Here is a 55965-nt window from a genome sequence, read left to right on the forward strand (position 1 = left end):
AAGACCTCGTGGCCTTCGGCGCGGGCGCGGGCAGCGGTCTTCTCGAGATCGGCGCCATAGGGCGCGAAGGCGAGGGAGACGGAGCCGGGCAGGCGCGCGATCGCCTCGCTGGTCGAGCTCTGGCTGATGCCGAGGCCGCCGACCATGATCGCGATGCGGCCGGCGGGCTTGGTTGCGGGGGCGGGGCCGAGCGGGCGGGCATAGACCTGTGCCGGCGTCGCGCCATCGGGGCCGACCTTGGGCAGGTAGCCATGGCGGGTTCGCTCGATCAGCCGCTTGTCGGGCGCGGCGGCGAGCCTGACCGCACCATCGTCGGGCACGGTGATGACGATGGCACCCGGTGCGTCCGAGCCCGGCCTGACCACGGTGACGCCGGATTCGGTCTCGAGCTGGCGGGCGCTGGCAGGACCGTGGGACTCCTCCATGCGGCCGCTCTGGGGGATGGCTGCGGCGATTTCGGGTGCCGGCGCCCTTTCGCGGATGGCGGCGGTCGCCACGGGCTCGCCGCCATCGGGATCGCGGCGCAGGCCAGCGTAGAGCGTCAGGGCCGCGAAGATCAGGAGCAGCGTGCCCGCGAGCCCGAGCGACAGCCAGCGTCCGACCGGCAGACGCGGGCGCGCACGCCGTTTCCGGCCGAGAGGCTGGTCGAGTTCGCTGAGCGGTATTCCGGCCAAGAAGCCGTCCTCGCTGATTGGGCGCGGACGCGAATCAGTCCGCAGCCCAGAGTCGGATGATTCGGAGCGAAATCAACCGGCAATCAGCCGGATCGGCGATAAAGCCTCGCCGCGCCGGTTGCGGCGCGGCGGCGTTCAATGACGGTCCGGCCAGGCTCAGTTGGGCTTCGGCGCGTCCGCCGGCGCGGGCTCTGCCTTGGGGGCCGGTGCGGGCGCAGCTGCGGTGGCGTCCTTCTTGACCCCGCGCAGCAGGTTCAGCGCCGCGATCAGCTGCGTGTCCTTGGTCGCGTCGGCTGGGACGTAGGACGCCGAGCCGGACTGCTCTTCCTTGCCGTCACCCGACTTCAGATGGCCCTTCAGCGAGGCCTCGCCCTTGTTCTCGACCTTGTCCTTCAACTCGGCCGGGACGTCCTGGATGATCTCGATGTCGGGCGTGATGCCCTTGGCCTGGATCGAGTTGCCGGACGGGGTGTAATAGCGCGCCGTGGTCAGGCGCAGGCCACCCTGGTCGCCGAGCCGGATCACGGTCTGCACCGAGCCCTTGCCGAAGGAGCGCGAGCCCATCACGGTGGCGCGCTTGTGGTCCTGCAAGGCGCCGGCGACGATCTCCGCCGCCGAGGCAGAGGAACCGTTGATCAGCACCACGACCGGCTTGCCCTTGGTCAGGTCGCCGGCCTTGGCGTTGAAGACCTGGGTCTCTTCGGCGTTCCGACCGCGGGTCGAGACGATCTTGCCACGCTCGAGGAAGGCGTCCGAGACCAGCACCGACTGGTCGAGACGGCCGCCGCGATTATTGCGGAGATCGATGATGTAGCCTTTGAGCTTGTCGGCGCCGATCTCGGCGTTGAGCTTCTCGATGCTCTTGCGCAGGCCCTCATAGGTCTGCTCGCTGAAGGTGCCGATGCGGATATAGCCGACATCGCCCTCGACGCGCTCCTCGACCGCCGGCACCACGATATTGGACCGGGTGAGGGTGAACTCCAGCGGCTCGGACTTGGCGCGCTCGATCTTGAGCTTGACCTGGGTGTTGATGATGCCGCGCATCTTCTCGACGGCCTGGTTCAGGCTGAGGCCCTTGACCTCCTCGCCGTCGATCTGGCGGATGATGTCGCCGGCCAGGATGCCGGCCTTGGAGGCGGGCGTGTCGCGGATCGGCTTGGCGACCTTGAGGACGCCGTCCTCCATGGTGACCTCGATGCCGAGGCCGCCGAACTGGCCGCGCATGTCGATGTCCATGTCGCGGAAGCTCTTGGCGTCCAGGAAGGCCGAATGCGGGTCGAGCGAGGAGACCATGCCGTTGATGGCGGCCTCGATCAGCTTCTGCTCATCCGGCTTCTCGACATAGTCGGTGCGAATCTTCTCGAAGATGTCGCCGAACAGGTTGAGGCTGCGATAGACCTCCGCGGAGGCCGCGACCGCGCTGGTCGAGGAGAGCAGGCCCGTTTGCGTCGCGAGGCCGGTGAGGCCGGCGCCGGCGATCGCGCCTGCGAGAACGAGAGAGACCTTGCGCATCATCCGCGAACCTTTTCGCTTTGCGGTTTTTTCCACCAGGGCGTCGGGTCGATCGAGACGCCGTCTTTCCTGAATTCGACATAGAGAACCGGCTCGCCGGCTCCCGCTCCAACATTCGCCGCCGCCGCTTCGGCAGTCTCGCCCATCACCGCTACCGGTTCGCCGGCGAGCACGAACTGATTGAGCGATACATCGATACGCTGCATGCCCGCCAGAAGGATATAGTAACCATTGCCGGCATTCAGTATCAAGAGTTGGCCAAAGGACCGGAACGATCCGGCATAGACCACCCAGGCATCGGAAGGTGACGAAACAACGGCATTCGGGCGGGTGGAAAGCGATATTCCCCGCGTCGCGACTCCGAGCTCGTCATTAACGCCGAATCCACGCAATTGTGATCCTGCCACGGGCAGCGGGAGCATGCCCCGAGCCTCCGCGAAGGCGATTTTCGGGGCGAGCCGCGCCGGGTCGCGGAAGGCGAGTGCGGCCATGCGTTGACGCTGTTCGCGGGTCTCGTTCTCCAGCGCCTGACGGGCCGCCTCCGCGGCGCGGTTGGCGACCGAGATCTCCTTCTCCATGCGCTCGACGAAGTCGCGCAGCGTCTTGGCCTGCGCCGCCAGCGCGCCGGCGGCACCGCGCTGGGTCTCGATGTCCCGGGCGGCGCTGGTCTCGCGCTCGCGCCTGGCTTCGACCAGGGAGGCGAGGCGCTGGCGTTCGCCGGCCAGTTGCTCCATCTCGCTACCGATCGCCTTGCGCTCGCCGGCGATGCCCTCGCGCAGGCGGACCAGCTCGCCGAGATCGGTGGCGAGAATGGTGATCTCCTGGCGCAGATCAGGCACGACCGCACCGAGCAGCATCGAGGCGCGGACGGCTTCGAGGATATCCTCGGGCCGGACGAGCACGGCCGGTGGTGGACGGTGGCCGATGCGCTGCAGGGCGGCGAGCACCTCGCCGATCAGCCCGCGCCGGCTCTCGAGCGAGCGCCGGATCGCGGCCTCGCTGTTCTGGAGCAGGGCGAGCCGCTGCTCGAGCGCGGCGATGCGGGCCTCGGCGCCTTGCGTCTTGGCGGTGGTCTCGAGCAGCGCGGCATTGAGGCGGGCGCGGTCGGCCCGGATGCCGGCGATCTCGGCCTCGAGCTTGGCGCGGGCCTCGGCATTGCCGGCGAGCCGCTCCTCGATCGCCTTGAGCTCGCTTTCGCGGGTGCGCTTCTCCAGCTGTTTCTGTTCGGCTTCCCGGGAAAGCTGCTGCTGCTCGGGTGGCTCGGCTTCCTGGCCGATGGCGCTCCCGGCTGCGAGGCAGACACTCAGCAGCAGCGGCCAGAGCGTCTGCCGGCGGGAACGGTCACGAATCGGCCGGTGAGGACGGGTCATGCGCGATGATAAGGATGTCCGGACAGGATCGTCATCGCCCGATAGAGCTGTTCGAGCGCCAGAGCGCGGACAATCTGGTGCGGGATGGTGAGCGCGCCGAAGGACAGAACCAGTCCGGCACGGGCTCGCAGTTCCTCGGCGAGCCCGTCAGCGCCGCCGATCAGCAAAGTGGCGGCCGGCGTTCCGGCATCGCGGGCGGCGGCAAGGCGTCCGGCGAAGGCTTCGCTGCCGAAGCTCTTGCCGCGTTCGTCGAGCGCGATGACCAGCCCGGCCGGCAGACGCTCGCCGATCAGCCGGGCTTCCTCGCTGCGGCGCTCTTCGCTGCGACGGCCACGGCTTTCGGCGATCTCGAGGAGATCGGGGCCGGAGAAGCCCAGATTCCGCGAAAGCCCGGTGGCGCGCTCGTGATAGCGCGTGCATAGATCTCGTTCGGGCCCGTCCTTGAGACGGCCGACGGCGATGATCGAAAGGCGCATGGAAGGCCGGCTTCAGAGCCGGGAGCGTTCAGCCGGCAGCCCGAAGCCCCGCCAGCTGAAAGCTGCAGCCGTCTCTTTCCGAGGAACTGGAGCGGGTTTCATCAGAACGACCGGTTCCCACTCTTTCGCATCCCGCTCTAGCCAACCAAGCGCTCATGCGGCCGGTCGGCGCCCCACATCTTCTCGAGATTGTAGAACTGGCGCACTTCCGGACGGAAGATGTGGATGATGATGTCGCCGGTGTCGATCAGCACCCAGTCGCAGGCCGGCATGCCCTCGACCTTCGGCGTGGCATGGCCCGCCTGCTTGAGCTTCTCGACGAGGCTTTCCGCAATTGCCGCGACATGGCGGTTGACCGTGCCCGATGCGATGATCATGGCGTCGGCCAGGGAAGTCTTTCCAACGAGGTCGATGACCGTGATGTCCTCGGCCTTCATGTCGTCGAGGACCTGGAGCGCGAGGGTTACGCCGGCAGCGGCCGGATGATCGACTGCGATTGCCGGCGAAAGCGGCTCGGAGCCTGTTTCGCCGAGGGTTTGACGGGTCAGAGCCGTGTCCTCATATGACGACGCGCTCATGGCGCGACTGGGCCAATCTACGCGCGCAACGCCCATAATTCAATTGTTTTCGGCGTTTTCGCGCAATTGCGTCGAGGACAGATCCGAGCGCCTGCCGTGCAGGAAGATCCAGGCCGGCGGGGTTCTGACGGCGAGCGCGCCGCCCTGATTCTCGGGCAGGCGCCAGCGCGCCAGCCAGTTTCCGGCCGGAGAGGACACCGAGCGATGGGTCGTTCCCGGCCGGTCGATCACAGCGATCGGCATCATCCGGGCGATGGCGCGCCATTCGTTCCAGCGATGGAAGCTGGCGAGGTTGTCCGAACCCATGATCCAGACGAAGCGCACGCCCGGGCAGCGCCGCTTCAGGGCGCGCAGCGTATCGGCGGTGTAGCGGGTGCGCAGGCCGGCCTCGATGCCGGTGATGTGGATGCGGCCATGGTCGGCGAGGTTGCGGGCGAAGGCGATGCGCTGCGCCAGAGGCGGCAGGGCGCGATTGTCCTTCAGCGGGTTTCCCGGGCTGACCAGCCACCAGACGCGGTCGAGCTGGAGCCGGCGCAGGGCCGTCAGGCTCGCCATCCGGTGCCCGTCATGGGCCGGATTGAAGGAGCCGCCGAACAGGCCGATGCGCAGGCCGGGCGCGTAAGGCGGCAGGCGCAGGTCCTCGGTGCTCACGGGCGGGTCTGGCCCCGGCCGTGCACCCGGTATTTGAACGAGCAGAGCTGCTCGACCCCGACCGGACCGCGCGCATGCATGCGCCCGGTGGCGATGCCGATCTCGGCCCCGAAGCCGAATTCGCCGCCATCCGCGAACTGGGTCGAGGCATTGTGAAGGACGATCGCCGAATCGACCTCGGCGAGGAAACGCTGCGCCGCGCCCTCGTCCCCGGTGACGATGGCATCGGTGTGGTGGGAGCCGTAGCGCTCGATATGCTCGATCGCGGCGTCGAGGCCGGGGACGACCTTCGCCGCGATGATGCGGTCGAGATATTCGGTGCCCCAGTCCTCCTCGCTCGCCGGGGTAACGCGCGGATCGGCGGCCTGGCAGGCCGCATCGCCGCGCACCGCACAGCCGGCGTCGAGCAGGTCGGAGAGCAAGGGCTTCAGATGCGTGGTGGCGCAGGCCTCGTCGACGAGCAGGGTCTCCGCCGCGCCGCAAACGCCAGTGCGGCGCAGCTTGGCGTTGAGCAGGATCTCCTCCGCCATCGGCAGATCGGCCGCGCCATGGACATAGAGGTGGCAGTTACCGTCGAGATGGGCGAAGACCGGCACGCGCGCATCGGACTGCACGCGCGCGACCAGGCTCTTGCCGCCGCGCGGCACGACGACGTCGACATTGCCGTCGAGCCCGGCGAGGATCTCGCCGACGGCGGCGCGGTCACGGCTGGGCACGAGCTGGATCGCATCGCGCGGCAGGCCGGCGGCGGCAAGGCCATCCTGCATCGCAGCGGCGATTTCACTCGAGGTCCGGAAGCTGTCGGAGCCGGCTCGCAGGATCGCGACATTGCCACTCTTCAGGCACAGCGCGCCGGCATCGGCGGTGACATTGGGGCGGCTTTCGAAAATCACGGCGACGACGCCAAGCGGCGTCGCGACACGCTCGAAGAACAGGCCGTTCGGCTGCGTCCAGCTCGCCAGCACGCGGCCGACCGGGTCGGGCAGGGCGGCGATGCCGGCTACGGCCTCGGCGACCGCGGCGAGGCGGTCTTCGTCGAGCGCGAGCCGGTCGAGATAGGCCGCGTTCTGGCCAGCGGCGCGGGCCTCGTCGAGATCCTGCCGGTTGGCGGCGAGGATTGCGGCCGAGCGCGCGTGCAGCGCCGTGGCGATGGCGCGCAGGGCATCGTCGCGCCGGGAACCCGGAGCCGAGGCGAGCTGTCTCGCGGCAGCCCGCGCTCGCTTGCCGAGCTCACGCATCAGAGCCACGACCTCGCCGTCTTCATTGCTCGCCTCGGGCTGGCGCGTGGCGCTGTTGCTGGTCATGATCCGGTGCCCACTCAGTCGGCGCGATCGTAGCCGAGGCGCAGCGCCATGTCGTCCCGGTGAATCATCTCGGCCCGTCCGGGATAGCCGAGCACCGCGGCGATATCGCGGGAGGCCTTGCCGAGGACGCGCCCGGCCTCGTCCGCATCATAGGCGACGAGGCCGCGGCCGAGCTCGCTGCCGTCGCCGGCGCGGATCAGCACAGCGTCGCCACGGCTGAAATTGCCTTCGACGCGGGTGACGCCGACCGGCAGCAGGCTGGCGCCGCCGCGCAAGGCCCGGGCAGCACCTTCGTCGACATGCAGCGCGCCGCGCGGCTCGAGCGTCCCGGCGATCCAGGTCTTGCGCGCCGTCGCCGGTGTCGAGCCGCTGAGAAACCAGGTGCAGCGGCCGCCCTGCGCGACCTGGCGGAGCGGGTTCTTGCCGCGCCCGTCGGCGATCAGCATATGGGCGCCGCCGGCGGTGGCGATCTTGCCGGCCTCGATCTTGGTGCGCATGCCGCCGCGCGAGAGTTCGGAGGCGGCGCCGCCGGCCATCGCCTCGATCGCGGGCGTGATCGTCGGCACCACCGGGATGAGCTGCGCGTCGGGGTTGGACTGTGGTGGGGCTGTGTAGAGCCCGTCGATATCGGAAAACAACACGAGTAGGTCGGCGCCGGCCATGGTCGCCACCCGCGCTGCCAGCCGGTCATTGTCGCCATAGCGGATCTCGGAGGTGGCGACGGTGTCGTTCTCGTTGATCACCGGCACGGCACGCAGGTCGAGCAGGCGGCCGAGCGTGGCGCGGGCGTTGAGATAGCGGCGGCGCTCCTCGGTATCGGCGAGGGTGAGCAGGACCTGGCCGGCGACGAGGCCGTGATGGCCAAGCGATTCGGCCCAGTTGCGCGCCAGCGCGATCTGGCCGATCGCGGCTGCGGCCTGGCTCTCCTCGAGCTTGAGCGCGCCGGCCGGCAGCTTGAGTACGGTCCGGCCGAGTGCGATCGCGCCCGAGGAGACGACCAGGACATCGGTGCCGCTCGCATGCAACTCGGCGAGGTCCTCGGCGAGCGCCGCGAGCCAGGCATGGCGCAGGCGGCCACCGGCGCGATCGACGAGCAGTGAGGAGCCGACCTTGACGACGATGCGGCGGAACTGGTGGAGGGCGGGAGTGCTCACGCGGGTGGACCGGGGCGGGCGGGACGGGAAGGGACGAGTACCAACGGGTTCCGTCTTGGCGAAATCGCGGCGGTTGTAAAGCGCTACGACGTCTGCGGCGGCGCTAGCGACCGGTGTTTGCGGGAGGCTGCGCCGCGCCGAGCGCATGGCGGGTATTGCTCCGACATCGCGCAAGCAGACCCGGTCACCATGCCGCAACCGGGTCCGCCGGAGGGCGGGGCGGGCTGGCCGGGCAGCCGGGTCCGGGCGGAGTAATCCAGCGCGAACAAGGGCTTCGCCCTCGAGGCGTCCGTGTGTCGCGGACGCTGCGTTACCCGGTGCCGGCGACGCCGATCCGGCGGGTCGTGGCGCCTCCGCTGAGCTCCTTCCGGGGCGAAGCTTGCAAAAAAGGCGGCTAATTGCCACTTCCAGTGAAGGATGGACTGGCGTTTGCGGTCTTAGTCTGCTACCGCACCGCGCAGATCGCGGGCCTGCCGACTGCTTGGCCCCTCCAATCCAGTCTCTTGTCAGGAGCAATGCATGCAGGTTCTCGTGCGCGACAACAATGTCGACCAGGCCCTCCGAGTTCTGAAGAAGAAGATGCAGCGCGAGGGCGTGTTTCGCGAGATGAAGCGCCGGGCCGCCTATGAGAAGCCGTCGGAGCAGCGCGTCCGCGAGAAGGCCGACGCCGTTCGTCGCGCTCGCAAGCTCGCCCGCAAGCAGGCTCAGCGCGAAGGCCTGATCGCCGCGCCGAAGCCGAAGGTGCCGCGGCCCCGCCCTGGCGTCGCAGCCGCCCCGCGTTGATCTCAGTACAAATCTCCCGCGATTTGCCGTAAGCGGCTCCCGCCTACGGCAGCCTCGCCCCGTGTAAGCAAAGAGAAGCGAAACCTTGAAGAATCCGAACGACCGCCATTTCACTGATCGCCAGGCCAATTCCGCGAATGCGAAGAAGGCCCTGCTGGAGCGCTTCAAGGCGCGACCCGGCCCGGACGATCCCGTGATGGTGCAGCGTCGGGCCGAGCGCGAGGCGATCGCGGTGGCGCGGGCCGAGCGCGAGGCCAAGAAGGAGGCCGAGCGCCTGGAGCTGGAGCGCCTGGCGGCGATCGAGCGGGCTGCCCGCGAGGAGGCCGAGCGCATCGCCGAGGCCGAGCGCGAGGCGATCCGCAAGGCCGAGCAGGCCAAGCGCGATGCGGAGCGTCCGCGCCGCGTCCTGCTCGAGGCCGTCCAGTACATGGAAATGCGCGTCGCCGGCAAAGGCCGTCGCTGAGTCTCGCACTGTCGCCGCAGAGGCGGCGAGAACTCCAGAGTTTCTTGACGAAAACCCGCCCGGCCATGCCCGGCGGGTTTTTTACATGACGACGACCTGAATGCTTTCTTTGCGTCATCTTGAGTGCGCCCTGCAGTAAAATATGCGCCCGAGGTGTTTTGTTTCCGCCTGGGAACAGCACTCATTCCCCGGCGGCTTTAGTCCTTCGACTAATTTCCCCTTGCCTTACGCTCTAGACCACGAAACTCTGGTCTCAGGCCATCAGAGCCGCAATCAAATGCACGCCGGTCGAACGGCGCAGCTTCTGGGGAGAGAACCATGACTTCCGAACCGACGAAGACGCGCGCCAGCCGGCGCAACTTCCTCAAGGTCGCCGGGCTTGCCGGGGCAGGCGCGGTCGCCATGCCCCAGGTCAGCCGGGCGCAGACGGTCACCTGGAAATTCCAGTCGACCTGGCCGACCAAGGACATCTTCCACGAATTCGCCGGCGACTTCGCCAAGCGCGTCAACGACATGTCCGGCGGCCGGCTGAAGCTCGACGTGCTCGCCGCCGGTGCGGTCGTGCCGGCCTTCCAGATGCAGGACGCGGTCGCCGCTGGCATCCTCGATGGCGGCCACGGCGTCTCGGCCTATTGGTACGGCAAGAACAAGGCCTTTTCGCTGTTCGGCACGCCGCCGGCGCTGGGCTGGGACGCCACCAACTTCCTCGGCTGGATGAATTATGGCGGCGGCTACGATCTCTACAACGACCTCGTGCAGAACCAGCTCAAGCTCAATCTGGTCGGTTTCTTCTCGGGGCCGATGCCGTGTCAGCCGCTGGGCTGGTTCAAGAAGGAGCTGAAGACCGCCGACGATTTCAAGGGGCTCAAGTACCGCACCGTCGGGCTCGCGGCCGATCTGAAGCGCGAAATGGGGGCCGCGGTCACCATCCTCGCCGGCGGCGAGATCGTGCCGGCGCTGGAGCGTGGCGTGATCGACGGGGCGGAGTTCAACAACCCGTCCTCCGACTCGATCCTCGGCTTCCAGGACGTCGCCAAGGTCTACATGCTGCAGAGCTACCATCAGGCGGCGGAGAGCTTCGAGCTGCTCTTCAACAAGACCAAGTTCGATGCGCTCGCGCCCGAGCTGAAGGCGATGGTCAAGTTCGCGGCCGAGGCCGCCTCCTCCGATATGAACTGGAAGGCGCTCGACCGCTATTCCAAGGATATCGAGGCCTTGCGCGCCAAGGGCGTCAATGTCGTTGCGACGCCGGAGGCGATCCTGAAGGCGCAGCTCGCGGCCTGGGACAAGGTACTCGACAAGCTCGGGGGCGAGAACGCCTTCTTCAAGAAGGTGGTGGATTCCCAGAAGGACTGGGTCAAGCGCACGGTCTCCTATCAGCGGCTCAACGAGCCGTCGCGCGACCTCGCCTTCAACCACTTCTTCAAGACCTGACCCCGTTCGCGTGATGACGCGATGAGAAGACACCCGCCGCCCTTCGCGGTGGCGGGTGTCCTGTGCCGGTTTTGCAAGCAGCAGGCAGCGGATACGCATGGGACTGATCCTGGCGATCGACAAAGTGAACACAGCCATCGGCAAGCTCGCCGGCTGGACCATCCTGATCCTGACATTGGCGATCAGCTATGAGGTCTTCGCCCGCTACGTTCTGCGCGCGCCGACCGAATGGGCCTTCGATGTCAGCTACATCCTCTACGGCACCTTGTTCATGCTGGCCGGGCCCTATGCGCTCGCCCGCAACGCCCATGTCCGCGGCGATTTCCTCTACCGGGCCTGGAGCCCGCGCACGCAAGCGCGGCTCGATCTGGCCCTCTATGTCCTCTTCTTCTTCCCCGGCATCATCGCGCTGGCCTGGGCCGGATACAAATTCGCGGCCTTCTCCTGGATGATCGGCGAGCATTCCTCGAATTCGCCGAACGGCCCGCCGCTCTACCATTTCAAATCGCTGATCCCGATCGCCGGCGTGCTGATGACGGTGCAGGGCCTGGCCGAGGTCGCGCGCTGCGTCATCTGCCTGCGCACCGGCGAATGGCCGCCGCGGCTGCACGATGTCGAGGAAACCGAAAAGCTCATTCTGGAACAGGCCGCGGCCGCGCAGGACGCGCCCGACGCCGGGAAAGCGATCTGATGCTGCTTGGCATGGGTAATCCCGAACTGGGCGTGCTGATGCTCGTCCTGTTCATCGTCTTCATCATGCTCGGTTTCCCGATCGCCTTCACGCTGATGGCGCTGGGTGTCGGCTTCGGCTACTGGGCGATGGGCGACACGGTCTTCAACCTCGTCGTCCAGCGCACCTATTCGGTGATGGCCAACGACGTCCTGGTCTCGATCCCGCTCTTCATCTTCATGGGCTACATCATCGAGCGGGCGAACATCCTCGACAAGCTGTTCCACTCGATCCAGCTCGCGCTCGGCAACGTCCCCGGCTCGCTCGCCATCGCGACGCTCGCCACCTGCGCGATCTTCGCCACCGCCACCGGTATCGTCGGCGCGGTGGTGACGCTGATGGGCCTGCTGGCCTTCCCGGCGATGTTGCGGGCCGGCTACGACGTCAAGCTCTCGGCCGGCGTGGTCTGTGCCGGCGGCTGCCTCGGTATCCTGATCCCGCCCTCTGTGATGCTGATCCTCTATGGCGCGACGGCCGGCGTCTCGGTGCCCAAGCTCTATGCCGGCGCTCTGTTCCCCGGCCTGCTGCTGGCCGGCATGTACATGCTCTATGTGCTGATCCGCTGCTGGCTCAACCCGGCACTGGCGCCGAAGCTGCCGAAGGAGCAGACCGACGTGCCCTGGACCACCGTGGTCTGGGCGCTGGCGACGAGCTTCTTCCCGCTGACATTGCTGATCATGTCGGTGCTCGGCGCGATCTTCTTCGGCATCGCGACGCCGACCGAGGCCGCGGCGGTGGGCTCGCTCGGCAGCCTGATCCTCGCCGCCGCCTATCGCTCGCTGAGCTTCGGCAAGGTCAAGGATTCGGTGATCCTGACGGCGCGGACCTCGGCGATGGTCTGCTGGCTCTTCGTCGGCTCCTTCATCTTCTCGTCGATCTTCGCCATTCTCGGCGGTCACGAGCCGATCAAGAACCTGGTCACGGCGCTCAACCTGTCGCCGACCATGTTCCTGATCGTCGCGCAGATCATCATCTTCATTCTCGGCTGGCCGCTGGAATGGACCGAGATCATCGTGATCTTCGTGCCGATCTTCCTGCCGCTGCTGGAGTTCTTCAAGATCGATCCGCTGTTCTTCGGCATCCTGATCGCCTTGAACATCCAGACCTCGTTCCTGTCGCCGCCGGTAGCGATGGCGCCCTTCTATCTCAAGGGCATCGCGCCACCGCATGTCACGATCAACCAGATCTTTTCGGGTGTGATGCCCTATCTGGCCCTGGTGCTGGTGGCGATGCTGCTGGTCTATGTCTTCCCGGGTATTGCGCTCTGGCTGCCGAAATACCTCTATGGCTGAGGGTCAGCGCTCGCTGCGGCTATCCTGGCCGCAGCGGAAGCCTGTCGCCTTCTCGTCGGCGAGGCGGCGTGCCTGCGCATTGGCGTCGTGGCTGCGGCCATCGACACTGCCGATGACGCATGAGACGCCGTCCGGGCTGAGCCGGTAGACGACGAGGCGGCTGCCATCGAGCCTGCCGACATTTCGGCCGGTGGCGTAGCGCAGGATCGCGGCTTGTGGCCGGCTGCCCCTGGGCCCGCGCCATTCGATGGTCCGGCCGGCTTCGAAGAAGCCCGCCTTGTCCGAGACGGTCTCGGCGATCGGCCGCGTGCTGAAATCGACCGAGGAGGAATCATCGCCGGCGGTCCAGATCACCGGAGTGCCGGCCTTGCCGGCGCAGCGATGCACCGAGACACCCTGATCGTCGGGACGGGCCTTCCGGCATTTGCCGTAGTCATGGCTGGTGTAGCTGCTGGTCCAGCGCTCGGCGGCCGCGGCGGTGCCGAACAGGGCCAGGCAGAGCCCGAATGCGATCGTCCTCATCGGCAGGCCCTTCTTCGGCGATGCTGCCTGCATCAAACGCCGGAGAAGGCGGAAAGCAAGTCTCGTGAGAGCGGGCCGCCGACTGTCGTCGCGAACTCGGAAAAGGGCGGTCTTCGATTCTTTTTTGAGTGTCCGGCGATTCAGGTTCTGGGGCGAACAAGGCCTGATCATGGCGAATGGTTCGCCACCCGGCTACTCAATCGGAGAACGAACATGACCCGCACCAAGAAGAGCTTCGCCGCCGCCGTCGCCGCCCTGGCGCTGGGCGCTTCCGTTTTCGCCACCTCCGATGCCGAAGCCCGTCCGCGCTATCGCGGCGCCGCCATCGGTGCCGGCATCGTCGGTGCGCTGGCCGTCGGCGCCCTCGCCGCCGCGGCCGCCAGCCCCGCCTATGGCTACGGTTACGGTTATGAGCCGGCCTATGCCTACGGCCCCGTCCGCCGCTGCCATCTGGTCGATCGGGTCAACTATTACGGCGACGTCATCGGTACCCGTCGCGTCTGCCGCACCTATTACTGAGCTTTCCCGAGGCCGTCCTCCCCGGCCAAACTTCAAGGCCCGCCAGAATGGCGGGCCTTTTTCGTGCTTGTGGCGCTGGAAACGAGCCGCGCCGTCATTCCGGGCTCAGGCCTTCGGCCCGCCCCGGAATGACGGTGGAGGTTCCGCGCGGAATCAGCCGCCGGTCGACATGGTCAGCGGCGGCTTCACCTCGGCTGGAATCGGCGAGACATAGCCGCCATCGGCGGCGACGCGCTTCTGGAAATCGGCCTTGGCCGCCGCCATCAAAGCGGGGTCGGTCAGCACGGCGGCGCCGGTCGCGGCCATCGCCTTGGCGACCTGGACCATCGCCTTGTGAGCGGCCGGGGTCTTGCCCTGCGCCACCACCTGCCAGGTGTGGAAGGGCGTGCCGATCGCGACCGTCGGCGCATGCGCCTGAACGGTCGGCACGACCCAGCTGACATCGCCGACATCGGTCGAGCCGATCGCCGGGTTGCGCGGGGCGTCGAGCGGCACGGTGAAGTCGGCGAGCGCCGCGTCGGTCTTGGGCAGGCCGATCGAGCGCCAGAGCGCGTCGATGTCCTTCTGGGTCAGCGTCGCGCGGATCTTGCGCGCGAACTCCTGGTCGGCCTCGTCGAAATGCGGCGGGCCGAGATCCTCCATGATGCCCTGAAGGGCGCTTTCCAGCGGGCCGTTGCCGACGACGTTGGAGACGGCGCTGACGATCTTCACCTCGACCTTGGTCTCGGTCATCAACGCGGCGCCCTCGGCGATTTTCTTGACGCGGCCGACGAGCTCAAGCATGCCCGGCAGATCGCGGGCACGGATCGAATAGCGCACGCGGGCATGGGCCTGGACGACGTTCGGCGCGATGCCGCCGGTGTCGAGCAGGGCATAGTGGACACGCGCATCGCTCGGCATGTGCTCGCGCATATAGTTGACGCCGACATTCATCAGCTCGACGGCGTCGAGCGCGCTACGGCCGAGTTCGGGCGAGGCGGCGGCATGCGAGGTGCGGCCGGTGAAGGTGAAGTCGGCGCGGGTATTGGCGAGCGAGAGCGGCGGCGTCACCTCCCAGAAGCTGTTCGGATGCCAGGAGATCGCGATATCGGCGTCCTCGAAGGCGCCGGCGCGGACCATGAAGGCCTTGGCGGCGCCGCCTTCCTCGGCCGGGCAGCCATAATAGCGCACGCGGCCGGGCAGCTTGTTCTCGGCGAGCCAGTTCTTCATCGCGGTCGCGGCCAAAAGGGCGGCCGAGCCGAGCAGGTTGTGGCCGCAGCCATGGCCATGGCCGCCGGCCTCGATCTCGCGATGCTCGGCGACGCCGGCCTCCTGGCTGAGGCCCGGCAGCGCATCGTACTCGCCGAGGAAGGCGATGACCGGGCCGCCTTCGCCGGCTTCGCCGATCACCGCGGTCGGGATGTCGGCGACGTTCTCGGTGATGCGGAAACCCTGATGCTTCAGTTCGGCGACATGCTCGGCGACGGAGCGCTTTTCGGTGTAGCAGACCTCGGGGATCGCCCAGACGCGATCGCTGAGTTCGATGAAGCGCTGCTTGCTGGCGTCGACATGGCGCCAGAGATCGTTGCGGTTGTCCATTGCTGGTCTCGTTCTGCGGTGAGCTTTCGGACCTTTGTCGCAAGCATGGAACCTCGCGTCCAGCAACCGCAAGGCATGGCAGTCCTGTCCGGGACTATCCTTGGTGCTTGATTTTCGGGGCGGCATCGGCCTGATGCGCGCATGGCTCGCCGCAAGCTTCTTTTCGTCGCCACCGAGGACTGGTTCTTCGCCTCGCATTTCCTGCCTATGGCGCGGGCTGCGGGCGAGATGGGCTTCGACGTCGCGGTGATCGCCCGCGAACGCCAGCACCGGCGCGTGATCGAGGCGGCCGGCGCCAGGCTGATCGCGCTCGAGGCTGAACGCCGCAGCCTGTCGCCCAAGGCGCTCTATCGGCAGGTCATGGCGCTGAAGCACCTGATCGCCGCCGAGCAGCCGGACATCCTGCACTGCATCGCGCTGAAGCCGATTGCGCTCGCCGGGTTTGCCGGGAAGATCGCCGGGGTCGAGCGGCGGGTCTATGCGCTGACCGGGCTCGGCTTCCTCGGCGCCCGCGAGGGCGCGGTGGCGCAGGCGGCCCGGCTGGCGGCACGCTTCTGGTTGCGCGAGGCGATCGACGGGCCGCAGGTGCGCTTCCTGTTCGAGAACCCGGATGATCCGGTCATGCTGGGCCTCGATCCCGCCGATGCGACGAAGGTCGCGATCGTCGGCGGTGCCGGCGTCGACCCGCTGATCCTGATGCCGGAGCCGATGCTGCCGCAGCCGCCGCTCAAGGTCGCCGTCGTCGCGCGCATGCTCTGGTCGAAGGGCGCCGACCTCGCCGTCGAGGCGGTGACGCTGGCGCGCAAGCAGGGTGCGCGGATCGAACTCACCCTGCACGGTGCGCCCGACCCGTCCAACCCCAAGGCGGTGCCGGAAGCGACCTTGCGCGAATGGTCGTCGCGCCCCGGCATCAAATGGGCCGGGCCGACGCGCGATATCGAGGGTGTCTGGCGCGCCCACCATGTCTGCTGCCTGCCTTCGCGCGGCGGCGAGGGCCTGCCGCGCACCTTGCTCGAAGGCGCCGCCTGCGGCCGGGCGCTCTTGACCACCGACGTGCCAGGCTGCCGCAGCTTCGTGCGCGACGGCCAGGACGGTTTCGTCGTCCCGGCCAATGATGTCGCGGCCCTGACCAAGGCGCTGCTCGCGCTCGCCGGCTCGCCCGGCATGGTCGAGCGCATGGGGCTGAGCGCGCGTGAACGGCTGCTCGCCGGCTATACCGAGCGCGACGTGATGGAGGGGGTGAAGGCGCTCTATCGCGGCCTGCTCGGGCAACCGCAGGCGGATGTCGTCGCATGAGCGAGGAACTCGCGACGGAGGATCGGCTCGGCTTCATCCGCGCCCATACACGTCTCCTGCCGGTGCCGCACGCGCCGGAGATCTCGCTGCATGTCGCCGAGGAAGCGACCGAGCTCTGGCAGAAAACCGAGGAGGAGCTGGCGACGATCGGCCTGCCGCCGCCCTTCTGGGCCTTCGCCTGGGCCGGCGGGCAGGCGCTGGCGCGCTATGTCCTCGACCATCCGGAGGTGGTGAGCGGGCGGCGCGTGCTCGATTTCGCCAGTGGCTCCGGGCTCGTCGCCATTGCTGCGGCCAAGGCCGGCGCAGCCGATGTGGCGGCAGCCGATATCGACGCCTTCGCCGCCGCGGCGATCGGCCTCAATGCCGAGGCGAACGGCGTTTCGGTCACGCCCCGGCACGAGGATCTGATCGGCCGGGACGAGGGCTGGGAAACCGTGCTCGCCGGCGACATCTGCTATGAGCGCGAGCTCGCGGGGCAGGTGATCGACTGGCTTTCAGCCCTGTCGAAACGCGGCGCGACCGTGCTGATCGGTGATCCCGGCCGCAGCTACCTGCCCAAGGACCGGCTCGTCGAGGTCGCGACCTATCAGGTTCCGGTGACGCGTGCGCTGGAGGATGCCGAGATCAAGAAGAGCTCGGTGTGGCGGCTGGCGGGCGCACCGTGACGGCGCTGCCGTTCGCTCTCAGTCGATCGCGTCCTTGAGATCGACCGTGCCCTGCTTGCCGATCGCGTCGTAATTGCGCTTGAGCCAGCGCTTGGCGGCATTGCGCCCCATATCGCGCAGGCGCAGCAGGAAATCCCATTCGGCCCTGAGGCGCGAGGAGCTGGTGAGCTGGGCCAGAGGCGCGCCGCCATCGATCCGGTGCATCAGAACGCGCTTGTAATCGGCCGTTGAAAGCTTGCCGGCATCGATCAGGCGGTTGACGAAGGCGATGGCGCGCAGTTCGCGCAGGAGCGAGGCGTTGAAGGTAATCTCGTTCAGCCGGTCCTGGATGGCGCGGGCATTGGTCGGCAGCTCCTTGCGCTCGAGCGGGTTGATCTGGACCAGCAGGATGTCGTCACCCTGCGCCTCGTAGAACAGGGGGTAGAGCGCCGGATTGCCCATATAGCCGCCGTCCCAATAGGCCTGTCCGTCGATCTCGACGGCCTGGAACAGCATCGGCAGGCAGGCCGAGGCCATCAGATGGTCGGCGGTGAGTTCCTGGCGGGTGAAGACCCTGATCTTGCCGGTGCGGACATTGGTCGCGGCGATGAACAGGTTGACGTCGGCGCAGCCGCGCACCTTGTCGAAGTCGATCAGGTCCGCAATGACGCCGCGCAGCGGGTTGATGTTGAGCGGGTTGACGTCATAGGGGCTCGCCATCTTCGAGAACATCTCGAACCAGATCAGGCCGGGCGGGTGGCCATTGCTCCAGGCGCCGAGCATGGTGTCGAGCAGCGAGCGCTCGGAGCCGCCATATTTGCCGTCGACGCTGATCCGGCGCCAGAAATTCTCCAGCGCCGTGCGGGCGCCGTCGGCGCCGCCATCAAGCCAGCCCTCGGCGAGCACGACGGCGTTCATCGCCCCGGCGCTGGCGCCGGTCATCGCCTCGATGGCGATCCTTCCATCGGCGAGGATCGCGTCGAGCACGCCCCAGGTGAAGGCGCCATGGGCGCCGCCACCCTGCAGGGCGAGGTTGACCGACTTCTCCGCCTTCGGCCCGGCGAGGCCCTTGACCTGGGGGACGCGGCGCTGGCGGCGGCCGGTCACGCGGCGGTCCAGCCGCCGTCCATCGGCAGGGTCGTGCCGGTGATCGACTTCGCCGCGTCGGTGCAGAGGAAGACGGCGAGCGCCGCGACCTGCTCGACGGTGACGAACTGCTTGGTCGGCTGGGCGGTCAGGAGCACATCGTTGATGACCTGCTCCTTGGTGAGGCCCCGCGCCTTCATCGTGTCGGGGATCTGCTTCTCGACCAGCGGCGTCCAGACATAGCCGGGGGCGATGGCGTTGACGGTGATGCCCCTGGTCGCGACCTCGAGCGCCACCGTCTTGGTGAAGCCGGCGATGCCGTGCTTGGCGGCGACATAGGCCGATTTGAAGGGCGAGGCGACGAAGGCGTGGGCCGAGGCTGTGTTGATGATCCGGCCCCAGCCCTTCTCCTTCATCTTCGGCAAGGCGGCGCGGGTGGCGTGGAAGGCCGAGGACAGGTTGATCGCGATGATCTGGTCCCATTTCTCGAGCGGGAACTCGTCGACCGGGGCGACATGCTGGATGCCGGCATTGTTGACGAGGATATCGATGGCGCCGAACTCCTTCTCGGCCTCGGCGACCATCGCCGCGATTTCGTCGGGCTTCATCATATTGGCTGCGGAGTAGCGCGCCTTGACCTTGAACTCGGTCTCGATGCCGGCCCGTTCCTTCTCGATCGCGGCGGCATCGCCGAAGCCATTGATCACGACATTGGCGCCCTCCGCGGCGAGTGCGCGGGCATAGGCGAGGCCGATGCCGGAGGTGGAGCCGGTGACGAGCGCGGTGCGGTCTTTGAGGAACATTGCGGGCGGCTCCTGACAAGGGGCGGGGAATTGCTTAGCTTACAGGCGGCGAGGGCGGCCGCGCCAGTCGGCGAGACTTGGTCGCCGGACGGTGCCTTATGTGATATTGCAACGCAACATGACAAAAATGCAGCCAGATGCGCACGATCACAGCCATGAGCACGCCCATGCCGAGGGCGGCTGCCGGCACGCGCACGACCATGCCGGCCAGGCCGAGGCGGGGTTGGCCCGGGCCGAGGCGGTGTGCAGGGAGCGCGGCCTGCGGTTGACGCCGATCCGGCGCAAGACGCTCGAGGCGCTCTATGCCGACCACCGCCCAGTCGGCGCCTATGATCTCGCCGACCGGATTTCGCCGCCGGGCGGGCGCCGGCTGGCGCCGATCTCGATCTATCGCGCCCTCGACTTCCTGGTCGAGCAGGGCTTCGTGCACCGTCTGAGCTCGCGCAACGCCTTCATCGCCTGCCCGCACGGCCATGGCGCCGACGAGGCGGTCGCCTTCCTGATCTGCGAGGTCTGCGGCGGGGTCGACGAGGATGCCTCGCCCGCCATGCGCGGAGCGATCCGCGGCATGGCGCAGGCCCGGCAGTTCAAGCCTTCCTATCAGGTCGTGGAGATCGTCGGACGCTGTGAGCATTGTCGTCATGCCGACGCCGCTTGACGATTTTCCTTCAAGGGCGCAGTTCAGCCGCAGTGAACCGTTCCCGGCCCTGAAATCCGGACCTTCTTCATGACCGAGCCGCTCCAGATCTGCCTGCCCGAAGGTCCGCATGCCGCGCCCGCGCCGCGGGCAGGTACGGTCCCGGTCATGGTCGGGCACGTCAAGGTCGGCGGTGGCGCGCCGATCGTCGTGCAGTCGATGACCAATACCGACACCGCCGACATCCCGGCGACGGTCGGCCAGGTCGCGGCGCTGGCGCGGGCCGGCTCCGAGCTGGTGCGCATCACGGTCGACCGCGACGAGGCGGCGGCGGCGGTGCCGCATATCCGCGAGCGGCTCGACATTCTCGGCATCGACGTGCCGCTGATCGGCGATTTCCACTATATCGGGCACAAGCTGCTGGCCGATCATCCGGCCTGCGCGCAGGCGCTGGCGAAATACCGGATCAATCCCGGCAATGTCGGCTTCAAGGACAAGAAGGACAGGCAGTTCGGCCAGATCGTCGAGCTCGCGATCAAACACGGCAAGAGCGTGCGCATCGGCGCCAATTGGGGCTCGCTCGACCAGGAGCTGCTGACCGGGCTGATGGACATCAATGCGCGGTCGCCGCGGCCGATCGATGCGCGCGCCGTGATGCGCGAGGCGATGGTGCGCTCGGCGCTGTTCTCGGCCGAGCGCGCCGAGGAGATCGGGCTCGGGCGCGACCGGATCATCCTCTCGGCCAAGGTCTCGGGCGTGCAGGACCTGATTGCGGTCTACCGGATGCTGGCCTCGCGCGGCGACTACGCCATCCATCTCGGCCTGACCGAGGCGGGCATGGGCTCCAAGGGGCTGGTCGCTTCCTCGGCGGCGCTCGGCGTGCTGCTGCAGGACGGGATCGGCGACACGATCCGCTTCTCGCTGACGCCGGAGCCGGGCGGAGACCGCACGCTCGAGGTCAAGGCCTCGCAGGAACTGCTGCAGACCATGGGCTTCAGGGCCTTCGTGCCGCAGGTCGCCGCCTGTCCGGGCTGCGGGCGTACGACCTCGACGGTTTTCCAGGAGCTGGCGCGGGACATCCAGGACTGGATCGCCGCTTCGATGCCCGAGTGGAAGCTGCGCTATCCCGGCGTCGAGGGGCTGAACGTCGCGGTGATGGGCTGCATCGTCAACGGCCCCGGCGAATCCAAGCATGCCGATATCGGCATCTCGCTGCCCGGCACCGGCGAGGCGCCGACCGCACCGGTCTTCGTCGACGGCAAGAAGGTCACGACCCTGCGCGGCGCCAACATCGCGACCGAGTTCAAGACCATGGTCGACGAGTATATCGGCCGGCGCTACGGGCAGGCCTATGAGTTGCGCAAGGCGGCGGAATAGCCGCGAGCCGACTGTGGCTTTGGTGGGCTTGCGCCTATGCGTGCGATACGGGCCGTGCTAGAGGCCCCGGCCTTTCGCTGCATCGCAGCATCCGCGGAGCATCCCTGATGGGTCATGACCAGCAGAATCCGGCCCCTGCCAAGCCGGACGGGGACCGCTTCGGGCTCGAAGAGCCGGTAAGTGGCGGGCATTCCTCGCATAGCTATGCGGCGCTGGCGCTCGGCGCGCTCGGCGTGGTTTTTGGCGATATCGGCACCAGTCCGCTCTATGCGTTGCGCGAGACGATCCTGGCCGCGACCGGCGCCGCCTCGGGCGGCCATGGCGGTGCGGTCGACGTCACGCTCGCCGGCCCGCTGCCGCGCGAGGTCATCCTCGGCGTGCTCTCGCTGATCCTGTGGTCGCTGGTCAGCGTCGTGACGCTGAAATATGTCGTGCTGCTGCTACGGGCCGACAATAACGGCGAGGGCGGCACGCTGACCCTGGTCGCGCTGGCGCAGCGTGCGCTCGGCCGGTCCCGCGGCGGCGTGGTGCTGTTCCTCGGCATGGCCGGGGCGGCGCTGTTCTATGGCGATGCGGTGATCACCCCGGCGATCTCGGTGCTCTCGGCGATCGAGGGCATCAAGCTGGTGACACCGGTGCTCGACGACTATGTCGTGAGCATCGCCTCAGTGATCATGATCGCGCTCTTCCTGGTGCAGAGCCGCGGCACGGCCAAGGTCGCGAATTTCTTCGGTCCGGTGATGACGCTCTGGTTCCTGACCCTGGGTGGGCTCGGAATCTACCATATCTCCGACGATCTCGGGGTCTTGGCCTCGATCAATCCCTATTATGGCCTGCGCTTCTTCGTCGACCATCCCGGCCTGTCGCTCGCTGTGCTCGGCACGGTCTGTCTGGCGGTGACCGGGGCGGAGGCGCTCTATGCCGATATGGGCCATTTCGGGCGCGGGCCGATCCGCGGCGCCTGGCTCTATCTGGTCTTCCCGGCGCTGTGGCTGAACTATCTCGGCCAGGGCGCGCTGATCCTCTCCGATTCCTCGGCGATCGAGAATCCGTTCTTCCGTCTGGCGCCGCAGGGCTTCACCCTGCCGCTGGTGATCATGGCGACGATCGCCACCATCATCGCCAGCCAGGCGGTGATCACCGGCGCCTTCTCGCTGACCCGGCAGGCGATCCAGCTCGGGCTGCTGCCGCGGCTCGAGATCCGGCACACCTCGGAACATACCTCCGGCCAGATCTTCATCCCGCGGATGAACACGCTGCTGCTGTTGACCGTGCTGCTGCTGATCTGGACCTTCAGGACCTCCTCCAATCTGTCGCACGCCTATGGCATCTCGGTGTTCGGCGCGATGGCGGTGGATTCGCTGCTCGCCTTCATCGTGATCTGGCGGGGCTGGCGCTGGAGCCTGCTGGCAACCTCGCTGGTGCTGGTGCCGTTCCTGCTGATCGACATCGCCTTCTTCTCCGCCAATCTGCTTAAGCTGTTCAGCGGCGGCTATGTCCCGGTGCTGTTCGCGATCGCGCTGACCGTGCTGATGTGGACCTGGGTGCGCGGCACACGGATCCTGTTCGACAAGACGCGCAAGACCGATGTGCCGCTGCTCGAACTGGTCGGCATGCTGACCAAGAGCCCGCCTTACCGGGTCAAGGGCATGGCGGTGTTCCTGACCAGCGATCCCGAGACGGCGCCGGCCTCGCTGCTGCACAATCTCAAGCACAACAAGGTGCTGCACGAGCGCAACGTGATCCTGACCGTGCGCTCGGCCGATACGCCGCGCGTCGCCGAGAGCGAGCGGGTCAGGCTGTCGCGGATCACCGAGGATTTCTGGCGCGTCGAGATGGTCTACGGCTATATGGAGAGCCCGAACATTCCCAAGGGGCTCGCCATCCTGCGCAAGCAGGGCTTCAAGTTCGACATCATGTCGACCTCGTTCTTCCTGTCGCGCCGCTCGATCAAGGCCTCGCCGAATTCGGGCATGCCGGTCTGGCAGGACAATCTCTTCATCGGCCTGACCAAGAGCGCGACCGACGCCACCAACTTCTTCCAGATCCCGACGGGACGCGTGGTCGAGGTCGGCACGCAGGTCACGGTCTGAGCGGGGCGAGCCTCGTCGCGGCGTAGCGCCCGCCCGGGCAGGGCGGGCTCAGCTCTTGCGATTGGCGGCGAAGCGCGCCGCCGCCCGCAGCATCGCCGCCTCCGGCCCGAACCTGCCGAGGGTCGCGATCGCCTGCTCGCTGAAGCGATCGCGTTCGCGCTTGGCCGCTTCGAGGCCGAGCGCGGCGACCAGGGTCGCCTTGCCCCTGGCATCGTCCTTGGCGGTCGCCTTGCCCATCTGCTCGGGGCTGGCCTCGATATCGAGAATGTCGTCGGCGACCTGGAAGGCCGCTCCGAGCGCCCGGCCGTAATCCGTCAGCGCTGCCAGGCTTTCAGCATCGGCCTGTCCGAGACGGGCGCCGAGCGCGACGCTCGCCGCCAGCAGCGCGCCGGTCTTCATCGCCTGCAGGCGCAGGATCGCGGCCTCGCCGAGGCGCGCAGGCGCGCCTTCCGCGGGAAAGCGCCCTTCGGCCGCCAGATCGAGCATCTGGCCACCGACCATGCCGCCGGCACCGAGCGCGCGCGATAGCATCAGCACCAATGCAGCGCGCGTCTCGCCGTGGCGATGCGTGGCGGGGTCAGAGAGGACGTCGAAGGCGAGCGTCAGCAGGCTGTCGCCGGCGAGGATCGCCGTCGCCTCGTCATAGGCCTTGTGCACGGTCGGCCGGCCGCGGCGGATGTCGTCATCGTCCATGGCCGGCAGGTCGTCATGGACCAGCGAATAGCAATGGGCGAGCTCGACGGCCGCGCCGGCACGCAGGGCCTGCGCGCGATCGACACCGAAGATGCGGGCGGTCTCGGCGACCAGGAAGGGGCGCAGGCGCTTGCCGCCGCCGAGCGCGCCATGACGCATCGCTGCCAGCAGGCGCGCCGGCCGATGGATCTCGCCGGCCGCCGGCTCATCGCGCAGCAGGCTGGTAAGCAGCGCCTCGAGGGCATCGGCGGTCTCGGCCAGGCCGGCGGCAAGAGCCTCCTCGGAGGCGGTCTTTGCGGAACTCATCAGGCCCTCTCGCGTTCGCTTGCCGGGCCGGTGCCCAGCGTTTTGGGGCTTGCAGGAGGCGGGCTTCATCGTCAAGCGTGGGGCATGACAGGAATGGCAGGCAATCCGGGACCGAAGCGCAACGGCCTCGCGACGCGAATCATCCGCATCCTGACGATGACCATGCTGGCTCTGGCGATCAGCTTCGGCGTGGCGCTCGTGCTCTACCGCTTCGTTCCGGCGCCATCGACCCTGATGCTCGGGCGCTGGCTGAGTTTTCGCGAGGTGAATCGCGACTGGGTACCGCTGGAGCAGATCTCGCCGCATCTGGTCCGTGCCGTGATCGCCTCCGAGGATCAGCGCTTCTGCAGCCATGCCGGCGTCGACTGGGGCGAGCTCAATGCCGTGCTCCAGGACGAGGACGGGCCGAGCCGCGGCGCTTCGACGCTGACCATGCAGACCGCGAAGAACCTCTTCCTCTGGCCTGGGCGCTCCTATCTGCGCAAGGCGCTGGAGCTGCCCGTCGCCCTGTCGATCGACCTCGCCTGGCCGAAGCAGCGGATCATCGAGGTCTATCTCAACATCGCCGAATGGGGCGAGGGCGTCTTCGGCGCGGAAGCAGCGGCGCAGCGCTATTTCGGCAAGCCGGCGGCGAAGCTGACGCCGGCAGAGGCGGCGCGCCTGGCCGGGGCGTTGCCCAATCCGATCCTGCGCAATCCCGGCCGGCCGAACCGCGCCCTGCAGGCCGCGGCAGGGCGCGTGCAGCGGCGCATGCAGCAGCTCGGGCCGCTCGGCGACTGTGCGCTGCCGCGCCGGAGCGCAGCGGCCTTGCCAGATTTTCGGCGGGGAGCTCTAGCCAGAGCGCGCGCAAGCGTGTAAAGGCCTGCCACCTTACGAATGTGACGTCGTCGCACAGGTCGTGCGGGCGAAAGCCCAGCGCCTCCGGCGGCGGCATGATGGAGAGTACCATGGCCGTTCCGAAGAGAAAGACTTCGCCGTCGAAGCGCGGCATGCGCCGCTCGGCCGACGCGCTGAAGCAGCCTGCCTATATCGAAGACAAGAACTCCGGCGAACTGCGCCGTCCGCACCATGTCGACCTGAAGTCGGGCATGTATCGCGGCCGCCAGGTGCTGAAGGCCAAGACCGAGGCCTGAGGACGAGCGGGCGCGGCCCGCTTGTCCCGAGTGATTTGAGAAGGCCGGCCATCAGGCCGGCTTTTTCGTTTTGCGGGTGCGCGCGGGCCTGATTGCGGGCCGCTCAGGCCAGGCGCGGCGCGATGCGGGTGGTGCGGGACGCTGTGCCCGCCGCCTTGCGATAATGGCCGGCTGCGGCGGCGGGTGTCTCCAGGCTGCGCCTGGCGAACGGGCCGATCCCGGCATGGCTGGCGGCGAGCTGCACCAGGAAAGCGGCCGGCACGAGCGGCGCATGCGGACGCCGCCGTTCGGAACTGCGCCGCTCGGAAGAGCCGTTCCAGACCTCTTTGCTCATTGTGCCGCTCCGAAACGCCAGGACTGTCCGGGGCTGGAGGCTGCAAGCACGAGGCCGGGCTTAACCGTCCGTTAAGCCAGAGAGATGCATCGTTTCGGGACAGATTCCGCTCTCTCGAATCCGGGTCCGACGGCCCCCCCGTCGCCGAGGCCGTCGTCCGATGCCCGTGCCTTCCATCTTCGGCTCTCGCGACGAGAAGATCGTCGATCCGCGCAGCTTGCTCTCTTCGATCGGCGAGGTGGTCTACACCTGGGACATCGCCACCGATGCGCTGGACTGGGGCCCGAACGTCGCAGAGGTCCTCGGCCCGGTCGCGCCGACGGTGCTGGTGCGTGGCCTCGCCTTTGCCGGTCTGGTCGAGCCGGGAAGCGGGCGCAGCCGCTATGACGCGATCCATTCGGCGGGCGCACAGGATTCGGGCGAGGGGGTGACCTATCGCACGCGCTATGCGGTCGACCTCGCCGGCCGCAAGATGTGGATCGAGGATGCCGGGCGCTGGTTCGCCGGCATGGATGGCCGCCCGGCGCGCGCACGCGGCGTACTGCGCCTCGAGCGGGCGGTGCGGCCGCAGGAACTCGATGTCGATCACCACGATCTCTGCGACCGCTCCGCTCTGGTCGAGCATGTCGAGGCGGCGCTGGCCGAGCATTTGCCGGCGGAGCGCGGCCTCGTGGTCCTTATCGGCGCGATCGACGAGCTCGCCCGACTCAATGACGATTTCGGCCATGAGGCGACCGACGAGATCATCCAGGAGGTGCAGGAGCGGCTGCGTTCAGTGATGCGCCGGCGCGACCAGCTGATGCGCTATTCCGGCAATCGCTTCGCCATCCTGCTTGCAGGTTGTCCGGCGGCGCAGGTCGAAGTCGCGGCGCAGCGCTTCATCAAGGCGGTCGCGAGTTCGGCGATCGAGACCTCGCATGGCATCGCTCTGGCGCGGCTGCGCCTCGGGGCGGCGATCGCGCCGGATTTCGCGCGTGAGGGCGGCGCCCTCGTCGCCGCGGCCGAGAGCGCGCTCGCCGGCGCCAAGGCCGGCGCTGTCGACGAAGCGGTGATCGCGCGGCGCAATGTCGTGCGCAAGAGCGTCGGCGCCTCGGCCGCCCATGATCTCGAGGCGGTGACGGCGCTCAACGAACGCCGTGTCCGGCTGGCCCTGCAGCCGGTGGTCAGCGCGGTCACGCGCAGCCATGTCTTCAGCGAGGCGCTGCTCAGGGTGGAGCGGGCGCAGGGACAGGGCTTCCTCGCCACAGCCGAGCTGATCCCGCTGCTCGAGCGGCGCAGGCTGATCCGATTGTTCGATCATCGCGTGCTCGAGCTCGTGATGGCCCTGCTGGCCGAGCAGCCGCGGCTGAGGCTTTCGGTCAATGTATCACCGCGCTCGCTCGCCGACCCGGAATGGCTCGATGCCTTCCTCGCCTGCACCCGAGGCCGCAGCTCCGAGGCGTCACGGCTGATCGTCGAGGTCACGGAGACGGCGACGATCGCCGATTCCGCGCGGATGGTGAAGCTGCTGACGCGGATCAAGGAACAGGGCGCGCGCGTCGCGATCGACGATTTCGGTGCCGGCCATACCTCGCTGCGGCATCTGCGCGCCTTTCCGATCGACATCCTGAAGCTCGACGGCGCTTTCACCCAGAATCTGCGGCGCTCGACCGATGATCGCTTCTTCGTGCGCACGCTGCTCGATCTCGCGCGCCATCTCGAGGTCGAGACGGTGGCGGAATGGGTCGACGACGATCTCCAGGCCGCGATGCTGCGCGACTGGGGCGTGACCTATCTGCAAGGTCACCTGGTCGGCAAGGCCGAACTCTGGCAGTCCAGTCCGGCCCTGGTCGCGCCGCTTTCCGAGGCGATCTGAGGCTTCGGCATGGACCGCAGGGCGAAGCCGGCCCCCAGGTCGATGCCTTAGGTCGCCGCGCGTCCGTTCGGACGCGGTTACGGTGATCTATCTCATTGTTACCGCATCGGAATTTTCCGAAAAGTGGAATCCACTTTTCGGTCCGATGCTATAGAGCCGCCCTCGCTCGTCCGGCCTCACTTGCTCTTGGCGAGCTTGTCCAGCATCTCGCGCATCTCGTTGAGCTCGCGCTTGAGATCGCCGAGTTCCGCATTTTCGGGCGCGGCCGGAGGGGCTTCCGCCTGGGCCTTGGCGCCGGCCGCGGCGAAGGGATTGAACAGCCGGAAGGCATCGGTGAACATGGTCATGTTCGCCCGGGTCTGGGCCTGGATCGCGTCGAGAGCGCCGGTGCCGAAAGTCCCGCCGCCGAAGGCCTTGCTCATCTGCTCGCGGAACTGGTTCTGTTCCTTGGCCAGATTCTCCATCGAGAATTCGAGATAGCGCGGCACCAGTGCCTGCATGCTGTCGCCATAGAAGCGGATCAGCTGGCGCAGGAAAGCGATCGGCAAAAGGTTCTGCCCGTCCTTGCTCTCTTCCTCGAAGATGATCTGGGCCAGCACCGAGCGGGTGATGTCCTCGCCGCTCTTGGCATCGTAGACGACGAAATCCTCGCCATTGCGCACCAGGCCGGCGAGATCTTCCAGCGTGACATAGGAACTTGTGCCCGTGTGGTACAGCCGACGATTGGCGTATTTCTTGATGACGGTCGCTTCTTTGTCGCTGGCCATAGATATCCACGCGCCCTGCACCGACCGACCGCCCCGGGATCGGAGCGGCGCCGGAAACGGTTCCCTAGCGTGACGATAGCCTGTCGGCCACCGGCTGCAAGTTTTTTGAGCGCCAGGGCGGCGATGCCTGCCGCTGCCTCGATGATAGGCTTCGCCCGATGGCTGTCTTGACGGCGTCGCCGCGCCCTTCGAAGGTGCGGGGGAGAGTTTGCCGGACCGCCGGGCGCGGAAGGCATGAGAGAACCGGAGGACGAGCCCATGGCTGACAATGACATCGTGATCGTGGGCGCTGCGCGCACCGCCGTCGGCGCCTTCAACGGTGCCTTCGCCAATACGCCGGCTCACGATCTCGGCGCGGCGGCGATCAAGGAGGCGCTGAAGCGCGCCAAGGTCGAGGCCGGCGAGGTCGACGAGGTGATCATGGGCCAGATCCTGACCGCCGGTCAGGGCCAGAACCCGGCCCGCCAGGCCGCGATGATCGCCGGCATCCCGCAGGAGGCGACCGCCTGGGGGCTGAACCAGCTCTGCGGCTCGGGCCTGCGCGCCGTGGCCATCGGCCTCCAGCAGATCGCCAATGGCGACGCCGACATCATCGTCGCCGGCGGCCAGGAATCGATGTCGATGTCGCAGCATGCCCAGCATCTGCGCAACGGCACCAAGATGGGCGACACCAAGTTCATCGACACGATGATCAAGGACGGGCTCTGGGACGCCTTCCACGGCTACCATATGGGCACCACCGCGGAGAACGTCGCGACCAAGTGGCAGCTCAGCCGCGAGGAGCAGGACCGCTTCGCCGTCGGTTCGCAGAACAAGGCCGAGGCGGCCCAGAAGGCCGGCCGCTTCAAGGACGAGATCGTCCCCTTCACCGTCTCGACCCGCAAGGGCGACATCGTCGTCGATGCCGACGAGTATCCGCGCCATGGCGCGACGATCGAGGCGATGGCGAAGCTCAAGCCCGCCTTCTCCAAGGATGGCACCGTCACTGCCGGCAACGCCTCGGGCATCAATGACGGCGCAGCCGCGCTGGTGGTGATGACCGCCAAGGAAGCGGCGAAGCGCGGCCTGACCCCGCTCGCCCGCATCGCCTCCTGGGCGACGGCCGGCGTCGACCCGGCGATCATGGGCACCGGGCCGATCCCGGCGACGCGCAAGGCGCTGGAGAAAGCCGGCTGGAAGATCGGCGACCTCGACCTCGTCGAGGCCAACGAGGCCTTCGCGGCCCAGGCGCTGGCGGTCAACAAGGACCTCGGCTGGAACCCGGACATCGTCAACGTCAACGGTGGCGCGATCGCGATCGGCCATCCGATCGGCGCCTCGGGCGCGCGCGTCCTGGTGACGCTGCTGCACGAAATGGCCAAGCGCGACGCCAAGAAGGGCCTCGCCACGCTGTGCATCGGCGGCGGCATGGGCGTCGCCCTGGCGGTGGAGCGCTGAGCCGGCCGCATGCCCAAGCAGACCACGCTCTACCGCTACCTGACCGGACCCGATGACGCATCGTTCTGTCACCGGGTCTCGGAGGCGCTGAGCCGTGGCTGGGTGCTCGAGAGCCCGAAGATGTCAGGCCATCATGGCCTGACATCTGAATCGGTCTCTCAAACTTGTCGTCTGGAATATGACGTCGCCCCGAAAACCGCTTCGCACTTTTCGGCGTCATGCTCCGGCCCCCCGACCCTGACCGATGACGAGAAGGCGGGGCGCGTGATCTGCGGGCAGGCGATCATCAAGGATGTGGACCGGGCCTACGAGCCCGGTCTCGATCTCTCGCAACAATAAGCGGCCGAGGGGCCGGCCCGAAGGGAGGAGCAGAGGATGTCTAGGGTTGCTTTGGTGACTGGGGGCACGCGCGGCATCGGCGCGGCGATCTGCAAGGCGCTGCAGGAGGCCGGCTACAAGGTCGCCGCGAGCTATGCCGGCAATGACGAGGCCGCCGCCAAGTTCAAGGCCGAGACCGGGGTTCCCGTCTATAAATGGGATGTCGGCGACTATGACGCCTGCGCCGCCGGCATCGCCAAGGTCGAGGCCGAGGTCGGGCCGGTCGACATCCTCGTCAACAATGCCGGCATCACCCGCGACGGCTTCTTCCACAAGATGACCAAGGAGCAGTGGTCGGACGTCATCCGCACCAATCTCGACTCGCTGTTCAACATGACCCGGCCGGTGATCGAGGGCATGCGCGGACGCGGCTTCGGCCGGATCATCGTGATCTCATCGATCAACGGCCAGAAGGGCCAGATGGGCCAGGTCAACTATTCGGCGGCGAAGGCCGGCGATATCGGTTTCGTCAAGGCGCTGGCGCAGGAGAACGCCAACAAGGGCATCACCGTCAACGCGATCACGCCGGGCTATATCGGCACCGACATGGTCGCGGCGATGCCGGAGGAGGCGCTGAAGCGCGTCGTCGCCGGCATCCCGGTCGGCCGGCTCGGCAAGCCCGAGGAGATCGCCCAGACCGTGGTCTTCCTCGCCTCGGATACCGGCGCCTTCACCACCGGAGCGACCTTCGCCGTCAATGGCGGTCAGTACATGGCCTGATGTCTTCAGGCGCGCCGCCTGCATGGCGGCGCGCCGTCTCTGCTTCGGTGACGGGGCGGGCATAGCCAGGGCGGGGCCGCTCTGCTAACCGCTGCTGCGCCCCTGCCGCGCCTCTGCCGAGCGCCACCGATGACCTCCCGCACCGCCACCGCGACCGGCCTCGTCGCCATTCTGCTCTGGTCGACTCTGGCGCTATTCACAGCGATGAGCGGCCGGGTTCCGGCGTTCCAGCTCGTCGCCATGACCTTCGTGATCGGCGGCCTGTTCATCCTCGCGATCGCGGCGGCGCGGGGCCAGCTGCATCTGGCGCGGCCGACGCCGGCCTCCTTCCTCCTTGGGCTCTACGGTCCCTTCGGCGACAGCGCGCTCTACTATGCCGCGGTCAAGACGGCGCCGCCGGCCGAGGCCAATCTGATCCATTATCTCTGGCCGCTGCTGATCGTGCTGTTCGCGGCGCTTTTGCCGGGCGGCGGGCTGAAGCTGCGCCATCTCGCCGGCGCCCTGATCGGCCTTTCGGCGACGGCGATGCTGATCTCGGGCAGCCTCGGCGCCGGCGGTGGCGGTATCCAGCTCGGCCATGTGCTGGCGGCGCTGGGGGCCTTCGTCTGGGCGAGCTATTCGGTGGTCTCGCGCCGCTTCGCCGGCGTTCCCTCGGAGAGCCTCGGCGTCACCATGCTCGGCTGCGCCGTCGCGGCCCTGGCCTGCCATCTCGCCTTCGAGCAGAGCTTGTGGACGCCGAGCCTCGTCGAGTGGGGCGGCGTGCTGGGGCTCGGCCTTGGTGCGACCGGACTCGCCTTCGTCTGCTGGGACATCGGCATGAAGCAGGGCGACGTCTCCCTGCTCGGCGTCGCCTCCTATGCAGCTCCGGTGCTCTCGACCATCGTCCTGGTGCTCGCCGGCTATGCCGCGGCGAGCTGGCTGCTCGCTTTGGCCTGCGTGCTGATCGTGGTCGGGGCGCTGGTCGCGAGCTTCGGTCCGGGTGCCGGAAGGCCGCTTCAGCGGTCCCGCACGCGCGTCTCGTAGGCGTAGACCGTGCGAAAGCCGAGCCGGCGATACATCTCGAAGGCGAGGCCGTTGCTCTGGTCGACCTGGAGATAGGCGAGGCTGCAGCCCTGCGCCGCGGCCCAGCCCATCAGGCCGAGCATCAGCTTCCTGCCGAGACCTTTTCCGCGCAGGCTCCCGTCGACGATCACCGCGCCGATTTCGGCCATACCGCGCTCGGCGACACTCATCGCATAGGCGGCGGGGCGGCCCTCATGCAGCAGGGTCGCGAAGGCGGCGGGCAGGCGCACGCCCGAGACGATGGCTGACAGATGCGCACGATTGCGCTTGTTGCCGGTCTGGTGGCTGCAGACGCCGGTGATCCAGGCTTCCGTCGCGAGCGGCTCGACGAGCATGTCCGGACATTGCGGATGCCGAGCCGGCTCGAGCTCGGCGACCATGCCGAAGGAGGCGGTCTCGATCCGGTAGCCGCGCGCCGCGAAGCACAGGCGGGCGCTCTCGGCGACGAGCGGCGTGAAGCGGATGCGCGGCGGCAGCCCGGCCTCGGCATAGAGCTTTTCGATGAACGCCAGAGTTTCATCGTCCATTTCCGCGTCAGCCTGCAGGGCCGAAGCGGAGTTGGCGCGGCCGGAATAGCCATTGGCGAAGCGCACCACCCAGTCATCGATGACCAAGGTCGTGGGCGCGGGCCAGGCATTGACGATGCGGCTTTCGCAGGCGCGGACCAGCGCGAGGTCGGTGACGGGTTTGTCCATGCTCAGTGATCCCCGGGCTGCCAGCCCGGCTCCGCCATTTCGAAGGTCGAGAAGGCGAAGCCCGGCGCGACCGTGCAGCCGACCAGCGTCCAGCCACCGAGGGAGGCGGCACTCTGCCAGCAGCCGGCGGGCACGACGATCTGCGGGCGCTGGCCGGCGACGAGATCCTTGCCGAGATGCTGGGTCGCGGCGCTGGCGCCGTCCTGCGACAGGCTGAGCGCCAGAGGCGCGCCGGCATAGTGATGCCAGATCTCGGCCGCGTCGACACGGTGCCAGTGCGAGCTCTCGCCGGCATCGAGCAGGTAATAGATCGCGGTCGAGAAGCCGCGGCCTTCCGGCCCCTGCGGGTCGCGGAAGGTCTCGCGGTAATGCCCGCCCTCGGGATGCGGCTGCAGCTCGAGCAGCGCGATGATGCCGGCCGCATCGAGGCCGTCCAGCCGTGGACTCATGGTTGCGGTCCTGTGTGATGTCTGGGTCCTTCAGCCCTCATCCTGAGGAGCGATCGCAGATCGCGTCTCGAAGGATGAGGGCCAAAAAGGGCCGGTGCTCAGAACTTGTTCTTGGCTTCGCGCAGCGCGGCAAAGATCTCGCCGGCCGGCTTGCCGACGAGGCCGAGCGTGGCGGCGAGCGCGGTCTCACCGGCGCGGAAGAACGGATTCGTCGCCTTTTCCTCGGCGATCGTCGTCAGCGCCCAGAAGCGGCCGGCAGCCTTGGCTGTCTCGGCCTCGACGAGGCGGGCTGCGACTGCGGGATTGCCCGGGTCCATCGCCGCGGCGAAGCGCGCGTTCGACAAGGTGTAGTCATGGCCGGTGATCAGCCTGGTGGCGTCCGGCAGCGCCATCAGGCGCGACAGCGAGGTCCACATCGCCTCCATCCGGCCGGGCATGACGCGGCCGCAGCCCATGACGAAGACGACGTCGCCGACGAGGGCGAGGGCGGAGGCGCGGCTGATCAGGCTGACATGGCCTTCGGCATGGCCGGGCGTCGCCCAGACCTCGAAATCATCGCCGCCGAGCGCGACATGGTCGCCTTCGCCGATGACGACATCGACAGGGGCGCCGCCGCGGGCGGCCGCGGGAGCGTAGACGCGGGCGCCGGTCGCCTGCTTCAGCGCGGCGATGCCCTGGATATGGTCGGCGTGCTCATGGGTGACCAGAATCTGCGAGATCGCCCAGCCCTTGGCTCTGGCCGCGGCGAGGACCTCGCCGGCATCGGGCACGTCGACGGCGGCGCAGGCTCCGCTCGCCGGATCGTGGAGCAGGGCGCCGGCATTGTCGCTGAGCGTGCGGAAGACATGGATGTCGAGAGGCATGGCAGGCTCCGGAAGCAGCGGCCTAACGCCGGCCGTGTCGAGCCGCTTCATAGCGGCTTTGGCAGGCCAAGCCCAATCTCCTCTTCAAGGAGCACCCTTGCACTCGTGCGCCGCCTGCGCCATCTCCGTCGGATGGCTCTCGATGTCGTCGACCTGCGTGCCTTCTATGCCAGTCCGCTCGGGCATGTGGCGCGCCAGGCGGTCGGACGGGTGGTGCTGCGGCTCTGGCCGCATTGCCAGCGCCAGCGATTGCTCGGCCTCGGCTTCGCGACGCCCTATCTGCCTTTGATCGGCGGCGAGGCCGAGCGCGTCATCGCCTTCATGCCGGCGGCGCAGGGCGTACTGAACTGGCCCTCCCAGGGGCTGTCGTCCTCCGCGCTGGTCGAGCCGACCTTGCTGCCGCTGCCCACCGCATCGGTCGATCGCGTGCTGATCGTGCATGCGCTCGAAGAGACGGAGAGCCCCGAGGACCTGCTGGAGGAGGCCTCGCGCGTGCTCAATCCCGGCGGCAGGCTGATCGTGATCGCACCGAATCGCCGTGGGCTCTGGGCCCGGATGGACACGACGCCCTTCGGGCATGGCCGGCCGTTCAGCCGCACCCAACTCGAGAATCTGATGCGCCGGGCGATGTTCTCGCCGGAGAGCTGGAGTGAAGCGCTCTATGTGCCTCCGCTGCGCCGGCGCCTGTTCCTGCGCTCGGCCGGCGCCTGGGAAAAATTCGGTGCCGGGTTGTCGCTGCCCTTTGCCGGGGTGCATGTCGTCGACGCCACCAAGCAATTCTATCGTCAAGCGCCCTTGCGGGCGACACGCCGTAGTTTCGCCTTCCGGCCGGTGTTGTTGCCGCAGCCGACGCCGTCGCGCCGGCTGAACCGGGATCATGGTGCGTCACCGCCGCCGGGTTGACAATCGCGGCGGGGCGCGGCCAAGGTCCGCCGCTTTTTCGTGGGTTCCCCGACCGTCGCCGTCGCGCGGATGTGTCTCCCTTCAGGATGTGGGACCAGAACTGGATGTCGATGCGAAGCTATCTGGATTTCGAGAAGCCGGTTGCCGAACTGGAGGCCAAGGCCGATGAGCTGCGGGCGCTCGACGCCAAGGGCGACGGCTATTCGCTGACCGAGGAGATCGGGAAGCTCGAGGCCAAGGCCGGTCAGTCGCTCAAGGACCTCTATGGCGCGCTGACGCCCTGGCAGAAGACGCTGGTGGCGCGGCACCCGCAGCGGCCGCATTTCCTCGATTATTGCGCCGGGCTGATCGATGAGTTCACCCCGCTGGCCGGCGACCGCGCCTTCGGCGAGGACGAGGCCATCGTCGGCGGCTTCGGCCGCTTCCGTGGCGAGCCGGTCTGCGTCATCGGCCAGGAGAAAGGCAACTCGACGGAGACCCGCATCCGGCATAATTTCGGCATGCCGAAGCCTGAGGGCTATCGCAAGGCGGTGCGCCTGATGGAGCTCGCCGACCGTTTCGGCCTGCCGGTTCTGAGCTTCATCGACACGGCCGGAGCCTATCCCGGCATCGAGGCCGAGGAGCGCGGCCAGGCCGAGGCGATCGCCCGCTCGACCGAGACCTGCCTTGCCCTGCGCACGCCGAGCGTCGCGCTGGTGATCGGCGAGGGCGGCTCGGGCGGCGCCATCGCGATCGCGGCGGCGAGCCGCGTGCTGATGATGGAGCACGCGATCTATTCGGTGATCTCGCCGGAAGGCGCCGCCTCGATCCTGTGGCGTGACACCGCCCGGGCGCAGGATGCCGCGACCGGCATGAAGATCACCGCACAGGACCTGCTGAAATTCGGCGTGATCGACAAGATCGTCCCGGAGCCGACCGGCGGCGCCCATCGCGAGCCGCAGCTGGCGATCGAGCGGGCCGGGGCCGCGATCGCCGCGGCGCTCGCGGATCTGGCCGGGCTGAGCGCCGACGAGCTCGTCGAGCGGCGGGCGGACAAATATCTGGCGATCGGCCGGTCCCTCTGAGGGGGCGGGCGAGCGTCCTGATTCTTCGGTGTTCCAGATATGGCCATTCCGAGGAAGCCTGTGGTAAGGAACGGTCAAGCCTAACGGTTCTAAATCCGGGCTAGCGGCATAATTTGGCCGCGATGCCCGATGCATGGTCGGGTCAGACGGCCGAGCGATGGGAATGACGACGTGGCAGTGAAACATCTCGCGCTGACGGCCCTGATCGCCCTCACCCTGGCCGCCTGCGAAGAGGATCGCTATCGCGGTTCGGCTCGCCACAACATCCCGATCCCGTCCGCGACCTATTCGCTGATGTCCGAGAAGGGCATGAGCAAGAGCCAGCCGATCGTGATTCGCTCCTACAAGAAGGAGTCGGAGCTCGAGATCTGGAAGAAGCGCGCCGACGGCAAGTATGCGCTGCTCAAGACCTTCCCGATGTGCCGCTGGTCCGGCCAGCTCGGCCCCAAGGTCCGCGAAGGCGACCGGATGGCGCCGGAGGGTTTCTACGCCATCACCCCGGCGCAGATGAACCCGAACTCGTCGTTCTATGTCTCGTTCAACATGGGCTATCCCAACGCCTATGACCGCTCGCATGGCCGCACCGGCGCGCATCTGATGGTGCATGGCGCCTGCTCCTCGGCCGGTTGCTATTCGATGACCGACGATCAGATCGGCGAGCTCTATGCCCTGGTCCGCGAGGCCCATAATGGCGGCCAGCGTGCCGTCCAGATGCAGGCCTTCCCGTTCCGGATGACGCCGGAGAACCTCGCCAAGCACCGGCTCGACCCGAATATGGGGTTCTGGAAGAACCTCAAGGAAGGCTCGGACTATTTCGAGATCGCCAAGGACGAGCCGGCAGTCGGGGTTTCCGGCGGCCGCTACGTCTTCAACAAGGGCGGCGATTCCTCCGTCGCGCAGGCGATCGCGCAAAAGCGCCAGCAGGATGACATCCAGGTCGCTGCACTGGTCTCCAAGGGCACGCCGGCGATCAAGCTGATCTATGACGATGGCGACCAGCATTCCTCCTTCAAGCGCCAGCTGGCGCAGTCCGGCGCCGATGCGCTGAACCGGTCGGTCGCCTGGGGGTCGCGCAATGTCGGCATCAGCCGCGTCGACTCCCTGATCGGGCCGCGTGTCGTCGTGCTCGACGACAAGGGCCGGACGAAGGCGACGGTGCGGGCCGAATCCGCCGAGAACGATGCCGTCCTCGCGGCGGTGCGTGGTGCGGCCGAGCAGCCGGCGGCGGAAGCCAAGCCTGCCGCGGTCGCTGTCGCGGCCGCCCCGGCGACGCCTGCCGTCGCTGCCAAGCCGGCTGACGCGGCTACGCAGCTCGCCAAGGTCTCGCCCGGCGCGGCGACAGCCGAGCCGATCCAGACCGCCAGCGCCGAGCAGCCTTCCTTCTACCAGCGCGCGCTCAGCTTCGTGCCGCTGCTCGGTGGCTCTTCGGAGAAGCCGGCGGAAACGGCGCCGGTGGCTTCGGTCGTGCCGGAGACGCCACAGCGCATGGTCGCGCCGCTGCCGCCGCGCCGCTCGACGGCGTTGCGCACCTCGCAGCTGGATCAGGCCGACGCCGCCTATGCGAGCAAGCCGGCGACGCGCTGACCCGCGAGGCCGCCCGCCGGCCCGGCTGATACAAAAATATCACGCCCGCTGCGTTCGATCGCGGCGGGCGTTTTGCTGTGCAGTCCTGGGGCCCGCAAGGGCGTCTTTGCTCGTTTGCTGAGCGGCCTGCCGAAATCCTCGTCTTGCCGATTCCGGAGGGAGAAAAGCCTAATCGGGCCAATGCGCGAGCTGTTTCGGGCAGAAACTCTTCGACGGAGCTTTCGATGGTCTTTGGTATCTCCAGGCTCGCGACGGCCGCCACGGCGCTGTCGCTCTCGCTGACGGCCGCCGGCATGGCGCAGGCTTCCGACCTGCCGAGCCGAAAGGCGCCGCCGCCGGCCCCGGTGGCGCCGAGCATCACCTGGTTCGACATTGCGGTCAGCATCAAGGGCATGACCGACTATAATTTCCGCGGCATCTCGCAGACCGATCGCAAGCCGGCGATCCAGGGTGGCGCCGAGCTGCAGTTCTACGACAACCTGGTCTATGCTGGCGTCTACGCCTCGAATGTCGATCTCGCCACCAGCCCGCCGGCCGAGATCGACTTCTATGCCGGCATCCGGCCGAAATTCGGCCCCTTTACCGTCGATGTCGGCGTCTGGCAGTATTATTACCCCAACGAGAAGCAGTATATCGACCTGGCCGGCGGTTACTGGACGCCGAAGAACACCGATTTTACCGAGGTCTATGGCAAGCTGTCCTATAATTTTGAGGACAAGCTGATCGTCGGCGCCAACCTCTTCTACGCCTGGGACTGGCTCGGCACCGGCGCGACCGGCACCTATGGCGCGCTCACGGCCAAGTACAACCTGCCCTTCCTCGAAGGGCTCTCCGTCTCGGGCGAGGTCGGGCGCTACTGGCTCGGCACGCCCAATGCGAGCATCTATTTCGCGGCGCCGGTCGATCTGCCCGACTACACCTATTGGAACGCCGGCCTCTCCTACACCTGGAAGAACCTGACGGCGGATGTGCGCTATCACGACACCAGCCTGTCGAAGACCGAATGCTTCGCGCTGACGGCCGATCCGCGCGGCATCTTCTCCGGTTCCGGCCGCTCGAAATGGTGCAACCCGACCGTGGTCGGCACGCTTTCCTTCGACATCACCGCGAGCAGCGTCGGCATCTTTGCGCCGAAATGACGCCGCCTGAACTTCGGAAGCGATCTCGAAAGCCCGCGCCAGCGGGCTTTCTGTTTTTGTGGCTCCGCGCTGGCCAGATCAGGCGCTGCCATGGCAGGCTTGGCCGGAGAATGCCGGGAGCCCGCCTTGCCTGAGACCAAAGCCATCGATGCCCTTGCCGAGACGATCGCCGCCGCCCGGCTTGCGCGCACGCCCTTGCCGGCGCAAGCGGGCGAGGCGCCGGCCGACGTCGCCCGGGCCTATGCCGTACAGGGCGCCGTGCACCGCCGACTGGCCGCCTCGCGCTTTGGCCGGCGCAGCGGCTGGAAGATCGGCTGCACCACGCCGGTGATGCAGGACTATCTCGGTATCGACCACCCCTGTGCCGCCGGGCTCTTCGCCGGTACGAGCCATGCGAGCGGCGTCGTGCTGCGCCATGGCGACTTCGTCCGTGTCGGCGTCGAATGCGAGATCGCGGTCAGGCTGGCGCATGATCTTCCCGGGGAGGGCGCGACCGCCGACAGCGTGCGCGGCGCTGTCGGTGAAGTGATGGCGGCAATCGAGATCGTCGACGACCGCTATGTCGAGTGGCAGAGCATCGGCACGCCGATGCTGATCGCCGACGACTTTTTCGCGGCCGGTTGCGTGTTCGGGGCCGGGCTTGCGCCGGATGCCCTGCCGGATCTCGCCGGGCTGCATGGCAGGACGCTGATCGACGGCGTCGAGGTCGGCGCCGGTATGGGTGCTGACGTGCTGGGCCATCCCTATGCGGCGCTGGCCTGGCTGGCGGACCATGCGCAGGCGCGGGGCGCGCCGTTGCGGGCCGGCGAGACCGTGCTGCTTGGCAGCCTGGTGAAGACGCAATGGCTGCCACCGGGCGCCGTCGCCAGGGTCGAGATCGAGGCGCTGGGTGCGGCCGAGGCCCGCTTTGCGGCGGGTTGAGCGGCAAATGCAGGTGGCAGCAACTATCGCGCCGTCGCAGCGCGCATATAGTTGCGCGGCGCGGTTCCGAGCCTGCGTCGGAACATCGTCGTGAAGGCCGCGACATTGTCGTAGCCGGCCAGCATGGCGATATCGGTGACGGACGCGCCTTTTGCCAGTTTCGGCAGGCAGGCGAACAGGCTCGCCTGCTGGCGCCAGGCGACGAAGCTGAGGCCGGTCTCCTTCTGGAAGAAGCGCGTGAAGGTGCGCCGGCTCATGGCGAGCTTCCCGGCCCAGTCGCCCAGCCGCTCATCGGCCGCGGGCGCGGCCATATAGGTCCGGCAGAGCGCGGCGAGACGCCTGTCCGCCGGGAAGGGCAGGCCGAGCGGCCGTGCTTCGAGGGTCGCGATCTCCTGCGCCAGCAATTCCAGCACCAGTACGGCCTTGCGTGTGCCCGGCGCCGCATCGCGTAGCCGGATTGCCTCGCCGATCAGTGCGCGGGCAAGGTCGGTGACCCCTAGCACCTGCAGCATGCGGCCCGCGAGGTCGCCGAGCCCGGGCAGGAGATAGACCGATTTCATGTCGACAGCGCTCAGCATCTCGACGGCGTGCTGCAATTGCGCGGGAATGAGGAGCGCGTGGCCGGGCGGGATCATCCAGCAGCCCCGCTCGGTCTCGACGAGTACCACGCCCGCGAAGGCACAGAGCAACTGGTCGTGGCGATGGCAGTGGAGCGGGATCCTGTAGCCCGCAGGGTTGTCCGAGCTGTGGACGAGGATGTCGGAATCCGAGCGGGCGATCCAGCCGAGATTGAGGCGGTGCTGCTCGTCGAGTGCCTCCAATCTCTGGCGTGACAACGCTTTCATCTTTGGCCCAAACGCGAAAGTTTTTGACCGAAACACGAATGAAGGTCATCGGCAAGCTCTGTAGAAGAGCCTCGCGCGATCGATCCGCGCGAGGAGATCAAGTCGATGGTCGCAGTTGCCCCGGAAGCCCGCCCGCGTTTCGAGAAGGCGACGACCTCGATCCTGCTCGCCGTCAGCTTCTGCCATCTGCTCAACGACGTCATGCAGTCGCTGCTGGCCTCGCTCTATCCGCTGTTCAAGGCGAATTACGGCCTAGACTTCGTCCAGATCGGCCTGCTGACCATGGCCTTCCAGGTCACCGCCTCGCTGCTGCAGCCGGTCGTCGGCATGGTGACGGATCGCTGGCCGATGCCCTATTCGGCGCCCGCCGGCATGGCCTCGACCTTCGGCGGGCTGATCCTGCTCGGAAACGCGCATAATTTCGCGGTGCTGATCATCGCAGCCTGCCTGATCGGCTTCGGCTCGGCCGTCTTCCACCCGGAGGCGTCCCGGGTGGCGCGGCTCGCCTCGGGCGGGCGTCACGGCCTGGCGCAGTCCCTGTTCCAGGTCGGCGGCAATCTCGGCTCGGCGCTGGGCCCGCTGCTGGCGGCTTTCATCGTGCTGCCCTTCGGCCAGGGCAGCGTCGCCTGGCTCTCGGTGATCGCGATGGCGGGCGTGCTGATCCTCACCCGGGTCGGGCGCTGGTATGCGGCCCATCGCCGGGCGCAGGCGGGACGCCCGCCAGTCAGCCGTGCCTTGCCGCTGCCGGGGAGGCGCGTTGCCTTCGCGCTGTTCGTGCTCGTGCTGCTGACCGCAACGAAGAACGTCTATATGGCGAGCATATCGAGCTATTTCACCTTCTACGTCATCGAGCAGTTCCAGCTCGGCTTCCGCGATGCGCAGCTGATGCTGTTCCTGTTCCTCGGTGCCGCGGCGGTCGGGACCTTCGTCGGCGGGCCGATCGGCGATCGATTCGGGGCGCGCTTCGTGATCTGGTTCTCGATCCTGGGCGTGATCCCGTTCGCGCTGCTGCTGCCCTATGCCAATCTGTTCTGGACCGGCGTGCTGAGCGTCGCGATCGGGCTGATCTTCGCCTCAGCCTTCTCGGCCATCGTGGTCTTTGCGCAGGAGCTGGTTCCGGGCCGTGTCGGCCTGATCGCCGGCATGTTCTTCGGATTCGCCTTTGGAGCGGGGGGCTTCGGCGCCGCCCTGCTCGGCGGCCTGGCCGATGCCCATGGCATCGGCTTCGTCTATCGCATCTGCTCTTATCTGCCGCTGCTGGGCTTGCTGACCATCCTGCTGCCACGCTTGCCGCAGCACCAGAGAGCCTGAATGGCGGCCTGATCGGCCTTCGCCCCAGCCAAGAGCCGAGCCGATACCGCTCGCAAGAAAAAAGCTCCGGCCATAGGCCGGAGCTTTTCGCTTAGATCAGCGCCTGCGGGAACGGCTCAGACAAACTGGCCGTGGCAGTGCTTGTACTTCTTGCCGGAGCCGCAGGGGCAAAGCTCGTTGCGGCCGACCTTGCCCCAGCTCGCGGGGTCGTTCGGGTCGCGCTCGGCGACGGCGATGTCACCCTCGATCGCGGCGAACTGCGACTGGCCGCCGAAGAAGCCGGCCGGGGGCGCAGGGAGCTCGCCGCCGGGCTGATCGAAGCCGCCGCCGGCCTGCTCGGGCGCGTCGAAACGGACCTCGATGCGCATCAGATTGCCGGTGACCTGCTCGCGCAGGCGGCCGATCAGGCCGTCGAAGAGCTCGAAGGCCTCCTGCTTGTACTCGTTCAGCGGGTCGCGCTGGGCATAGCCACGCCAGCCGATGACTTGGCGCAGATGGTCGAGGGTGACGAGGTGTTCGCGCCAGAGATGATCGAGCGTCTGCAGCAGCACCTGCTTCTCGACATAGGTCATCACCTCTTCGGTGTTGCGCTCGATGCGCGCGGCATAATCCTCGTCGGCGATCTTGCGGATGCGCTCGCGCAGTTCGGCGTCGGCGATGCCTTCTTCCTTGGCCCAGTCCTCGATCGGCAGGTCGAGATTGAGATAGGTCGCGACGTCCTCGCGCAGCCCGGCGGCATCCCACTGCTCGGGATAGGCCTCCTCGGGTATGCGGCGCGAGACGGTGTCCTCGACCACGCCATGGCGCATGTCGTCGATGGTTTCGCGCACGCTCGCCTCGCGCATGAAGTCGCGGCGCTGCTCGAACACGACCTTGCGCTGGTCGTTCATGACGTCGTCGTATTTCAGGATGTTCTTGCGGATGTCGAAATTGCGCGCCTCGACCTTGCCCTGCGCCTTCTCGACCGCCTTGTTGATCCAGGGATGGACGATGGCCTCGCCCTCCTGAAGGCCGAGCTTCTGCAGCATGCCGTCCATCCGGTCGGAACCGAAGATCCGCATCAGATCGTCCTGCAGCGACAGGAAGAACTTGGAGCGACCGGGGTCGCCCTGGCGGCCGCCGCGGCCGCGCAGCTGGTTGTCGATGCGGCGGCTCTCATGGCGCTCGGTGCCGATGATGTAGAGGCCGCCGGGGCGGGTCATGGTCTTGGCCGGGCGCGAGCCCTTGGCCGGCTCGAGCTCGATCGTCTCGGAGGCGTTGAGCACGATCTCCTTGAAGCGCGCGACCTCGGCCTCGATCTCCTTGATCTTGGCCTGCTTCTCCGGCCCGTCCTCCATGCCGGCGGTCTCGTGGGCGACGCGCATCTCGACATTACCGCCGAGCTTGATGTCGGTACCGCGGCCCGCCATGTTGGTGGCGATGGTGATCGCGCCGGGCACGCCGGCCTCGGCGACGATGAAGGCTTCCTGCTCGTGGAAGCGGGCGTTCAGCACCGCGAACTGCTTGGCGCTCTTGCCCGAGCGGGCGGCGGAATAGAGCTTGTCGAGCGCGCCGGGCTGGGTGAAGTCGATCTGCTTGAAGCCGGCGGCGATCAGCATCTCGGCGACCATCTCGGATTTCTCGATCGAGGCGGTGCCGACCACGACGGGCTGCAGGCGCTCGCTGGCGCGCTCCAGCTCCTTGATGATCGACTGCACCTTCTCCGGGAAGGTGCGGTAGACCTCGTCATCGTCGTCGATGCGGGCGACCGGGACATTGGTCGGGATCTCGACCACTTCGAGCTTGTAGATCTGCTCGAACTCGTCGGCCTCGGTCGCGGCGGTGCCGGTCATGCCGGCGAGCTTCTTGTAGAGGCGGAAATAGTTCTGGAAGGTGATCGAGGCCAGCGTCGCGTTCTCGGGCTGGACGGTGACGCCTTCCTTGGCTTCCAGCGCCTGGTGCAGGCCTTCCGAATAGCGCCGCCCCGGCATCATGCGGCCGCTGAACTCGTCGATGATGACGACCTCGTCGCCGCGGACGATGTAGTCCTTGTCGCGGGTGAACAAGGTGTGGGCGCGCAGGGCCTGGTTGACGTGGTGGACCAGCGTGACGTTGGCGGAATCGTAGAGGTCGCCCTCCTTGAGCAGGTCGGCGGCTCGCAGCAGCTCCTCGATATGCTCGTTGCCGGCCTCGGTCAGCGCCACCGTGCGCTGCTTCTCGTCGACCTCGTAGTCGCCCGGAATGAGGCCGGGCAGGACCTTGTCGATCGAGACGTAGAGGTCGGACTTGTCGTCGAGCGGGCCGGAGATGATCAGCGGGGTGCGGGCCTCGTCGATCAGGATCGAGTCGACCTCGTCGACGATCGCGAAATGGTGGCCGCGCTGGGTCATCTGCGCGACCTCGTACTTCATGTTGTCGCGCAGATAATCGAAGCCGAACTCGTTGTTGGTACCGTAGGTGATGTCGCAGGCATAGGCGCGCTGGCGCTCCTCGTCGTCGAGGCCGTGCACGATGATGCCGACGCTGAGGCCGAGGAAATTGTAGATCCGGCTCATCCATTCCGCGTCGCGGCGGGCGAGGTAGTCGTTGACGGTGACGACGTGCACGCCATTGCCGGCGAGTGCGTTGAGATAGACCGGCAGCGTCGCGACCAGGGTCTTGCCTTCGCCGGTCTTCATCTCGGCGATGGCGCCCTCGTGCAGCACCATGCCGCCGATCAGCTGAACGTCATAGGGGCGCTGGCCGAGGATGCGCTTGGCGGCCTCGCGCACGGTCGCAAAGGCGGGAACCAGCAGCTCGTCGAGCGATTTGCCTTCGGCGATCTGCCTGCGAAAGGTCTCGGTGCGGGCCTTCAGCTCATCATCGGAGAGCTTCGCGACCTCGGCTTCGAGCGCGTTGATGGCGGCGACACGGGGCTGGTAGCCTTTGACCCGCCGGTCGTTCGACGAGCCGAAGAGTTTCTTTGCGAGCGCGCCAAGCATGTCCGGTCTTTCCATGGGCGCTTCCGGCTGGAGGACCCGGCACGAGGCGGGCGCGGCCGAAAGCGGATAATCCTGAAATCACGCGCGTGTTTAGACGCGTGCGGGCGCGCGGTCCAGCGTGCGCTTGCTGTGAAGGTGGTCGTCGCGACAGCCGATGCGACGCAGCGCATGTGGGGTCCGGCCGCGGCCCTGCCAAGAGGCGGCGGGGTGACGCAGAAACGCGCCGGTTGCAGCGACGCGCGCGCTGTGCCTTGCCAAGGCCGTGATCTGCTGGCACTCAGCCAGCCGATCCGTTTTTAGCGCCATTCATCGAAAGGCCAACACCCGATGGTAGTTTCCCGTCTCGCCACGCTGTCGCTCGGCCTCGTGCTGGCTGCAGCTGCGCCTGCCTTCGCGCAGCAGGACAAGGTCGTCGCGAAGGTCGACGGCATCGAGATTACCGAGAGCGAGCTCGCGCTCGCGGCCGACGATCTCGGCGAGCGCACCGCCCAGATGCCGGAGGAGCGCAAGCGCGAGGAGCTGATCAACTTCCTGGTCGATCTTAAGCTCGGCGCCCGCGCCGCCGCCGCCGCCAAGATCGGCGATGGGCCGGATTTCGCCAAGCGCATGGCCTATAATCGCAACAAGCTCCTGCTCGACGAGTATCTGACGACCGAGGCCAAGAAGGCGGCGACGCCCGAGGCCGCGAAGAAGCTGTTCGAAGACACGGTCAAGACGCTGAAGCCGGAGGAGGAGGTCCACGCCCGCCATATCCTCGTGCCGGAAGAGGCGCAGGCCAAGGCAGCGCTGGAGCGCCTGAAGAAGGGCGAGGACTTCGCCAAGGTTGCGGCCGAACTCTCCAAGGACCCGGGTTCGGGTAAGGAAGGCGGCGATCTCGGCTGGTTCGCCAAGGAGCGGATGGTTCCGGAATTCGCCGAGGCCGCCTTCAAGCTCGAGAAGGGCCAGCTCTCCGAGCCGGTAAAGAGCCAGTTCGGCTGGCATGTGATCAAGCTCGAGGACAAGCGGACCAAGCCGCTGCCGACCTTCGACGAGGTCAAGCCGCAGATCGAGCAGTACCTGGTCCGCAAGGCGCAGCAGGACATCATCGTCGGGCTGCGCGACAAGGCCAAGGTCGAGCGTCTCGACAAGCCGGCGGCGACGCCGGCTCCGGCTGTGCCGGCCGAGCCGAAGAAGCCCTGAGGCAGACTTAGCGGGCGCCTCGGAAGAGGGGCGCCCGAAATGCCCCGGAGCCGGCCCGGGCATGATCTGCACGCCGGCATTGCCTGCTTGTTTTCCGCACGCTGCTGCGGCACATCGAAGCGCCTCAAAAGGAGACGCCCCGATGGCCGGCAAGGATGTTCCCGTTTCCCCGCTCGCGCCAAAGCGCCAGCCCAAGGTTCCGGCGGTGCCGGGCGTGCGTTTCGCCACGGCGGAAGCCGGCATCCGCTATAAGGGCCGTACCGACGTGCTGCTGGTGCTGCTCGACGAGGGCTCTCAGGCCGCGGGCGTCTTCACCCGTTCGAAATGCCCGTCCGCGCCGGTCGACTGGTGCCGGGCGAATCTCGCCCAGGGCACGGCCCGGGCCGTGGTCGTCAATTCCGGCAACGCCAACGCCTTCACCGGCCTGAAGGGCCGCGATTCCGTCGCACTGACCGCGAAGATCGCGGCCAAGGCTGCCGGCTGCAAGCCCGAGCAGGTCTTCATCGCCTCGACCGGCGTGATCGGCGAGCCGCTCGACGCGACCAAGTTCGAGGGCGTGCTGGCTGACTGTGCCTCTCGCGTGGCCGACGGATCCTGGCTCGATGCCGCCAAGGCGATCATGACCACCGACACCTTCCCCAAGGCGGTGTCGCGCAAGGCCAAGATCGACGGGCACGAGGTCGTCATCGCCGGCATCGCCAAGGGGGCGGGCATGATCGCGCCCGACATGGCGACGATGCTCTCCTTCGTCTTCACCGATGCGCCGATCGCCGCCCCGGTGCTGCAGGCTCTGCTCGGCAAGGGCGTCAAGGGCTCGTTCAACGCGATCACGGTCGACAGCGACACCTCGACCTCGGACACGCTGATGCTGTTCTCGACCGGCAAGGCCGCGGCGCGCGGCGTGCCCGCGATCAGCGATCCCGCCGATCCCCGTCTCTCAGGCTTCAAGCGGGCGCTGAACGCGCTCCTGCTCGAGCTTTCGCATCTCGTCTGCAAGGATGGCGAGGGCGCCCGCAAATTCGTCGAGATCCGGGTGCAGGGCGCCGCCTCGTCGCGCTCGGCCAAGAGGGTCGCGCTCTCGATCGCCAATTCGCCGCTGGTGAAGACCGCGATCGCCGGCGAGGACGCCAATTGGGGCCGCATCGTCATGGCGGTCGGCAAGGCCGGCGAGCCGGCCGATCGCGACCGGCTCGACATCTCCTTCGGCGGGATCATGGTGGCGCAGCAGGGCGCCCGCGCACCGTCCTATGACGAGGTCGCCGTATCCAACTACATGAAGGGCGAGCACATCGTCATCACCACCGACCTCGGACTTGGCCGAGGCAAGTCCACCGTGTGGACCTGCGATCTGACCAAGGCCTATGTCGAGATCAATGGTGACTATCGCTCCTGAGCCCGCGCGGCCGGTGGGGCCGAGCAAGACGTTCATCGTCAGCAACCTCGCCGTCTGCTCCTTCCTCTGGGGTTCGAGCTACCTGTTCATCAAGCTGATGGCTGGCGACGTCGTCCCCTGGGCGATCGCCGCCTGCCGTGGCCTGCTCGGCGCTGTAACGCTGGCGCTGTTCGTTGCGGCGCGCGGCGAGAGCCCGCTGCCGCGCCGCCACGAGCTCCGTCATTGGCTCGTGCTCGGCACCTGCAATGGCTGGCTGCCGAACGTGCTCGTCGCCTATGCGCTGATCCAGCTCGCTAGCGGCCCGGCGGCGATGATCCAGGCGGCAGGCCCGCTGGTCACGGCGCTGTTCGCGCATTTCCTGTTCTCGGAAGAACATCTCAGCCGGCGCCGGCTCGGCGGCATACTGGTCGGCATGGCGGGCGTCGCCATCCTGATCGGGCCGCGCCTGGTCGAAGGCGGCGGCACGGCGCTCAGCCTGCTCGCCATGGTCGGCGCGACGCTGTCCTATGCCTGCGCCAATCTCTATACGCGCGCGGTGCCGCCGCGTGCAGGCGATCCGATCCGGCTGGCGCTCGGCCAGCAGGTGGTCTCCGGCGGCGGGGCACTGCTGCTGACGCTGGCCTTCTCCGGCTGGGGCGCGCTTCTGGCCCTGACGCCGCATTGGCAGGCGGCGCTGGCGCTCGGCGTGTTAGCGACGGCGATGCCGGTGGCGTTCTTCATGCGATTGATCCGTGCGGCCGGGCCGACCCGGGCGGCGATGACCGGCTATCTCGTACCGGTCGTCGCTACCGTCATGGGTGTGCTGGTGCTCGGCGAGACGCTGGAGTTGCGGCAGATCATCGGAGGCGTCATCATCCTCGCAGGCGTCTTCTTCGTGACGACGGCGCCGGCGGGGGCGAAAGCGGGATGAAAGCTGCGGCGTGCGTGCTGGGCCTGGCGGCCCTGCTGGGAGCCTGCGTCGAGCGGCGGCCGGCGGCGAGCTCGTCCTTCTCGCCGGAGGAGGCGGCCTATATCCGCAAGCCGGGAGCCGGCGTGATCACCGGGCACGCCTTCCGCACGCGCGCCAAGGGCCAGGTCGTCAACGCGGCCGGCGAGGTGGTCCGGTTGGTGCCGGCGACCGCCTATGCGAGCCAGCGCTTCGCCAGCCTCTATGGCCGCGCCAAGTTCATCCCCGCCGCCAGCTATCCGCAAGAGGAACCAGATCCGCGCTACGCCGAATACACGCGCACCACCAAGGCAGAGGCGAATGGCCGTTTTGCCTTCGACAAGGTGGCGCCGGGTCGCTATTTCGTCACCACCCAGGTGATCTGGGGCGAGGAGGACGCGCTCTTCCGCGAGGGCGGTTCGGTCTATGACGAGGTGACGCTGACCGGCAGGGAAACCGAGCCGGTGCGGGTCATCCTTTCGGGAAAATGAGGCTTCGTGAAACTGCTGCTCGTCGTCGCCTGCGCGTTGGTCGATTCCGATAACCGCGTCCTCGTCACCCAGCGCCCCGAGGGCAAGGCCCTGGCGGGGCTCTGGGAGTTCCCGGGCGGCAAGCTCGAAGCCGGCGAGCGGCCGGAGCCGGCACTGATCCGCGAGCTCTCCGAGGAACTCGGCATCGAGGTCAAGGAAGCCTGCCTCGCGCCGCTGACCTTCGCCAGCTACGCCTATCCCGAATTCCACCTCCTGATGCCGCTCTATATCTGCCGGCGCTGGGAAGGGACGGTGACCTCGCGCGAGGGCCAGGCGCTGAAATGGCTGCGTGCGAGCAAGCTGCGCGAGCTTGCCATGCCGCCGGCCGACGAGCCGCTGATCCCGCATCTGATCGATCTGCTGGGGGCGTGAGCCGCTGCGACTGATGCCATTCGCATCATGGTCGGGCTTGTCCCGACCAGCCACGTCTTGGCTTCACTGGTCAGGCTCGATGCTCAAGACGTGGATGCTCGCCACAAGGGCGAGCATGACGTCGAGGTTCTCGTAAGTGCGCCCGCCGCTCAGCGCGGCAGGATGGTCTCGCCCATCAGGTGCTTGTCGATCGAATGCGCCATCTGGCGACCCTCGCGGATCGCCCAGACCACCAGCGACTGGCCGCGGCGCATGTCGCCGGCGGCGAAGACCTTCTCGACCGAGGTCTTGTAGGCCAGCATGTTGGCCTCGACATTGCCGCGCCCGTCGAGCTTGACGCCGAGGCTGGCGAGCAGGCCGTCATGCACCGGCGAGACGAAGCCCATGGCGAGCAGGACGAGATCGGCCTTGAGGTCGAACTCGGTGCCCGGGACCGGCTTGAAGCCGGCATCGACCTTGGCGCAATGCAGGCGCTTGACCTTGCCGTTCTCGCCCGAGAACTTCAGCGTGCCGATGGCGAAGTCGCGCTCGGCGCCTTCCTCATGGCTGGAGGAGGTGCGCAGCTTCAGCGGCCAGTTCGGCCAGGTCAGCTGCTTGTTCTCCTTCTCCGGCGGCTGCGGCATGATCTCGATCTGGGTGACCGAGAGCGCGCCCTGGCGCACCGAGGTGCCGATGCAGTCGGAGCCGGTGTCGCCGCCGCCGATGACGACGACATGCTTGCCGCCGGCGAGGATCGGCTTGGCATTGCCCGTGGTTTCCGGCTCGCCGCCATTGCGGCGGTTCTGCTGCGGCAGGAAGTCCATGGCGAACTGGACGCCGTCGAGGTCGCGGCCCTCGATCGGCAGATCGCGCGGCTTCTCGGCGCCACCGGTCAGGCCGATGGCGTCGTACTCAGCGAGCAGCTCCTGCGGGTCGATGTCGATGCCGACATTGACGCCGTAATGGAAGACGACGCCTTCGGCCTCCATCTGCTTCACCCGGCGCTCGACATGCGACTTCTCCATCTTGAAGTCGGGGATGCCGTAACGGAGCAGGCCACCGGCGCGGGCCTGGCGCTCATAGACATGGACCTCGTGACCGGCGCGGGCGAGCTGCTGCGCGGCGGCGAGGCCGGCCGGGCCGGAGCCGATCAGGGCGATCTTCTTGCCCGTCTTGACCGCGGCCGGCTCGGGCTTGATCCAGCCCTCCTGCCAGCCCTTGTCGACGATGGCGCATTCGATCGACTTGATGGTGACCGGCGTATCCTCGAGGTTCAGCGTGCAGGACGCCTCGCAGGGAGCGGGGCAGACGCGGCCGGTGAACTCCGGGAAGTTATTGGTCGAGTGCAGGTTCAGCAGCGCCTCGCGCCACTTGTCGTTGTAGACGAGGTCGTTCCAGTCCGGGATCTGGTTGTTCACCGGACAGCCATTGTGACAATACGGGATGCCGCAGTTCATGCAGCGCGCCGCCTGGTCGCGGGTCGCTTCGGCGCCGAGCGGGATCACGAACTCCTTGTAGTTCCTGATCCGGTCGGAGGCCGGGAGATACTTCCGGTCGCGCCGGTCGATTTCAAGAAAGCCGGTTACCTTGCCCATCGTCTCACTCCGCCGCGACCGAGACGCCGGCCTGGGCCCGCTCGATTTCCATTAGCGCCCGCCGATATTCGACCGGCATGACCTTGACGAATTTGGGCAGGTACTCCGCCCAGTTCTCCAGAATTGCCTGCGCCCGCGCCGATCCGGTGTATTTCAGGTGGTCGGCGATGAGCTGGTGCAGGCGCTCGGCGTCATAGCCCGACATGTTGGCCATGACATCGATGCGGCCCTTGAACTCGAGGTCGCCGCCATGATGGTAGAGGCGCTGGGTCAGCTCTTCCTCCTCCGGCACCGGCTCGAGATCGACCATTGAGAGGTTGCAGCGCTTGGCGAAACTCTTGTCCTCGTCGAGCACATAGGCGATGCCGCCGGACATGCCGGCCGCGAAGTTGCGCCCGGTCTGGCCGAGCACGACGACGACGCCGCCGGTCATGTATTCGCAGCCATGGTCGCCGGTGCCCTCGACCACTGCGATCGCGCCAGAATTGCGCACCGCGAAGCGCTCGCCGGCGACGCCGCGGAAATAGCATTCCCCGGAGATCGCGCCGTAGAGCACGGTGTTACCGACGATGATCGCGTCCTCGGCGACGGTGCGCGACTTCGGGTCGGGGCGGATGATCAGCTTGCCACCGGACAGGCCCTTGCCGACATAGTCGTTGGCCTGGCCGGTGAGGTCGAGCGTCAGGCCGCCGGCGACCCAGGCGCCGAAGCTCTGGCCGGCGGTGCCGGTGAGCTTCACCGTGATCGCATCCTCGGGCAGGCCGGCCGCGCCGTGGCGCTTGGCGATCTCGCCGGAGATCATCGCGCCGGTCGAGCGGTCGACATTGCGGATAGTGCTCTCGATCACCACCGGGGCGCCGCTGTCGAGCGAGGCGCCGGCCTTGGCGATCAAGGTGCGGTCGAGCACCGACTCGATCGGGTGGACCTGGCGCTCGACATTGCGGATGGCGACACCTTCGCCGGCTTCAGGCTTGTGGAAGATGCGGGCGAAGTCGAGCCCCTTGGCCTTCCAGTGGTCGATCGCCTGCTTCTTGTCGAGCCAGTCGGAGCGCCCGACGAGCTCGTCGAAGCTGCGCACGCCCATCGCGGCCATGATCTCGCGCACGTCCTCGGCGAGGAAGAAGAAGAAGTTGATGACGTGCTCGGGCTGGCCCTTGAAGCGCTTGCGCAGCACCGGATCCTGGGTGGCGACGCCGACCGGGCAGGTGTTGAGATGGCATTTGCGCATCATGATGCAGCCGGCGGCGATCAGCGGCGCGGTGGCGAAGCCGAACTCGTCGGCGCCGAGCAGCGCGCCGATGACGACGTCGCGCCCGGTGCGCAGGCCACCATCGACCTGCAGCGCGATGCGGCCGCGCAGCTTGTTCATCACCAGGATCTGGTGGGTCTCGGCGAGACCGATCTCCCAGGGCGAGCCGGCATGCTTGATCGAGGTCAGCGGCGAGGCGCCGGTGCCACCCTCATAGCCGGCGATGGTGATGTGGTCGGCGCGGGCCTTGGCGACGCCGGCGGCGACGGTACCGACGCCGAGCTCGGAGACCAGCTTGACCGAGACGTCGGCCGCCGGGTTGACGTTCTTCAGGTCGAAGATCAGCTGCGCCAGATCCTCGATCGAGTAGATGTCATGGTGCGGCGGCGGCGAGATCAGGCCGACGCCCGGGGTCGAATGCCGGACCTTGGCGATGCGGGCATCGACCTTGTGTCCGGGCAGCTGGCCGCCCTCGCCGGGCTTGGCGCCCTGCGAGACCTTGATCTGCATCATCGCCGAATTGACGAGATATTCGGTGGTGACGCCGAAGCGGCCGGAGGCGACCTGCTTGATCGCCGAGCGCATCGAGCGTCCGTCCGGCAGCGGCACGAAGCGCTCCGGCTCCTCGCCGCCTTCGCCGGTGTTCGACTTGCCGCCGATCGTGTTCATCGCCAGCGCCAGCGTCGAATGCGCCTCGTGGCTGATCGAGCCGAAGGACATGGCGCCGGTCGAGAAGCGCTTGACGATCGAGGCCGCGCTCTCGACCTCTTCGAGCGGCACCGCCTGATGGCCGAGCTCCTCGGCCATCTTGACGTGGAACAGGCCGCGAATGGTCGAGAAGCGCTGGCTCTGGTCGTTGAGCAGCTCGGAATAGGCCTTGAACTTGTCGCGGGCATTGCCGCGCACCGCATGTTGGAGCAGCGAGATGTTCTCCGGCGTCCAGGCATGGTCCTCGCCGCGGATGCGGTAGGCGTATTCGCCGCCGACATCGAGCGCATCGCGATAGACCGGCGAGTCGCCGAAGGCGTCGCGATGGCGGCGCACGGTCTCTTCGGCGATCTCGGCGAGGCCGACGCCCTCGATCGAGGAGATGGTGCCGCGGAAATATGCGTCGATGAACTCGCTGCGCAGGCCGACCGCGTCGAAGATCTGGGCGCCGCAATAGGACTGGTAGGTCGAGATGCCCATCTTCGACATGACCTTGAGCAGGCCCTTGCCGATCGACTTGATGAAGCGCTTGACCACCTCGTAAGCGTCGACCTCCGGCGGGAATTCGCCGGCCTCGAGCAGCGCCTCCATGGTCTCGAAGGCGAGATAGGGGTTGATCGCCTCGGCGCCGAAGCCGGCGAGCAGGGCGAAGTGGTGGATCTCGCGCGGCTCGCCGGATTCGACGACGAGGCCGACCGAGGTGCGCAGACCCTTGCGGATCAGGTGATGATGGACGGCCGCGGTCGCGAGCAGCGCCGGGATCGGGATGCGGTCCGCGCCGACCTGCCGGTCGGAGAGGATGATGATGTTGTAGCCGCCATGCACCGCCGCCTCGGCGCGCTCGCAGAGCCGCGCGATCGCGCCCTCCATGCCGTTCGCGCCTTCGCGCGCCGGATAGGTGATGTCGATCGTCTTGGTGTCGAAGCGATCCTCGTAATGACCGATGCAGCGGATCTTCTCGAGATCGTCATTGGTCAGGATCGGCTGGCGCACTTCCAGGCGCTTGCGCCGCGAGGTGCCTTCGAGATCGAGGATGTTCGGGCGCGGCCCGATGAAGGAGAGGAGGCTCATCACGAGCTCCTCGCGGATCGGGTCGATCGCCGGGTTGGTGACCTGGGCGAAGTTCTGCTTGAAATAGGTGTAGAGCAGCTTCGACTTCGAAGAGAGCGCCGAGATCGGCGTGTCCGTGCCCATCGAGCCGACGGCTTCCTGTCCGGTCACCGCCATCGGCGCCATCAGGATCTTGGTGTCTTCCTGAGTGTAGCCGAAGGCCTGCTGGCGATCGAGCAGGGCGACGTCGGTGCGCGAGGCGCGGGCCTCGACCGGCGGCAGCTCTTCCAGAACGATCTGGGTGCGCTTCAGCCAGTCCTTGTAGGGATTGGCCTGGCAGAGGCTCTGCTTGATCTCGTCGTCGCCGATGATGCGGCCCTCTTCGAGGTCGATCAGCAGCATCTTGCCGGGCTGGAGCCGCCACTTCTGGACGATCTTCTCCTCCGGGATCGGCAGCACGCCGAACTCCGAGGCCAGCACGACGAGCCCGTCATCGGTGACGAGGTAGCGCGCGGGACGCAGGCCGTTGCGGTCGAGCGTCGCGCCGATCTGGCGGCCATCGGTGAAGGCGATCGCCGCCGGCCCGTCCCAGGGCTCCATCAGCGCGGCATGGTATTCGTAGAAGGCGCGCCGGCTCTCATCCATCAGCGGATTGCCGGCCCAGGCCTCGGGTACCAGCATCATCATGGCGTGGGCGAGCGAGTAGCCGCCCTGGACCAGGAATTCGAGGGCGTTGTCGAAGCAGGCGGTGTCGGACTGACCCTCATAGGAGATCGGCCAGAGCTTGGAGATATCGGCGCCGAAGAGCTCGGAATCGACCGAGGCCTGACGGGCCGCCATCCAGTTGACGTTGCCGCGCAGCGTGTTGATCTCGCCGTTATGGGCGACCATCCGGTAGGGATGGGCGAGGCGCCAGGACGGGAAGGTGTTGGTGGCGAAGCGCTGGTGGACGAGGGCGAGGGCGCTCTCGAAGCGCGGATCGGTCAGGTCCTTGAAATAGGAGCCGAGCTGGGTGACCAGCACCATGCCTTTGTAGACGATGGTCCGGCAGGAAAAGGAGACCGGGTAATAGGTCGCGGTCGCCCGGTCCTGGCGCTTGTAGACCTTGTTGGAGACCGACTTCCTGAGGACGTAGACCTTGCGCTCGAAATCGTCCTCGTCGGAGATCTCGGCCGGGCGGCCGACGAAGATCTGGCGATGGGTCGGTTCGGTTTCCTTGACGGCTTCGCCGAGGTCGCTGTTGTCGACCGGCACGTCGCGCCAGCCGAGGAAGATCAGGCCTTCCTCCTCGACGGTCTGGGCGACGATCTCCTCGCAGACGGCGCGGTTCTCGGCGTCCTGCGGCATGAAGAACTGGCCGATGGCGTAATGGCCGGGCTCGGGCAGCTCGATGCCGATCTTCGCGCATTCTTCCTTGAAGAAGCGGTGCGGGATCTGGGTGAGGATGCCGCAGCCGTCGCCGAGCTTGGGATCGGCGCCGACGGCGCCGCGATGGTCGATATTGTGCAGAATCTGCAGGCCCTGCGCGACGATCGCATGGCTCTTGCGGTTCTTCATGTCGGCGATGAAGCCGACGCCGCAGGCATCATGCTCATTCGACGGATCGTAGAGCCCCTGGCGCTCCGGCATGGCGGGGTCGCGGACAACCGGGAAGCGCTCGAGGGATTTCTCGACCGCAGGCCTGGTGACCAAGTTCGATCCGTTGCGTTCGCGCATCGTCAACTCCGCTGCCGAAGGGGGCCGGCTAGCGCCAGCGCCCGTCAAGGTTTCACACGGTTCCGTGCCTCGGCCGGTCCGCCCTGCTCGCCTTGGCGAGGAACGGGCCGGCTTCGTCTCGTTTTCGAAGGTCGCTTGCGCCTTGTAGTCCCGCGCCCGCGCCCTTCGCAGGCGCGCAGGCTGCTAGGCCCAGTCGCGCCTGGTCAGGCCGACGTTTTACGGGCGGCGCGCGCACGGATGGCTTCGGCGATATTGGCCATGCCTTCCGTCATGCTCCGCTCCATCATTTGGCGGTCAGCCGGCCAAGCTCGCCGGTCGCCGCTCGCTGAAAAATGGGACAGCATCACTGTCCTAACATCTCGAACTTGCCAGAATTCCAATCTGGGCACAAGCGGCGATTTTGCACTGCATCGAAATTTTATTGCTAATTGCGTGAGTGCTGCGACATTTTCACATCATTGGCCGGCTTGGGCCAGCCCGGAAGTTGTTCCTGTGGCTTCGTCGTGAACTGCGAGGGTGGCATGGCCGTGCAGCGCGCAAGCGGTAGCGCAGTCCGGGACGATCCCCGACAAAAGCTGCGAAGCTGCTTTCGCGAAACGGTGCCATGAACTTCATCAGCGACAATCTCGCCGGGGCGAGTGCTCCGGTCCTGCAGGCGATGCTGGCTGCCAATGACGGGTTCGCCGCGGCTTATGGCAACGACGCCTGGACGAAGCGGGTCGAGGCGCTGTTCGCCGATCTGTTCGAGCGCGAGGTCGCGGTCTTCCTGGTCACGTCGGGCACGGCGGCGAACGCGCTGGCGCTGGCGAGCCTGGTCCAGCCCTGGGGGGCGGTGCTCTGCCATCACGAGGCGCATGTCGCCGCCGATGAATGC

General features: G+C 67.5%; 51 protein-coding genes and 1 pseudogene (2 of these 52 running past the window's edge). 30 read left to right on the forward strand and 22 right to left on the reverse strand.

Annotated elements, in window-relative coordinates:
* The 8 genes from AC3RCC_RS04265 to proB form a co-directional block, all read right to left on the reverse strand.
* Positions 1-674, reverse strand: the 5' portion of a protein-coding gene (locus AC3RCC_RS04265) for a divergent polysaccharide deacetylase family protein (protein ID WP_492257703.1). The gene continues 535 nt to the left of window position 1, outside the view; the window shows 674 of its 1209 coding nt (coding positions 1-674); it begins with the start codon at positions 672-674; its stop codon lies off the left edge, out of view.
* A 156-nt stretch (positions 675-830) separates the two neighbouring features.
* Entirely contained in the window at positions 831-2186 is a 1356-nt protein-coding gene (locus AC3RCC_RS04270; protein WP_291638977.1) for a S41 family peptidase, read from the reverse strand.
* Entirely contained in the window at positions 2186-3556 is a 1371-nt protein-coding gene (locus AC3RCC_RS04275; protein ID WP_291648575.1) for a murein hydrolase activator EnvC family protein, read from the reverse strand. The genes AC3RCC_RS04270 and AC3RCC_RS04275 overlap by 1 nt, the downstream gene beginning before the upstream one ends.
* Positions 3553-4032, reverse strand: coding sequence for a 23S rRNA (pseudouridine(1915)-N(3))-methyltransferase RlmH (gene rlmH, locus AC3RCC_RS04280; RefSeq protein WP_291638979.1), 480 nt, complete (start codon positions 4030-4032; stop codon positions 3553-3555). Before rlmH ends, AC3RCC_RS04275 begins: the two co-directional genes overlap by 4 nt.
* Before the next feature lie 137 nt (positions 4033-4169).
* Entirely contained in the window at positions 4170-4610 is a 441-nt protein-coding gene (rsfS, locus tag AC3RCC_RS04285; RefSeq protein ID WP_291638980.1) for a ribosome silencing factor, read from the reverse strand.
* 39 nt (positions 4611-4649) lie between these two features.
* Positions 4650-5261, reverse strand: a complete 612-nt coding sequence (locus tag AC3RCC_RS04290) for a nicotinate-nucleotide adenylyltransferase (RefSeq protein WP_291638981.1) — start codon at positions 5259-5261, stop codon at positions 4650-4652.
* The gene (locus AC3RCC_RS04295; protein WP_492258745.1) at positions 5258-6499 is read right to left on the reverse strand and encodes a glutamate-5-semialdehyde dehydrogenase; all 1242 of its coding nucleotides are present in this window, start codon (positions 6497-6499) and stop codon (positions 5258-5260) included. The genes AC3RCC_RS04290 and AC3RCC_RS04295 overlap by 4 nt, the downstream gene beginning before the upstream one ends.
* Positions 6500-6579: 80 nt before the next feature.
* The gene (gene proB, locus AC3RCC_RS04300) at positions 6580-7719 is read right to left on the reverse strand and encodes a glutamate 5-kinase (RefSeq protein WP_492257704.1); all 1140 of its coding nucleotides are present in this window, start codon (positions 7717-7719) and stop codon (positions 6580-6582) included.
* 519 nt (positions 7720-8238) lie between these two features.
* Here proB and rpsU point away from each other — a divergent pair.
* The 5 genes from rpsU to AC3RCC_RS04325 all read left to right on the forward strand — a co-directional run bounded on the left by rpsU (position 8239) and on the right by AC3RCC_RS04325 (position 12421).
* The gene (rpsU, locus tag AC3RCC_RS04305; protein WP_291638983.1) at positions 8239-8502 is read left to right on the forward strand and encodes a 30S ribosomal protein S21; all 264 of its coding nucleotides are present in this window, start codon (positions 8239-8241) and stop codon (positions 8500-8502) included.
* An 85-nt stretch (positions 8503-8587) separates the two neighbouring features.
* Positions 8588-8965: a DUF6481 family protein gene (locus AC3RCC_RS04310; protein ID WP_291638984.1), complete on the forward strand. Its 378-nt coding sequence runs from the start codon at positions 8588-8590 to the stop codon at positions 8963-8965.
* A gap of 318 nt (positions 8966-9283) precedes the next feature.
* Complete coding sequence (locus tag AC3RCC_RS04315) at positions 9284-10399, forward strand: TRAP transporter substrate-binding protein (protein ID WP_291638985.1); 1116 nt, start codon at positions 9284-9286, stop codon at positions 10397-10399.
* A 97-nt stretch (positions 10400-10496) separates the two neighbouring features.
* Positions 10497-11090, forward strand: coding sequence for a TRAP transporter small permease subunit (locus AC3RCC_RS04320; RefSeq protein ID WP_291638986.1), 594 nt, complete (start codon positions 10497-10499; stop codon positions 11088-11090).
* An 11-nt stretch (positions 11091-11101) separates the two neighbouring features.
* Positions 11102-12421: a TRAP transporter large permease gene (locus AC3RCC_RS04325; protein WP_291639015.1), complete on the forward strand. Its 1320-nt coding sequence runs from the start codon at positions 11102-11104 to the stop codon at positions 12419-12421.
* A gap of 3 nt (positions 12422-12424) precedes the next feature.
* Here the strand turns inward: AC3RCC_RS04325 and AC3RCC_RS04330 are convergent, their stop codons facing one another.
* Positions 12425-12943 carry a hypothetical protein gene (locus tag AC3RCC_RS04330; protein WP_492257705.1) on the reverse strand — a complete coding sequence of 173 codons (519 nt, stop codon included), beginning with the start codon at positions 12941-12943 and terminating at the stop codon, positions 12425-12427.
* A 213-nt stretch (positions 12944-13156) separates the two neighbouring features.
* On the opposite strand from AC3RCC_RS04330, the gene AC3RCC_RS04335 reads away from it, so the two are divergent.
* Complete coding sequence (locus tag AC3RCC_RS04335; RefSeq protein WP_291638988.1) at positions 13157-13462, forward strand: hypothetical protein; 306 nt, start codon at positions 13157-13159, stop codon at positions 13460-13462.
* Positions 13463-13615: 153 nt separating this feature from the next.
* On the opposite strand, the gene AC3RCC_RS04340 is transcribed toward AC3RCC_RS04335, so the two are convergent.
* Positions 13616-15040: a M20 family metallopeptidase gene (locus AC3RCC_RS04340; RefSeq protein WP_291648564.1), complete on the reverse strand. Its 1425-nt coding sequence runs from the start codon at positions 15038-15040 to the stop codon at positions 13616-13618.
* A gap of 141 nt (positions 15041-15181) precedes the next feature.
* Here AC3RCC_RS04340 and AC3RCC_RS04345 point away from each other — a divergent pair, with 141 nt between their 5' ends.
* Together AC3RCC_RS04345 and AC3RCC_RS04350 are read left to right on the forward strand one after the other, a co-directional pair.
* Entirely contained in the window at positions 15182-16336 is a 1155-nt protein-coding gene (locus AC3RCC_RS04345; RefSeq protein ID WP_492257706.1) for a glycosyltransferase family 4 protein, read from the forward strand.
* On the forward strand, positions 16333-17001 hold the full coding sequence (locus AC3RCC_RS04350) for a class I SAM-dependent methyltransferase (protein WP_492257707.1): 669 nt from the start codon (positions 16333-16335) through the stop codon (positions 16999-17001). The genes AC3RCC_RS04345 and AC3RCC_RS04350 overlap by 4 nt, the downstream gene beginning before the upstream one ends.
* A gap of 18 nt (positions 17002-17019) precedes the next feature.
* Here the strand turns inward: AC3RCC_RS04350 and AC3RCC_RS04355 are convergent, their stop codons facing one another.
* Together AC3RCC_RS04355 and AC3RCC_RS04360 are read right to left on the reverse strand one after the other, a co-directional pair.
* Entirely contained in the window at positions 17020-18087 is a 1068-nt protein-coding gene (locus tag AC3RCC_RS04355; RefSeq protein WP_291638992.1) for a patatin-like phospholipase family protein, read from the reverse strand.
* A complete protein-coding gene (locus AC3RCC_RS04360) occupies positions 18084-18869 on the reverse strand; it encodes a 3-hydroxybutyrate dehydrogenase (RefSeq protein ID WP_291638993.1) in 786 nt (261 codons plus the stop codon). Before AC3RCC_RS04360 ends, AC3RCC_RS04355 begins: the two co-directional genes overlap by 4 nt.
* Positions 18870-18996: 127 nt before the next feature.
* Between AC3RCC_RS04360 and AC3RCC_RS04365 the strand changes: the two genes are divergently transcribed.
* The 3 genes from AC3RCC_RS04365 to AC3RCC_RS04375 all read left to right on the forward strand — a co-directional run bounded on the left by AC3RCC_RS04365 (position 18997) and on the right by AC3RCC_RS04375 (position 22976).
* Positions 18997-19527, forward strand: coding sequence for a Fur family transcriptional regulator (locus tag AC3RCC_RS04365; RefSeq protein ID WP_492257708.1), 531 nt, complete (start codon positions 18997-18999; stop codon positions 19525-19527).
* A gap of 69 nt (positions 19528-19596) precedes the next feature.
* Positions 19597-20883, forward strand: coding sequence for a flavodoxin-dependent (E)-4-hydroxy-3-methylbut-2-enyl-diphosphate synthase (gene ispG, locus AC3RCC_RS04370; RefSeq protein WP_492257709.1), 1287 nt, complete (start codon positions 19597-19599; stop codon positions 20881-20883).
* Positions 20884-20990: 107 nt separating this feature from the next.
* Positions 20991-22976, forward strand: a complete 1986-nt coding sequence (locus tag AC3RCC_RS04375; RefSeq protein ID WP_291638996.1) for a potassium transporter Kup — start codon at positions 20991-20993, stop codon at positions 22974-22976.
* Between the two features lie 48 nt (positions 22977-23024).
* Here AC3RCC_RS04375 and AC3RCC_RS04380 read toward each other — a convergent pair whose 3' ends face one another.
* Complete coding sequence (locus AC3RCC_RS04380; RefSeq protein WP_492257710.1) at positions 23025-23975, reverse strand: polyprenyl synthetase family protein; 951 nt, start codon at positions 23973-23975, stop codon at positions 23025-23027.
* Positions 23976-24059: 84 nt separating this feature from the next.
* Here AC3RCC_RS04380 and mtgA point away from each other — a divergent pair, with 84 nt between their 5' ends.
* Together mtgA and rpmF are read left to right on the forward strand one after the other, a co-directional pair.
* Positions 24060-24833 (forward strand): monofunctional biosynthetic peptidoglycan transglycosylase, encoded by a 774-nt coding sequence (gene mtgA, locus AC3RCC_RS04385; RefSeq protein ID WP_492257711.1) that lies wholly within the window; start codon positions 24060-24062, stop codon positions 24831-24833.
* An 89-nt stretch (positions 24834-24922) separates the two neighbouring features.
* Complete coding sequence (gene rpmF / locus AC3RCC_RS04390) at positions 24923-25108, forward strand: 50S ribosomal protein L32 (protein ID WP_291638998.1); 186 nt, start codon at positions 24923-24925, stop codon at positions 25106-25108.
* 103 nt (positions 25109-25211) lie between these two features.
* Here the strand turns inward: rpmF and AC3RCC_RS04395 are convergent, their stop codons facing one another.
* Positions 25212-25442, reverse strand: a complete 231-nt coding sequence (locus AC3RCC_RS04395; RefSeq protein ID WP_492257712.1) for a hypothetical protein — start codon at positions 25440-25442, stop codon at positions 25212-25214.
* A gap of 160 nt (positions 25443-25602) precedes the next feature.
* Here AC3RCC_RS04395 and AC3RCC_RS04400 point away from each other — a divergent pair, with 160 nt between their 5' ends.
* Positions 25603-27297 carry an EAL domain-containing protein gene (locus AC3RCC_RS04400; protein ID WP_492257713.1) on the forward strand — a complete coding sequence of 565 codons (1695 nt, stop codon included), beginning with the start codon at positions 25603-25605 and terminating at the stop codon, positions 27295-27297.
* A gap of 176 nt (positions 27298-27473) precedes the next feature.
* On the opposite strand, the gene phaR is transcribed toward AC3RCC_RS04400, so the two are convergent.
* Positions 27474-28064: a polyhydroxyalkanoate synthesis repressor PhaR gene (phaR, locus tag AC3RCC_RS04405; RefSeq protein ID WP_492257714.1), complete on the reverse strand. Its 591-nt coding sequence runs from the start codon at positions 28062-28064 to the stop codon at positions 27474-27476.
* A 258-nt stretch (positions 28065-28322) separates the two neighbouring features.
* Here phaR and AC3RCC_RS04410 point away from each other — a divergent pair, with 258 nt between their 5' ends.
* The 4 genes and pseudogenes from AC3RCC_RS04410 to yddG all read left to right on the forward strand — a co-directional run bounded on the left by AC3RCC_RS04410 (position 28323) and on the right by yddG (position 31622).
* A complete protein-coding gene (locus AC3RCC_RS04410) occupies positions 28323-29501 on the forward strand; it encodes an acetyl-CoA C-acetyltransferase (protein WP_291639002.1) in 1179 nt (392 codons plus the stop codon).
* A gap of 9 nt (positions 29502-29510) precedes the next feature.
* Positions 29511-29612 (forward strand): annotated as a pseudogene (locus tag AC3RCC_RS04415) (DUF1737 domain-containing protein); the annotation flags it as partial.
* Positions 29613-29876: 264 nt separating this feature from the next.
* Positions 29877-30599, forward strand: a complete 723-nt coding sequence (phbB, locus tag AC3RCC_RS04420; protein ID WP_291639003.1) for an acetoacetyl-CoA reductase — start codon at positions 29877-29879, stop codon at positions 30597-30599.
* A 129-nt stretch (positions 30600-30728) separates the two neighbouring features.
* Entirely contained in the window at positions 30729-31622 is an 894-nt protein-coding gene (gene yddG, locus AC3RCC_RS04425) for an aromatic amino acid exporter YddG (protein WP_492257715.1), read from the forward strand.
* Here yddG and AC3RCC_RS04430 read toward each other — a convergent pair.
* The 3 genes from AC3RCC_RS04430 to gloB form a co-directional block, all read right to left on the reverse strand.
* Positions 31595-32356 (reverse strand): GNAT family N-acetyltransferase, encoded by a 762-nt coding sequence (locus tag AC3RCC_RS04430; protein WP_492257716.1) that lies wholly within the window; start codon positions 32354-32356, stop codon positions 31595-31597. The genes yddG and AC3RCC_RS04430 overlap by 28 nt on opposite strands.
* 2 nt (positions 32357-32358) lie before the next feature.
* The gene (locus tag AC3RCC_RS04435) at positions 32359-32805 is read right to left on the reverse strand and encodes a cupin domain-containing protein (RefSeq protein ID WP_492257717.1); all 447 of its coding nucleotides are present in this window, start codon (positions 32803-32805) and stop codon (positions 32359-32361) included.
* Positions 32806-32903: 98 nt separating this feature from the next.
* Positions 32904-33668: a hydroxyacylglutathione hydrolase gene (gene gloB, locus AC3RCC_RS04440; RefSeq protein WP_492257718.1), complete on the reverse strand. Its 765-nt coding sequence runs from the start codon at positions 33666-33668 to the stop codon at positions 32904-32906.
* Between the two features lie 132 nt (positions 33669-33800).
* Between gloB and AC3RCC_RS04445 the strand changes: the two genes are divergently transcribed.
* The 5 genes from AC3RCC_RS04445 to AC3RCC_RS04465 all read left to right on the forward strand — a co-directional run bounded on the left by AC3RCC_RS04445 (position 33801) and on the right by AC3RCC_RS04465 (position 39279).
* Positions 33801-34571, forward strand: coding sequence for a class I SAM-dependent methyltransferase (locus AC3RCC_RS04445; RefSeq protein ID WP_291639018.1), 771 nt, complete (start codon positions 33801-33803; stop codon positions 34569-34571).
* Positions 34572-34681: 110 nt separating this feature from the next.
* Entirely contained in the window at positions 34682-35635 is a 954-nt protein-coding gene (locus tag AC3RCC_RS04450) for an acetyl-CoA carboxylase carboxyltransferase subunit alpha (protein WP_492257719.1), read from the forward strand.
* 171 nt (positions 35636-35806) lie between these two features.
* Positions 35807-37219: a L,D-transpeptidase family protein gene (locus AC3RCC_RS04455; protein WP_492257720.1), complete on the forward strand. Its 1413-nt coding sequence runs from the start codon at positions 35807-35809 to the stop codon at positions 37217-37219.
* A 224-nt stretch (positions 37220-37443) separates the two neighbouring features.
* A complete protein-coding gene (locus tag AC3RCC_RS04460) occupies positions 37444-38358 on the forward strand; it encodes a TorF family putative porin (protein ID WP_492257721.1) in 915 nt (304 codons plus the stop codon).
* Between the two features lie 126 nt (positions 38359-38484).
* Positions 38485-39279, forward strand: a complete 795-nt coding sequence (locus tag AC3RCC_RS04465; protein WP_492257722.1) for a 2-keto-4-pentenoate hydratase — start codon at positions 38485-38487, stop codon at positions 39277-39279.
* Positions 39280-39302: 23 nt separating this feature from the next.
* Here the strand turns inward: AC3RCC_RS04465 and AC3RCC_RS04470 are convergent, their stop codons facing one another.
* On the reverse strand, positions 39303-40124 hold the full coding sequence (locus AC3RCC_RS04470) for an AraC family transcriptional regulator (protein WP_492257723.1): 822 nt from the start codon (positions 40122-40124) through the stop codon (positions 39303-39305).
* Positions 40125-40229: 105 nt separating this feature from the next.
* On the opposite strand from AC3RCC_RS04470, the gene AC3RCC_RS04475 reads away from it, so the two are divergent.
* A complete protein-coding gene (locus AC3RCC_RS04475) occupies positions 40230-41435 on the forward strand; it encodes an MFS transporter (protein ID WP_492257724.1) in 1206 nt (401 codons plus the stop codon).
* A 116-nt stretch (positions 41436-41551) separates the two neighbouring features.
* On the opposite strand, the gene secA is transcribed toward AC3RCC_RS04475, so the two are convergent.
* Positions 41552-44395, reverse strand: a complete 2844-nt coding sequence (gene secA / locus AC3RCC_RS04480; RefSeq protein ID WP_492258746.1) for a preprotein translocase subunit SecA — start codon at positions 44393-44395, stop codon at positions 41552-41554.
* Positions 44396-44722: 327 nt separating this feature from the next.
* On the opposite strand from secA, the gene AC3RCC_RS04485 reads away from it, so the two are divergent.
* The 5 genes from AC3RCC_RS04485 to mutT all read left to right on the forward strand — a co-directional run bounded on the left by AC3RCC_RS04485 (position 44723) and on the right by mutT (position 48794).
* Positions 44723-45574, forward strand: coding sequence for a peptidylprolyl isomerase (locus tag AC3RCC_RS04485; protein WP_492257725.1), 852 nt, complete (start codon positions 44723-44725; stop codon positions 45572-45574).
* 142 nt (positions 45575-45716) lie between these two features.
* Positions 45717-46967: a bifunctional glutamate N-acetyltransferase/amino-acid acetyltransferase ArgJ gene (argJ, locus tag AC3RCC_RS04490; protein WP_291638587.1), complete on the forward strand. Its 1251-nt coding sequence runs from the start codon at positions 45717-45719 to the stop codon at positions 46965-46967.
* Complete coding sequence (locus tag AC3RCC_RS04495; protein ID WP_492257726.1) at positions 46951-47877, forward strand: DMT family transporter; 927 nt, start codon at positions 46951-46953, stop codon at positions 47875-47877. The genes argJ and AC3RCC_RS04495 overlap by 17 nt, the downstream gene beginning before the upstream one ends.
* Positions 47874-48383, forward strand: a complete 510-nt coding sequence (locus AC3RCC_RS04500; protein ID WP_291638585.1) for a carboxypeptidase regulatory-like domain-containing protein — start codon at positions 47874-47876, stop codon at positions 48381-48383. The genes AC3RCC_RS04495 and AC3RCC_RS04500 overlap by 4 nt, the downstream gene beginning before the upstream one ends.
* Before the next feature lie 6 nt (positions 48384-48389).
* Positions 48390-48794, forward strand: coding sequence for an 8-oxo-dGTP diphosphatase MutT (mutT, locus tag AC3RCC_RS04505; RefSeq protein ID WP_291638584.1), 405 nt, complete (start codon positions 48390-48392; stop codon positions 48792-48794).
* 149 nt (positions 48795-48943) lie between these two features.
* Here mutT and AC3RCC_RS04510 read toward each other — a convergent pair whose 3' ends face one another.
* Both AC3RCC_RS04510 and gltB read right to left on the reverse strand, forming a co-directional pair.
* Positions 48944-50368, reverse strand: coding sequence for a glutamate synthase subunit beta (locus AC3RCC_RS04510; RefSeq protein ID WP_492257727.1), 1425 nt, complete (start codon positions 50366-50368; stop codon positions 48944-48946).
* Positions 50369-50372: 4 nt separating this feature from the next.
* Positions 50373-55091: a glutamate synthase large subunit gene (gene gltB / locus AC3RCC_RS04515; protein ID WP_492257728.1), complete on the reverse strand. Its 4719-nt coding sequence runs from the start codon at positions 55089-55091 to the stop codon at positions 50373-50375.
* A 604-nt stretch (positions 55092-55695) separates the two neighbouring features.
* Between gltB and AC3RCC_RS04520 the strand changes: the two genes are divergently transcribed.
* Positions 55696-55965, forward strand: partial view of a threonine aldolase family protein gene (locus tag AC3RCC_RS04520; RefSeq protein WP_492257729.1) — the 5' end (the start) only. 789 nt of this gene lie beyond the right edge of the window; only the first 270 of its 1059 coding nucleotides appear in the window; it begins with the start codon at positions 55696-55698; its stop codon lies off the right edge, out of view.

The organism is Allobosea sp. GW823-FHT01F03 (assembly GCF_058798075.1).

Coding starts and splice junctions, on each gene's coding strand:
- AC3RCC_RS04270 (WP_291638977.1), bottom strand. CDS start 2,186: ATGCGCAAGGTCTCTCTCGTTCTCGCAGGCGCGATCGCCGGCGCCGGC.
- AC3RCC_RS04275 (WP_291648575.1), bottom strand. CDS start 3,556: ATGACCCGTCCTCACCGGCCGATTCGTGACCGTTCCCGCCGGCAGACG.
- rlmH (WP_291638979.1), bottom strand. CDS start 4,032: ATGCGCCTTTCGATCATCGCCGTCGGCCGTCTCAAGGACGGGCCCGAA.
- rsfS (WP_291638980.1), bottom strand. CDS start 4,610: ATGAGCGCGTCGTCATATGAGGACACGGCTCTGACCCGTCAAACCCTC.
- AC3RCC_RS04295 (WP_492258745.1), bottom strand. CDS start 6,499: ATGCGTGAGCTCGGCAAGCGAGCGCGGGCTGCCGCGAGACAGCTCGCC.
- rpsU (WP_291638983.1), top strand. CDS start 8,239: ATGCAGGTTCTCGTGCGCGACAACAATGTCGACCAGGCCCTCCGAGTT.
- AC3RCC_RS04315 (WP_291638985.1), top strand. CDS start 9,284: ATGACTTCCGAACCGACGAAGACGCGCGCCAGCCGGCGCAACTTCCTC.
- AC3RCC_RS04320 (WP_291638986.1), top strand. CDS start 10,497: ATGGGACTGATCCTGGCGATCGACAAAGTGAACACAGCCATCGGCAAG.
- AC3RCC_RS04325 (WP_291639015.1), top strand. CDS start 11,102: ATGGGTAATCCCGAACTGGGCGTGCTGATGCTCGTCCTGTTCATCGTC.
- AC3RCC_RS04330 (WP_492257705.1), bottom strand. CDS start 12,943: ATGAGGACGATCGCATTCGGGCTCTGCCTGGCCCTGTTCGGCACCGCC.
- AC3RCC_RS04335 (WP_291638988.1), top strand. CDS start 13,157: ATGACCCGCACCAAGAAGAGCTTCGCCGCCGCCGTCGCCGCCCTGGCG.
- AC3RCC_RS04340 (WP_291648564.1), bottom strand. CDS start 15,040: ATGGACAACCGCAACGATCTCTGGCGCCATGTCGACGCCAGCAAGCAG.
- AC3RCC_RS04345 (WP_492257706.1), top strand. CDS start 15,182: ATGGCTCGCCGCAAGCTTCTTTTCGTCGCCACCGAGGACTGGTTCTTC.
- AC3RCC_RS04350 (WP_492257707.1), top strand. CDS start 16,333: ATGAGCGAGGAACTCGCGACGGAGGATCGGCTCGGCTTCATCCGCGCC.
- AC3RCC_RS04360 (WP_291638993.1), bottom strand. CDS start 18,869: ATGTTCCTCAAAGACCGCACCGCGCTCGTCACCGGCTCCACCTCCGGC.
- AC3RCC_RS04365 (WP_492257708.1), top strand. CDS start 18,997: ATGCAGCCAGATGCGCACGATCACAGCCATGAGCACGCCCATGCCGAG.
- ispG (WP_492257709.1), top strand. CDS start 19,597: ATGACCGAGCCGCTCCAGATCTGCCTGCCCGAAGGTCCGCATGCCGCG.
- AC3RCC_RS04375 (WP_291638996.1), top strand. CDS start 20,991: ATGGGTCATGACCAGCAGAATCCGGCCCCTGCCAAGCCGGACGGGGAC.
- AC3RCC_RS04380 (WP_492257710.1), bottom strand. CDS start 23,975: ATGAGTTCCGCAAAGACCGCCTCCGAGGAGGCTCTTGCCGCCGGCCTG.
- mtgA (WP_492257711.1), top strand. CDS start 24,060: ATGACAGGAATGGCAGGCAATCCGGGACCGAAGCGCAACGGCCTCGCG.
- rpmF (WP_291638998.1), top strand. CDS start 24,923: ATGGCCGTTCCGAAGAGAAAGACTTCGCCGTCGAAGCGCGGCATGCGC.
- AC3RCC_RS04395 (WP_492257712.1), bottom strand. CDS start 25,442: ATGAGCAAAGAGGTCTGGAACGGCTCTTCCGAGCGGCGCAGTTCCGAA.
- AC3RCC_RS04400 (WP_492257713.1), top strand. CDS start 25,603: ATGCCCGTGCCTTCCATCTTCGGCTCTCGCGACGAGAAGATCGTCGAT.
- phaR (WP_492257714.1), bottom strand. CDS start 28,064: ATGGCCAGCGACAAAGAAGCGACCGTCATCAAGAAATACGCCAATCGT.
- AC3RCC_RS04410 (WP_291639002.1), top strand. CDS start 28,323: ATGGCTGACAATGACATCGTGATCGTGGGCGCTGCGCGCACCGCCGTC.
- phbB (WP_291639003.1), top strand. CDS start 29,877: ATGTCTAGGGTTGCTTTGGTGACTGGGGGCACGCGCGGCATCGGCGCG.
- yddG (WP_492257715.1), top strand. CDS start 30,729: ATGACCTCCCGCACCGCCACCGCGACCGGCCTCGTCGCCATTCTGCTC.
- AC3RCC_RS04430 (WP_492257716.1), bottom strand. CDS start 32,356: ATGGACAAACCCGTCACCGACCTCGCGCTGGTCCGCGCCTGCGAAAGC.
- AC3RCC_RS04435 (WP_492257717.1), bottom strand. CDS start 32,805: ATGAGTCCACGGCTGGACGGCCTCGATGCGGCCGGCATCATCGCGCTG.
- gloB (WP_492257718.1), bottom strand. CDS start 33,668: ATGCCTCTCGACATCCATGTCTTCCGCACGCTCAGCGACAATGCCGGC.
- AC3RCC_RS04445 (WP_291639018.1), top strand. CDS start 33,801: ATGGCTCTCGATGTCGTCGACCTGCGTGCCTTCTATGCCAGTCCGCTC.
- AC3RCC_RS04450 (WP_492257719.1), top strand. CDS start 34,682: ATGCGAAGCTATCTGGATTTCGAGAAGCCGGTTGCCGAACTGGAGGCC.
- AC3RCC_RS04460 (WP_492257721.1), top strand. CDS start 37,444: ATGGTCTTTGGTATCTCCAGGCTCGCGACGGCCGCCACGGCGCTGTCG.
- AC3RCC_RS04470 (WP_492257723.1), bottom strand. CDS start 40,124: ATGAAAGCGTTGTCACGCCAGAGATTGGAGGCACTCGACGAGCAGCAC.
- AC3RCC_RS04475 (WP_492257724.1), top strand. CDS start 40,230: ATGGTCGCAGTTGCCCCGGAAGCCCGCCCGCGTTTCGAGAAGGCGACG.
- secA (WP_492258746.1), bottom strand. CDS start 44,395: ATGCTTGGCGCGCTCGCAAAGAAACTCTTCGGCTCGTCGAACGACCGG.
- AC3RCC_RS04485 (WP_492257725.1), top strand. CDS start 44,723: ATGGTAGTTTCCCGTCTCGCCACGCTGTCGCTCGGCCTCGTGCTGGCT.
- argJ (WP_291638587.1), top strand. CDS start 45,717: ATGGCCGGCAAGGATGTTCCCGTTTCCCCGCTCGCGCCAAAGCGCCAG.
- AC3RCC_RS04500 (WP_291638585.1), top strand. CDS start 47,874: ATGAAAGCTGCGGCGTGCGTGCTGGGCCTGGCGGCCCTGCTGGGAGCC.
- AC3RCC_RS04510 (WP_492257727.1), bottom strand. CDS start 50,368: ATGGGCAAGGTAACCGGCTTTCTTGAAATCGACCGGCGCGACCGGAAG.
- gltB (WP_492257728.1), bottom strand. CDS start 55,091: ATGCGCGAACGCAACGGATCGAACTTGGTCACCAGGCCTGCGGTCGAG.